Source organism: Acidobacteriota bacterium (assembly GCA_038040445.1).
Classification (GTDB): Bacteria; Acidobacteriota; Blastocatellia; order UBA7656; family UBA7656; genus Onstottus_A; species Onstottus_A frigus.
In genome coordinates, this window is the sequence record JBBPIG010000026.1 from 1 (window position 1) to 52,656 (window position 52,656).

The 52,656-nt window shown below is 57.1% G+C and carries 51 protein-coding genes and 1 tRNA gene; 23 read left to right on the top strand and 29 right to left on the bottom strand.

The annotated features are described in order from the left end of the window. Positions 1-69: 69 nt before the first annotated feature. A complete protein-coding gene (tnpA, locus tag AABO57_23000) occupies positions 70-537 on the bottom strand; it encodes an IS200/IS605 family transposase (GenBank protein ID MEK6288596.1) in 468 nt (155 codons plus the stop codon). Between the two features lie 254 nt (positions 538-791). On the opposite strand from tnpA, the gene AABO57_23005 reads away from it, so the two are divergent. The 10 genes from AABO57_23005 (at position 792) to AABO57_23050 (ending at position 9,924) form a co-directional block, all read left to right on the top strand. Further along, positions 792-1,055, top strand: coding sequence for a hypothetical protein (locus AABO57_23005; protein MEK6288597.1), 264 nt, complete (start codon positions 792-794; stop codon positions 1,053-1,055). 234 nt (positions 1,056-1,289) lie between these two features. Next, positions 1,290-1,853, top strand: coding sequence for an RNA polymerase sigma factor (locus AABO57_23010; protein MEK6288598.1), 564 nt, complete (start codon positions 1,290-1,292; stop codon positions 1,851-1,853). Positions 1,854-1,863: 10 nt separating this feature from the next. Beyond that, complete coding sequence (locus AABO57_23015; GenBank protein ID MEK6288599.1) at positions 1,864-2,214, top strand: hypothetical protein; 351 nt, start codon at positions 1,864-1,866, stop codon at positions 2,212-2,214. Positions 2,215-2,460: 246 nt separating this feature from the next. Next, positions 2,461-3,756, top strand: coding sequence for a PQQ-binding-like beta-propeller repeat protein (locus AABO57_23020; GenBank protein ID MEK6288600.1), 1,296 nt, complete (start codon positions 2,461-2,463; stop codon positions 3,754-3,756). 21 nt (positions 3,757-3,777) lie between these two features. After that, positions 3,778-5,658 (top strand): PQQ-binding-like beta-propeller repeat protein, encoded by a 1,881-nt coding sequence (locus AABO57_23025; protein ID MEK6288601.1) that lies wholly within the window; start codon positions 3,778-3,780, stop codon positions 5,656-5,658. Between the two features lie 69 nt (positions 5,659-5,727). Then, on the top strand, positions 5,728-6,462 hold the full coding sequence (locus AABO57_23030; GenBank protein MEK6288602.1) for a phytanoyl-CoA dioxygenase family protein: 735 nt from the start codon (positions 5,728-5,730) through the stop codon (positions 6,460-6,462). Between the two features lie 241 nt (positions 6,463-6,703). Then, complete coding sequence (locus AABO57_23035) at positions 6,704-6,886, top strand: hypothetical protein (GenBank protein MEK6288603.1); 183 nt, start codon at positions 6,704-6,706, stop codon at positions 6,884-6,886. A gap of 294 nt (positions 6,887-7,180) precedes the next feature. Beyond that, positions 7,181-8,113 carry a hypothetical protein gene (locus AABO57_23040; GenBank protein ID MEK6288604.1) on the top strand — a complete coding sequence of 311 codons (933 nt, stop codon included), beginning with the start codon at positions 7,181-7,183 and terminating at the stop codon, positions 8,111-8,113. 165 nt (positions 8,114-8,278) lie between these two features. Further along, on the top strand, positions 8,279-9,016 hold the full coding sequence (locus AABO57_23045; protein MEK6288605.1) for a hypothetical protein: 738 nt from the start codon (positions 8,279-8,281) through the stop codon (positions 9,014-9,016). Positions 9,017-9,159: 143 nt separating this feature from the next. Then, the gene (locus tag AABO57_23050) at positions 9,160-9,924 is read left to right on the top strand and encodes a phytanoyl-CoA dioxygenase family protein (protein ID MEK6288606.1); all 765 of its coding nucleotides are present in this window, start codon (positions 9,160-9,162) and stop codon (positions 9,922-9,924) included. 70 nt (positions 9,925-9,994) lie between these two features. On the opposite strand, the gene AABO57_23055 is transcribed toward AABO57_23050, so the two are convergent. From AABO57_23055 to AABO57_23065, 3 genes are all read right to left on the bottom strand, one after another. Then, the gene (locus tag AABO57_23055; protein MEK6288607.1) at positions 9,995-10,654 is read right to left on the bottom strand and encodes a DsbA family protein; all 660 of its coding nucleotides are present in this window, start codon (positions 10,652-10,654) and stop codon (positions 9,995-9,997) included. Positions 10,655-11,026: 372 nt separating this feature from the next. Beyond that, the gene (locus tag AABO57_23060; protein ID MEK6288608.1) at positions 11,027-11,293 is read right to left on the bottom strand and encodes a HEAT repeat domain-containing protein; all 267 of its coding nucleotides are present in this window, start codon (positions 11,291-11,293) and stop codon (positions 11,027-11,029) included. Between the two features lie 263 nt (positions 11,294-11,556). After that, positions 11,557-14,118, bottom strand: a complete 2,562-nt coding sequence (locus AABO57_23065; protein MEK6288609.1) for a PBP1A family penicillin-binding protein — start codon at positions 14,116-14,118, stop codon at positions 11,557-11,559. 271 nt (positions 14,119-14,389) lie between these two features. On the opposite strand from AABO57_23065, the gene AABO57_23070 reads away from it, so the two are divergent. Beyond that, on the top strand, positions 14,390-15,214 hold the full coding sequence (locus AABO57_23070) for an LLM class flavin-dependent oxidoreductase (protein MEK6288610.1): 825 nt from the start codon (positions 14,390-14,392) through the stop codon (positions 15,212-15,214). Positions 15,215-15,268: 54 nt separating this feature from the next. Here the strand turns inward: AABO57_23070 and AABO57_23075 are convergent, their stop codons facing one another. From AABO57_23075 to dprA, 12 genes are all read right to left on the bottom strand, one after another. Beyond that, complete coding sequence (locus tag AABO57_23075; protein ID MEK6288611.1) at positions 15,269-15,790, bottom strand: nucleoside 2-deoxyribosyltransferase; 522 nt, start codon at positions 15,788-15,790, stop codon at positions 15,269-15,271. Positions 15,791-15,838: 48 nt separating this feature from the next. Continuing rightward, a complete protein-coding gene (locus AABO57_23080; GenBank protein ID MEK6288612.1) occupies positions 15,839-16,618 on the bottom strand; it encodes a creatininase in 780 nt (259 codons plus the stop codon). Next, positions 16,615-17,538: a dihydroorotate dehydrogenase gene (locus tag AABO57_23085; protein MEK6288613.1), complete on the bottom strand. Its 924-nt coding sequence runs from the start codon at positions 17,536-17,538 to the stop codon at positions 16,615-16,617. The genes AABO57_23080 and AABO57_23085 overlap by 4 nt, the downstream gene beginning before the upstream one ends. Before the next feature lie 89 nt (positions 17,539-17,627). Next, complete coding sequence (locus tag AABO57_23090) at positions 17,628-19,691, bottom strand: radical SAM protein (GenBank protein MEK6288614.1); 2,064 nt, start codon at positions 19,689-19,691, stop codon at positions 17,628-17,630. Positions 19,692-19,719: 28 nt separating this feature from the next. Beyond that, a complete protein-coding gene (locus AABO57_23095; protein MEK6288615.1) occupies positions 19,720-20,988 on the bottom strand; it encodes a radical SAM protein in 1,269 nt (422 codons plus the stop codon). 268 nt (positions 20,989-21,256) lie between these two features. After that, positions 21,257-21,715, bottom strand: a complete 459-nt coding sequence (locus AABO57_23100; GenBank protein MEK6288616.1) for a nuclear transport factor 2 family protein — start codon at positions 21,713-21,715, stop codon at positions 21,257-21,259. A 660-nt stretch (positions 21,716-22,375) separates the two neighbouring features. Continuing rightward, positions 22,376-23,401 carry a thymidylate synthase gene (locus AABO57_23105; protein MEK6288617.1) on the bottom strand — a complete coding sequence of 342 codons (1,026 nt, stop codon included), beginning with the start codon at positions 23,399-23,401 and terminating at the stop codon, positions 22,376-22,378. A gap of 324 nt (positions 23,402-23,725) precedes the next feature. Further along, complete coding sequence (locus AABO57_23110) at positions 23,726-24,832, bottom strand: AI-2E family transporter (protein ID MEK6288618.1); 1,107 nt, start codon at positions 24,830-24,832, stop codon at positions 23,726-23,728. A gap of 143 nt (positions 24,833-24,975) precedes the next feature. Next, positions 24,976-27,468 (bottom strand): type I DNA topoisomerase, encoded by a 2,493-nt coding sequence (gene topA, locus AABO57_23115; GenBank protein MEK6288619.1) that lies wholly within the window; start codon positions 27,466-27,468, stop codon positions 24,976-24,978. A gap of 323 nt (positions 27,469-27,791) precedes the next feature. Beyond that, on the bottom strand, positions 27,792-28,352 hold the full coding sequence (locus AABO57_23120; protein ID MEK6288620.1) for a Uma2 family endonuclease: 561 nt from the start codon (positions 28,350-28,352) through the stop codon (positions 27,792-27,794). Positions 28,353-28,427: 75 nt separating this feature from the next. After that, the gene (locus AABO57_23125; protein MEK6288621.1) at positions 28,428-29,522 is read right to left on the bottom strand and encodes a redoxin domain-containing protein; all 1,095 of its coding nucleotides are present in this window, start codon (positions 29,520-29,522) and stop codon (positions 28,428-28,430) included. A 170-nt stretch (positions 29,523-29,692) separates the two neighbouring features. Continuing rightward, positions 29,693-30,829: a DNA-processing protein DprA gene (gene dprA, locus AABO57_23130; protein MEK6288622.1), complete on the bottom strand. Its 1,137-nt coding sequence runs from the start codon at positions 30,827-30,829 to the stop codon at positions 29,693-29,695. 240 nt (positions 30,830-31,069) lie between these two features. Here dprA and AABO57_23135 point away from each other — a divergent pair, with 240 nt between their 5' ends. The 5 genes from AABO57_23135 to AABO57_23155 all read left to right on the top strand — a co-directional run bounded on the left by AABO57_23135 (position 31,070) and on the right by AABO57_23155 (position 34,649). Then, the gene (locus AABO57_23135) at positions 31,070-31,312 is read left to right on the top strand and encodes a hypothetical protein (protein MEK6288623.1); all 243 of its coding nucleotides are present in this window, start codon (positions 31,070-31,072) and stop codon (positions 31,310-31,312) included. A gap of 29 nt (positions 31,313-31,341) precedes the next feature. Then, positions 31,342-31,593, top strand: a complete 252-nt coding sequence (locus tag AABO57_23140) for a hypothetical protein (protein ID MEK6288624.1) — start codon at positions 31,342-31,344, stop codon at positions 31,591-31,593. A gap of 171 nt (positions 31,594-31,764) precedes the next feature. Next, entirely contained in the window at positions 31,765-32,115 is a 351-nt protein-coding gene (gene ytxJ, locus AABO57_23145) for a bacillithiol system redox-active protein YtxJ (protein ID MEK6288625.1), read from the top strand. Positions 32,116-32,171: 56 nt separating this feature from the next. Beyond that, a complete protein-coding gene (locus AABO57_23150) occupies positions 32,172-33,869 on the top strand; it encodes a hypothetical protein (GenBank protein ID MEK6288626.1) in 1,698 nt (565 codons plus the stop codon). 99 nt (positions 33,870-33,968) lie between these two features. Then, a complete protein-coding gene (locus AABO57_23155; protein MEK6288627.1) occupies positions 33,969-34,649 on the top strand; it encodes a hypothetical protein in 681 nt (226 codons plus the stop codon). Positions 34,650-34,651: 2 nt separating this feature from the next. Here AABO57_23155 and AABO57_23160 read toward each other — a convergent pair whose 3' ends face one another. Beyond that, positions 34,652-35,608, bottom strand: coding sequence for a CPBP family intramembrane glutamic endopeptidase (locus AABO57_23160; GenBank protein ID MEK6288628.1), 957 nt, complete (start codon positions 35,606-35,608; stop codon positions 34,652-34,654). A gap of 215 nt (positions 35,609-35,823) precedes the next feature. Between AABO57_23160 and AABO57_23165 the strand changes: the two genes are divergently transcribed. Beyond that, on the top strand, positions 35,824-36,132 hold the full coding sequence (locus AABO57_23165) for a type II toxin-antitoxin system Phd/YefM family antitoxin (GenBank protein MEK6288629.1): 309 nt from the start codon (positions 35,824-35,826) through the stop codon (positions 36,130-36,132). After that, positions 36,129-36,443 carry a type II toxin-antitoxin system RelE/ParE family toxin gene (locus AABO57_23170; GenBank protein ID MEK6288630.1) on the top strand — a complete coding sequence of 105 codons (315 nt, stop codon included), beginning with the start codon at positions 36,129-36,131 and terminating at the stop codon, positions 36,441-36,443. The genes AABO57_23165 and AABO57_23170 overlap by 4 nt, the downstream gene beginning before the upstream one ends. Positions 36,444-36,487: 44 nt before the next feature. Here the strand turns inward: AABO57_23170 and AABO57_23175 are convergent, their stop codons facing one another. The 5 genes from AABO57_23175 to AABO57_23195 all read right to left on the bottom strand — a co-directional run bounded on the left by AABO57_23175 (position 36,488) and on the right by AABO57_23195 (position 41,097). Next, positions 36,488-37,255 (bottom strand): lysophospholipid acyltransferase family protein, encoded by a 768-nt coding sequence (locus AABO57_23175; protein MEK6288631.1) that lies wholly within the window; start codon positions 37,253-37,255, stop codon positions 36,488-36,490. A gap of 218 nt (positions 37,256-37,473) precedes the next feature. Beyond that, entirely contained in the window at positions 37,474-37,938 is a 465-nt protein-coding gene (locus AABO57_23180) for an NUDIX hydrolase (protein MEK6288632.1), read from the bottom strand. Between the two features lie 161 nt (positions 37,939-38,099). Continuing rightward, a complete protein-coding gene (locus AABO57_23185) occupies positions 38,100-39,419 on the bottom strand; it encodes a folylpolyglutamate synthase/dihydrofolate synthase family protein (GenBank protein ID MEK6288633.1) in 1,320 nt (439 codons plus the stop codon). Between the two features lie 164 nt (positions 39,420-39,583). Beyond that, positions 39,584-40,462: an acetyl-CoA carboxylase, carboxyltransferase subunit beta gene (gene accD / locus AABO57_23190; GenBank protein ID MEK6288634.1), complete on the bottom strand. Its 879-nt coding sequence runs from the start codon at positions 40,460-40,462 to the stop codon at positions 39,584-39,586. Positions 40,463-40,539: 77 nt separating this feature from the next. Further along, positions 40,540-41,097, bottom strand: coding sequence for a cob(I)yrinic acid a,c-diamide adenosyltransferase (locus tag AABO57_23195; GenBank protein ID MEK6288635.1), 558 nt, complete (start codon positions 41,095-41,097; stop codon positions 40,540-40,542). 306 nt (positions 41,098-41,403) lie between these two features. Here AABO57_23195 and AABO57_23200 point away from each other — a divergent pair, with 306 nt between their 5' ends. Both AABO57_23200 and AABO57_23205 read left to right on the top strand, forming a co-directional pair. Continuing rightward, entirely contained in the window at positions 41,404-42,669 is a 1,266-nt protein-coding gene (locus tag AABO57_23200; protein ID MEK6288636.1) for a homoserine dehydrogenase, read from the top strand. A gap of 202 nt (positions 42,670-42,871) precedes the next feature. Further along, entirely contained in the window at positions 42,872-44,095 is a 1,224-nt protein-coding gene (locus AABO57_23205; GenBank protein MEK6288637.1) for an aspartate kinase, read from the top strand. 24 nt (positions 44,096-44,119) lie between these two features. Here the strand turns inward: AABO57_23205 and pyrE are convergent, their stop codons facing one another. Next, entirely contained in the window at positions 44,120-44,695 is a 576-nt protein-coding gene (gene pyrE / locus AABO57_23210; protein MEK6288638.1) for an orotate phosphoribosyltransferase, read from the bottom strand. Positions 44,696-44,855: 160 nt separating this feature from the next. On the opposite strand from pyrE, the gene AABO57_23215 reads away from it, so the two are divergent. Then, on the top strand, positions 44,856-45,464 hold the full coding sequence (locus AABO57_23215; protein ID MEK6288639.1) for a molybdenum cofactor guanylyltransferase: 609 nt from the start codon (positions 44,856-44,858) through the stop codon (positions 45,462-45,464). Positions 45,465-46,048: 584 nt separating this feature from the next. On the opposite strand, the gene AABO57_23220 is transcribed toward AABO57_23215, so the two are convergent. Then, the gene (locus tag AABO57_23220) at positions 46,049-47,380 is read right to left on the bottom strand and encodes a sigma-54 dependent transcriptional regulator (protein ID MEK6288640.1); all 1,332 of its coding nucleotides are present in this window, start codon (positions 47,378-47,380) and stop codon (positions 46,049-46,051) included. An 85-nt stretch (positions 47,381-47,465) separates the two neighbouring features. Further along, the gene (locus tag AABO57_23225) at positions 47,466-48,974 is read right to left on the bottom strand and encodes an ATP-binding protein (protein MEK6288641.1); all 1,509 of its coding nucleotides are present in this window, start codon (positions 48,972-48,974) and stop codon (positions 47,466-47,468) included. 291 nt (positions 48,975-49,265) lie between these two features. Here AABO57_23225 and AABO57_23230 point away from each other — a divergent pair, with 291 nt between their 5' ends. Both AABO57_23230 and AABO57_23235 read left to right on the top strand, forming a co-directional pair. Next, a complete protein-coding gene (locus AABO57_23230; protein ID MEK6288642.1) occupies positions 49,266-50,003 on the top strand; it encodes an SIMPL domain-containing protein in 738 nt (245 codons plus the stop codon). 55 nt (positions 50,004-50,058) lie between these two features. Next, positions 50,059-50,205, top strand: coding sequence for a hypothetical protein (locus AABO57_23235; protein MEK6288643.1), 147 nt, complete (start codon positions 50,059-50,061; stop codon positions 50,203-50,205). Between the two features lie 85 nt (positions 50,206-50,290). Here the strand turns inward: AABO57_23235 and AABO57_23240 are convergent. The 4 genes from AABO57_23240 to sucD all read right to left on the bottom strand — a co-directional run bounded on the left by AABO57_23240 (position 50,291) and on the right by sucD (position 52,497). After that, positions 50,291-50,365: transfer RNA gene (locus AABO57_23240), tRNA-Gly, on the bottom strand. A 33-nt stretch (positions 50,366-50,398) separates the two neighbouring features. Continuing rightward, positions 50,399-51,115: an NCS2 family permease gene (locus tag AABO57_23245; protein MEK6288644.1), complete on the bottom strand. Its 717-nt coding sequence runs from the start codon at positions 51,113-51,115 to the stop codon at positions 50,399-50,401. Between the two features lie 160 nt (positions 51,116-51,275). Then, positions 51,276-51,542, bottom strand: a complete 267-nt coding sequence (locus tag AABO57_23250; GenBank protein ID MEK6288645.1) for a hypothetical protein — start codon at positions 51,540-51,542, stop codon at positions 51,276-51,278. A 61-nt stretch (positions 51,543-51,603) separates the two neighbouring features. Beyond that, entirely contained in the window at positions 51,604-52,497 is an 894-nt protein-coding gene (sucD, locus tag AABO57_23255) for a succinate--CoA ligase subunit alpha (GenBank protein MEK6288646.1), read from the bottom strand. Positions 52,498-52,656 lie beyond the last annotated feature (159 nt).

Below are 52,656 nucleotides of genomic sequence, written 5' to 3' on the forward strand. Positions count from 1 at the left end.
CGTCAGGAGGGCCATGTTTATAGACGCCAACGCCGAGCCAATCCGCCCTCCGTCAGGAGGGCCATGTGTCTATTCATCAGTAAAGAACTCGAAAACATATTTGGGCTCGTAAGCAATATCGAACCTCTTCAACAACGTCAGGTATTCATTCCTGAAACTCCTCTTCGCATGGTGCTTCTGCTGGTTGCGAATGTACCGAATTACCGAATCCAAGTGCGAATGCGAGTAGGAGAACGCGCCGAAACCTTCCTGCCAGTTGAACCTGCCTCTGATCCATCCTTTGCGCTTAATGAATTCGGTCGAGTCGGACTTAACATCTCTAATCAAATCAGAGAGCGCAATATTGGGCTTCAGGCCGATCAACATATGAGTGTGATCCGGCATGGAGTTTATCTCGATCAGCTTTTGCCCCTTTTTCCGAACGATGCCGGTGATGTATTTCTGAAGCTCTTCTTTGAAGTCTGGTCTTATTAAGCTTTGCCTCACGGCAACGGCAAAGACCACTTGAATGTAGATTTGTGTGAATGTGTGAGCCATCTCTTACCTCCAGGTTTTTTCAATTACCCAGGTGGCCCGAGTATAATCGAAGATGTTTGGATTCGCCTAAAACTAATCAAGTGAAGCATGACATGGCCCTCCTGACGGAGGGCGGAGACATCTCGATGCGGGATCTATGAACATGGCCCTCCTGACGGAGGGAGTCTGATTAGCCTTCAGGAGGTCTTCTACGAATTGGTAGAAGCCAATCCCGCAGCATTGCTAAGCGCAGATCAGCGTGGTAAGTTCGGCGCATGCCAACTACCTCAGAAAGTTTGGCATTTGATCGCGGCGTGCGGGCGATGCTGGAAATTGTCTTACTGGAAAAAGCTGACGCAGTGATCGGCTTTCGCGCCGACCCTGAACTGCAAGCGCGCATCGAAGAACTCGCCCGAAAATCAACGGAAGGCCAACTGACGGAAGACGAGCGGGCTGAATACGCAGGTTATGTGCGCGCGAACAAGTTCGTCGCCATTCTCAAACGACAAGCGCAGCCGCTAGCGAACTCCCAGTCATAGATGGCAAGGAATCTATTTGGCAGGCAAGACAGCCACGGGCAGGACTACGATTCGAGTGCTCAGCATTAATTCGGAGGATCAGGTAGCGTTGCGTTCTTCCTGACACAGAATCAACTCTTCATTCCTAATTCTCTCCATTCTCGTAGCACACAATCTCGTTCGTAAATCTCTACAATATTCCCGGCCGCCGTTCGTCTACAGTAATGGATGGATGAGCCGGCGAGCATCACTTCGATGAACGAGCAAGACCGTAAAATCTCGGAAATCGTTGCGGAAGAACGATCCCGGCTGCGCAATTTCATCCGCCGGCGGGTGCCCGACCCTTCGGACGTCGAAGACATCGTGCAGGAGGTCTTCTACGAACTGGTAGAAGCCAATCGCCTGCTGATGCCGATCGATCACGTGACCGGCTGGCTTTTTCGCGTCGCGCGCAATCGCATCACGGACCTTTTCCGCAAGAAGAAGCCCGAGACCTTCAGCGACGCAGCGCCCAATAAACCGGGGGACGAAGACGGCGAGGTGGTACGGATCGAAGATCTGCTGCCATCGCCCGATGCAGGGCCGGAAGCGCTCTACGTCCGCGGAGTGCTTCTTGATGAGCTGGAACTTGCGCTCGACGAGCTGCCCGATGAGCAGCGTGAAGTATTCATAGCTCACGAACTGGAGGGGCGCAGCTTCAAAGAGTTGTCGGCCGAAAGCGGTGTGAACATCAACACCCTGCTCTCGCGCAAGCGGTACGCGGTGCTGCATCTGCGCGAACGATTGCAGAGCATTTACGACGAGTTCACGAATAAGTGAGGAACACAACATGAGCAAGAGCAAGAGACTAAAGAGACTGATTTGGATAGCTCCACTGGCGATCCTGGGGATGGTAATCTTCAGTTGGATCGGCGGCCAAGTGGTGATGCTATTGTGGAACTGGCTGGCGCCGGCGTTGTTCGGATTGCGGCCAATCACCTTCTGGCAGGCTCTCGGATTGCTGGCTCTCTGCCGGATTCTGTTCGGAGGCTTTGGTCTTGGTGGCGGCTCTTCTCGCTCCAATTCTCGGCGGCGAATGGCCGAGCGCTGGGAACAGATGACGCCGGAGGAGCGCGAGAAGTTCCGCCAGGGCATGCGCTCACGTGTCGGCGGCTTTGAAGCGCCAACCAGCGGAACCTAGCAGGCTGCTGAAAAATGGTAGCGCGCCACCAAGACACTAAGACACCAAGCCGCACCAAGTGAATGAATGAACAAGTTGTGGGCTTTGTGCTCCTTAGTGTCTTCGTGTCTTAGTGGCGATGATTTGGTTTTTCAGCAGCCCGCTAGGAGCCGGCGGCGGCGGTTAGCGACGAAACATCTCGTGAAACTGAGCGTAGGAGTGAAGAGCAACAATACCCAGAATTACAATAGTCAGAAGGAGAAGAAAGTGAAGTCACGATTACTAACTACCGTTGCAGCGTTTTGTTTGTGCTTCTCAGCCGTGTCCGTTACGAGGTCCGCCAACATGGCTGCTTCGACTTCCGACTGGCCTCAGTGGCGAGGCCCGCAACGTAACGGGATATCGCACGAGAGCGGCTTCCTTAAACAATGGCCGGCGGAGGGACCGAAACTGCTCTGGCAAGTGAACGACATAGGGGACGGCTATTCAACGCCGGCGGTTGTCGGAACGCGGATCTACCTGATGAGCAACCTTGGCAAGGAAAACGAGTTTGTTCAGGCTCTCTCAATTCAGGATGGAAAACCCATCTGGACAACGCGCGTCGGCAACGTAGGCAACCCTCAAGACTTTCTTTACGCGAAGGCTCGGTCCACCCCGACCGTTGACGGAGATTTCATCTACGCGCTGAGCTCGGACGGTGACCTTGCCTGCCTCGAAACCGGGAGCGGTAAGATTCGATGGCAGAAGAGCATCAAGAAAGAGTTCGACGGCAAGCCGGGGATATGGGCCTATGCAGAGTCTCCGTTGGTTGATGGTGACGTCGTTGTCGTAACCCCCGGCGGAGCGCAGGCCACGCTAGTGGCGCTTAACAAAAAGACGGGCGCGGTCATCTGGAAATCGGCGGTCCCGGGTGGCGAACAAGCGGGTTATGCATCGGCGATTGTCGTCCAAGCGGGTGGCCGAAAACAATACGTGCAGTTTTTGAGCAAGGGTATAGTCGGAGTTGATGCGAAGACGGGCCAGTTCCTCTGGCGCTACGCGGAGGTCGTCAAGGGTATGGCGCAAATGGTGACTCCAGTTTCGCGCGACGGATATGTGTACGGCGGGGCTCATGGCGTAGGAGGAGGAGCCGTCCGTCTGAAGGCGGATCGCGGAGGAGTCGCCGCGGAGCAGGTCTACTTCGCGCGCGACCTGCCGAACAGCATCGGTGGATCGGTGCTGGTTGGTGACTATCTTTACGGCACGGCGGGCACGGGGCTGGTGGCGGTTGAGTTCACTACGGGGAAGGTGAAATGGCAGAGTGAAGGGATCGGCAGGGGTTCGGTAGCCTACGCCGATGGGCTTTTATATCTTCACGGCGAGAATGGAGAGGTCGCGTTGGTGGAGGCGACCCCGGAGGCATATCGCGAAAAGGGCCGATTCACTCCGCCGGCTCAGCCGCAGCGCAAAAAGTTGGGGCCGTATCCGGAGAAGGCGTGGGCGTATCCGGTGATTGCTAATGGGCGGCTTTACATTCGGGATAACGGGACATTGTGGGCCTACGACATCAAGGCAAGCCGCTAGGCAGGAGTAAATGAAATGACAATGAGCACCATCGACGAGTCACAACGCGAGCCCGCAATGAGCACCAATAATGCCGACGAACCGGCACCCCGGAAGCCGCTCCGCCTGTGGCCGGGCGTCGTCGCCGCGGTCCTGCTGTGCGTGCTGAGGTTTGTCCTCCCGATCGTCGTGCCCGAGGCCACTGTCTTCGGGGTGATTGGCTCGGCCCTCGGCGCGTTGGCGATTGTCGTGTGGTGGGTGTTCTTCAGCCGGGCACCCTGGTCCGAGCGCCTGGGCGCCATCATCCTGATGATCGTCGCGTTGTTCGCGACGTCGCGCCTCGTCCACGAGTCGATTGCTGGGGGCGCGATGGGGATGTTGCTCTACGTTTTGGCGGTCCCCGTCCTGAGCCTCGCCTTGGTGGCTTGGGCCCTAGCCAGCCGCCGCCTCGCCAGCGGACTTCGGCGCGCGTCGATGGTCGCCACCATCCTGCTCGTCTGCGGAATATTTACGCTCGTGCGCACCGGCGGCACCACCAGCGACGTCATCGGTTCGGATTTCCACTGGCGGTGGACGCCGACTCCCGAGGAACGGCTCCTGGCCCAAGCCGCAGACGAGCCGACGGCACCCCCGCCGGCTCCGGCAGCAGCGGAAACTCCTAAGGAACTGCCCGTGGCCAAAGCTGGCGACGAGCAGGCCACACTCCCAGCGGGTCCATCAACACCCAAGACCGAACCGGCCACTCCGGCCGCAGTTGAGACGGGAGCCGATTGGCCGGGCTTTCGCGGGCCCGGGCGCGACAGCATCATTCGCGGCGTGCGGATCGAGACGGACTGGTCGAAGTCGCCTCCGGTCGCGCTATGGCGCCGGCCGATCGGACCGGGCTGGTCATCCTTCGCGGTCCGCAGCGACCTCCTCTACACCCAGGAGCAGCGCGGTGACGACGAGATTGTCGCCTGCTACAAGGTTTCCACGGGCGAGCCGGTATGGAGACACCGCAACGCGGTCCGGTTCTGGGAGTCGAATGGCGGCGCCGGTCCGCGCGCGACGCCGACCCTCAGCAACGGTCGCGTCTACACATTCGGTGCGACCGGAGTTCTGAACGCGCTCGACGCCGGTAACGGCACCGTCGTGTGGTCGCGCAAAGTGGCGTCCGACACCGACACGAAGGTGCCGACGTGGGGCTTCGCGAGCTCGCCGTTGGTGGTCGACGACGTCGTCATCGTCGCCGCCGCCGGCACGCTGGCCGCCTACGACCTCGCCACCGGCAAGCCGCGCTGGGTCGGTCCTCATCACGGCGGGAGCTACAGCTCGCCACAGCTCGTGACGATCGACGGAGTCGCGCAGATCCTGCTGCTGAGCCCACCCGGCGCGATCAGCGTCGCGCCGGCTGACGGCGCGCTGCTTTGGGAGTACTCGTGGGAAGGCGGCGCCATCGTGCAGCCGGCCCTGACAGCGGACGGCGACGTCTTGATCAACGCGATGGCCATGACCGGAGGAATGGGCACGCGCCGCATTGTGGTCGCGCACGGACCCGGCGGATGGACAGTCGAAGAACGCTGGACGTCGAACGGGCTGAAGCCATACTTCAACGACTTCGTCGTTCACAAAGGCCATGCCTTCGGCTTCGACGGAAGCATCCTCGCGTGCATCGACCTCGAGGACGGCAAGCGCAAGTGGAAGGGCGGACGCTACGGCAACGGCCAGCTCGTCCTGTTACCCGATCAGGACTTGCTGCTGGTGCTATCCGAGGAGGGCGAGCTGGCGCTGGTCGCGGCGACCACCGACAAGTTCACGGAGCTCGCGCGGTTCCCGGCGCTCGACGGCAAGACCTGGAACCACCCGGTGCTGGTCGGCGACGTCCTGCTGGTTCGCAACGGCCAGGAGATGGCCTCGTTCCGGCTGTCCCTCGCGGGCCGCTGACGGGGGTTGCCTTCGTGGCCATCGCTGCTGCCGCCCAACAACGCGTTGCACGGCCGGAAAGATACGCGTATGGACGACTGGTTCAGCGTAATTGATGCGCGCTGCGAGCTGTCGGCGGGCGCTGTTCAAGACCTGCGCGATGTGGGTTTCGTCGTCATTCCTGGCCCGGTGGCGCCCGACCGGTTGGCGCAATTTGCCAAGGCTTACGATTCCGCCGTGCTCTGCGCGGCTTCGGATGACGTATCGATAGGTAGTTCGACAACCCGAGTCCACGACTTCGTCAATCGCGGCCCAGAATTCGATGGGCTGTACGTGTACGAACCCGTCCTGGAGGCGTGTTGTCGCATCATCGGTCAACCATTCAAGCTCAGTACAATGCATGCGAGAACTGTGCGACCGTACTCACAGGCACAAAATCTTCATGTGGACTTCAGCCGCGAAGTGGATGGCTGGCCGATGGTGGGGTTCATCATGATGGTGGATGAGTTTCGAACGGACAACGGGGCCACTCGTTTTGTGCCGGGTTCACACAAATGGCCCACAATTCCGACCGACTTTCCGAAGGATACATCTGCGGACTACGAGGGCCAAGTACTGGCGTGTGGCCCGGCGGGCTCAGTCATTGTCTACAACGGGTCCGTCTTGCACGGACACACGGCAAACAGGGTCGGCGAACCTCGGCGTTCAATACAAGGCTCCTATATCCGCCGTGATACCGAGCCGGGGGTCAACCAGGCTGCGCGCATACGTCCGGAGACTCTCGGTCGCATCGGTCACCTTGCGAAATACGTGTTGGCCGTCTAACAAACGCATGCAGTGGGGCACGGGCAGCGAATCAGGCATGGTTCCACCAGTGCAGTTGCCCACGCCCGCTAATGGGATGCTATTTACAAATAATAATCTCTAGACATATAATGTGTGAGTCAGTGTGTTATATGCTCCAGACTAACCTACGTAGGCAGCTTCACCTTCGCTTTCTACGAGGCTGACTGCCTAAGGCTAGTTAATCTTCTAACGTACCTGTTTCTCGAAAGGAGAACAACTCATGAGTAGCCAATCTAAACCAACCAAAAAAGACATTCTCGATGCTTTGAAAAAGGAAGGTATCACAGACCTGGACAAGTTGGCAGATGTTGTGGTCAGCAAAACCGGTTCAGCGGCAAGCGCTGGGAGCGGGGCTGTAGTCAACAGTACCATTTGTGGCAATTGGTTCTGTGTCACTCCGTAGAAGGATGGCGCAAGCAAGATAAGCCTGACGACTTATCAAAGTTCAAGGAGACCATATTATGGGTCTCCTTGAACTCACAAGTTGCATCTCCTTTCATGAACATCTTCGGTAAAGGCAGCGAGGATGTTCATTGACCTTATCTACATTATTACAAGTTGAGAGAGCGATTAAGTTAAGCATCCAGGAATCTGTCTCTGCCCAGGAACCTCAAGTCATCCTGGGCTAGTTAACAATCAGGCTCCTTGAAACCTTTATCCAGAAAGTCCCGCATCTGATCTTCCCGAGGGGAAACGGTTGGAAAACACCTTAAGCTCTTTCATCAGTAACTCTCTGGATTGGTTAACAGCCAATCTGAATTTTTTTACGCTGCCTTCTCAAGAGGAAGATGAGGCAGCCGAAGAGATACTTATTGACCGGCAACGCAAGGCCTTTGGTGAGTTGGTCTTGGCCTGTATGTTGATGAGCCGGTATTCTAAAATGAGAGCTAGTCCACAGTTCATAAAAGCCCTGAATCATGTTGAATCTCAAGTGCGAAAGCCTGAATACAGCTTCAATATGGTGCGGCGGCTCAACCTTTTCCCCTTTTATCTGACTATCCTCGTCGGCCTTGAAGAGTGCGGGAAGACATTTCCTGAACACCGTTTTGCCCTTCAAAGAGTCTTGGACTTCGGACACGTTGCTGCCATCGAGCGAACTTCTTGGGGACAAATTGACCTGCGATATTTTTTGGATTACGGAGGTTTCAAACATAGTATCCCGGACTACCAATTACTCTATCGTGTGTCGAGCATCTACAAGCTTGCGCCAATCCCGTACCTACGCGATCTGGATGTCTACGCACTTACGCACATTCTTTTTTACATGGCGGACTTCGGACGGCGCGACCTTCGGCCAATTCTGGCCGAGCGCTTTGATCAAACACGTGAAGAGGTGGCACTTTTGGTTGGAACTTACACCTACGAGAAGGATTGGGATTTGGTGGCCGAACTGCTCATCTGCTGTTTATGTCTGGATTACCGTCCAACCCCTTTATTCGAGTTGGCCTGGCAAGGGCTAGTGACATCGCAAGAGCCTGACGGCAAGATACCGATGAAAACCTTTGACCCCGAAAGTCGTGAACTAGCCGATCCCCGGACGGCATCCGCTTATCAATTTAAAAATGCATACCACTCAACACTGGTAGGACTTTTTGCGGCGATGATGGAGTTTGATCAGAGAGAACTTTAGATGAAACGCTTACCCGCATCGAACTTATCGAATATCGCATCTCCCAGCCTGGACTGGCTCGGGTCTGTGGCTACTCGATTGACAAAGAATGACTCGCCACAATTGCTCCAAGCATACGTCGCGGCTGTAATATGCGGTGATCTTCAACCTGAGTTGCAGAACGATGTGATAAAAAAGATCGAGAAAATCAGGGCCAAACTAAACAGCCGGCTTGAGCAAGGGCTTACTCGATGCAACGGAACAACTGTCCTCCTGTGCTGCGTGCTAGAACATAACCTTTGGGGAGGAATGCTTCCCGCATTGAAGAATTATGCTGATCGCGCTGCCACTGCTTTGGATGAACTTCCTGCATCGGTAGTCGCCGAAGAATTTTCCGCAGCTAGGATGCTCCTGGCAGCGGTAGGACTGTTCTCCGAACCCCTTCCCTCGGGATTAACATTTGCGCCGGACCTCTCCTCTCTGCTGATGGGGGATGAAAAAACAACGCGCAATCTAACATCTCGCATCGAGTCGCTCACGGGCTACGGAACCTACTCCGTAAAGGCTTCGGTCGAACTGGATGCCGTGCTTGAGTGCCTGATGATGGCGGCGCTCCGTCGCTATAAAATGGAACTTGGCAGCACACTCTTACGCTCACTGTTCTATTTGGGGAAAAGAGAAGGGCTTGCCATACGCACCGCACTACAGTTTATCCTGAACAGCCATAACGCAGATGGTAGCTTCGGATTTTTCGATGAGGAGATCAAACAACTGCGTAAGGACGGGCCTGAGCCTTATGCGTCGCTCAGAATACATCTTCCGGTCACTCTCTCTTGCTTGTGGACGTTGGCGGAGGCCAACCTGGAGGGTTACCGACTGTTTAGAGATTTGGGGAAGCAACAGTTGCTGAGAGCAAGCTGTTAGACGGGTGAGGTCTTAAATGCCCGGTGCGTCCATACGTTATGTCATGTTTCTCCCATGCTTTCGTGAGGCGGCGGTGTGGTCGGGTATTGAATGGCATTAGTTCAAGCGTGTGAAAATCGGTCTGAAAACTTCAGGAGTAGAATATGAGCGCGCAAGAGATCGCTGGGGTCAAAGAGACACTGACAACAGCGCAGATTCACTTCTTCAAAGATAACGGTTACCTGATTCTTGATAATCTTATTGAGCCTCCAATCGTTGAGGAATGGCAACAGGCAATCTGTAAATGTTTCGAAGTAAGCTCCAAAGATGACGACTCTTTGAATATTGGCAGAAAGAAAGGGCAGGATTTCAAATTCACTTCAGAGTCCTCGCTCGGTAACCACCTTCGCCTGTCCGGAGTGCTCAAGCAGTTAGTAGGTGGTACTTTCGAATTTGCATCGGAAGACCTTATTATCATCCGGCCAACGTCGGAGCAAGAGTGGTCTATGCCCCGGAGGGGCCATATTGATCGCTTCTTACCGTCTTACAGGTCTCGTTTCATGCTTGGCCTCACGACATATGCCTACGCAGTGTTACCTAAAGGGGGCGGCACGATTATCTGGCCGAAAAGTCATCTCAGTAATTGGGAATATTTTCAAGCCTTTCCTGATCATCATTACGGCAACGGCCCTGAAGCGGGTACTGGCCCCGTCCACGAACGGTTATCGCAGCGTGCTGTGTGTGAGCCTATTGAGTTTACTGCCAAACCGGGAACGGTTTTACTCTGGCATAGTTTCATGCTGCATACTGCTTCCCTTAACATTAACAAAACACCTCGAATGGCCATCTTTTGCCGCTGGGGGCAACCGCTCCAACCCGAACAGCCACGTGAGACCTTCGGCGACATCTGGGAAAACTGGGCAATATAAAGACTCACTCTAAGGCTATGAAGCTGTTTGAAAAATAGCATTCGTAGTGTTTGCCGTACTGGAACTCTTTTCACGCAAGTCGGCACATATCGTCAAGTGCCACATCGAGGCGGCGCGTAAGCGCCGCTGGCGAGTTACCCACGCTCGGCAACCGGCTGACGACCTCTCCTCGGCGGACGAGCAGTGTTGGGTAAGAGGAGACGCCAAGTTCACGGGCGAACGAAAAATCCTGTTGCGCCGCCGCGACCCCCTCCGGGCCAGTGAAGAAGGAGACTACGCGCTCGGAGTCTAGGCCGTAGTCGCGAGCGATCATCGCTAAGGTCGCGGCGTCGGACAGGTTGAGCCCGTCGCGGTAGAAGGCCCGTTGCATTGCACTGATGAACTCTATCGAGAGATCCGGCGCTTGGTCACGGAGTGCGGCGAGCCCCGCCGCCGCCGCCGCCGAATCCTGCACGAAACTGCCTTCGCGCAAAAGAGCCTTATACGGATCGCCGAACGTGACGCCCATACGTCGAACGATTCGCGCGTTAACTTCCTCGATGTGACCATATGACCTGATAGGCAACCGGAGTTCGCCAACGAACAGACCGCCGCTGACCACACGAAACGGCACGCGATGGCGGTTAGCCTCGTAGAAGGTGTGAAGCGTAGGGCCGAAGCCGTAGCACCAACCGCAGTAGGCATCGGTGACATACAGCACTTCCGCCTCGGGAATAACTAATTCAGCCACCTGCCTCCTCCTTCTCAATACCGGAACATCTGCCGTTAAATGGATTCGGATTCACAAAGGAGCATTATTGACTCCAGAAACTACATGGGGCGATTTACAAAAATTCAGGCGCGCGACCGGCGTCGGGCACCTGAACTTCAACGAGCCTGATGTGCAGAACTACACACGTAGCCCTCCGCTAGCCCCCAGCGTCTGGTTTGAATACGAGAGTGTCGCGCAAGGCGATGATTACACGGTTTTTCTCACCAAACAGATAATATGTTCGAGTCGACAAGTCCGTCTTTAAGTGATTCTGGTTCTCCGGCCTCCGTCTAACTGAGTGTGACTGGAGTACCAGACTTCTACTTGATAGTTGAGGTGGAAGGAGCGGACTTAATCGCGCAACTTTTCAAGCGCCTGCTCCAAGGATGCCCTCACGTGTATTGACTCCTCCGCTTCCATTCTTTTCTTGAGCGCTTCGATTGAAGCCGGACCACCAAAGTTGCTTAAGGCCTTCGCCGCGGCGGCGCGCACTGAGGCGTCGCTGTCATCAAGTGTCTTGATTAACGAGGACAGCAATCCGCTGATCGCGCTGGCCTGACGCGCACATCCGTGAGAGGTCTTCAGCCGCGCGTTGACGCGCAAAAGGCGAGATGTCACCGAGCGATTCAATCAGGCCCAGCAATCGCGCGTCTTTTGAAACACAAGGGCGTTCTTCAAACTCGATTGGTGATTCGTAGCCGCGGCGCTTGAGGTAAAGCCTTTCGTTGAGGTTCAGCCCTGTTGCCACTGAGCCCGTAGATGAGGGCCACGACGATGACAATGACCAGGATGGTGAAAAACGTCACGAATTGTCGATTGCCGATTGCCGATTGCGAATCGACAAGCCCTCATAGAGTCGGAAATCGGAAATCCGAAATCGCTCACCCGTTCTTCCCGCGCTTCTTTTTTTCGTCCTTGTCGGTACTGCGATCATCGCGTTTGACTCCCGGTGGCGGACGGAAACTATCGCGATCCAGGTCCGGCCGCGGTTTCTCAACGCGCGGGGGTCTGGTGGAAGCGTCGCCTTCCGGCTCGACCATTCTTGGGGCGGACCGGTCTTTGGGCTCTTTGGTCTCTTTCGGCGTCTCCTCGTCCTGGGCAACGCTCTTTGCCTTATCGCTCAGTTCGTCGGTTGACCGGGCCGCAGCTTCTCCGGCTTGCGCCTCGCGAATCGCGCGTTCAGCCTCGGACCTGCGGGCGATCACTTCTTTATCCGGAGGAACGTTCTTGGGAAATTGATCGTTGGGTTTGTCCTTCAGGAACTTCTCCATGAAGTGAATCCACATCGGCAGCGCTGCGACCGAACCCGCTTCCTTGTTGCCCAGCGTCTTCTTCAACCCTGGATAACCGATCCAGACGCCGGCAGTGTAAGTCGGTGTGTACCCGATGAACCACGCGTCGGTGAAATCGTTTACCGTTCCGGTCTTGCCGCAGATCATCCGCTTGGCGAGTTCTTTGTTGGCCATCATCGACCCGGCCGTGCCGCCGGTGACCACTCCGCGCATCATCACTTGCATCTGGGAGGCGACCCAGGGTGAGATTGCTTTGGACGATTCAGAGTTCCACTCTTGCTTCATGTCGCCGTCTGAGTCGGTGACCCGCTTGATCAGATGCGGTTTGACGCGCACACCTTGATTCGAGAAAACCGAGTAAGCGCTGACCATATCGAGCAGCGGTTCCTCGGTCGCGCCAAGCGCCGACGGCAACACTCGTTTCATGGGGTTGGGCAAGCCAAAGCGTTTAACAATATTCGCGCCCTTGTCTACTCCGACTATCGACAGCAAACGCACCGCGACCACGTTGATCGATTGCTGGAGCGCGCTCCTGAGCGGCATCATCCCTCCGCCGCTCGACCCGTCGTAGTTTGCAGGAGACCAGCCAGTCACCGGATCGACAAACGGCTCCGCGCTCACAACCGTGTCGGGCGTAAAGCCATTCTCGACAGCCGCGGCGTAGATAAACGGCTTGAACGTCGAGCCGGTTTGCCGTTCGGCTTGAGTCGCGTTGTTGAACTTGCGAGTGGCAAAATCATAGCCGCCCACCATCGCCTTGACGTCGCCGGTCTTCGATTCCAGGCATATCAGCGATCCATCGACCGACGGCAGTTGATCAAGGGTGACCTCCAGCACTTTTTTGTCGTTGTCGGCCTTGTTGACCTTGAACACGGCGAGGTCGCCTTTTCGAAGCAGCTTCGACGGAGGCCCGCCCGCCCACTTCGTTGCCGCGTCGGTGAGCGAAGCCCTGTAGTCACCGAACCGGACCTCAGCGCTCGACGTGCCGACGCTCATCACCAGCCCGTAGATGTATTCGCCCGCCACATAGTCGCCCATCCAGTCCGGGTGTGAGTAGTGCGAAATATCACCGGGCGGCTTTTGATCGAGGATGTTGGTCAGCTTACCGCGCCAACGCTTGCCGTGCCGGTCTTCGTACGCGTGCAGCCCGCGGCGGACCGCTCGCACTGCCTCGCGCTGGGCCGCCCCGTCAATCGTGGTATAGATGTTCATCCCGCCGGTCTGGGTCTGCCACGTTCCAAAGGTTTCTTCGGACTCCTGGCGCACCGACTCGACGAAGTAGCCGAAGATCGAGTTGTTTGCGTTTTGAGGAGGGCTGATGTTCAGGTTGATTCGAGTCTGGCGGGCGCGATTGTATTCGTCGTTGGTGATGTAGCCTTCTTCGTGCATCCGATAGAGCACGACGTTGCGCCGATCGAGCGCCGCCTTCTCATCGCGCGTCGGCGAGTAGAGGCTCGGCGCCTTGGGAAGCCCGGCCAGCAAAGCGCTCTCTTCGAGCGTCAGGTCCTTGAGCGATTTGGAGAAGTAGTACTGGGAAGCCGCCTCGAAGCCGTAGGCGCCGCCGCCCAGGAAGATGTAGTTGCAATACATCTCCATTATTTGTTCCTTCGTGTAGTAGCGCTCGATTTGCAACGCGAACAGTATCTCTCTGATCTTTCTTGTGTAGGTCTTCTCGGGAGTCAGGTACAGCGAGCGGGCAAGCTGTTGTGTGAGCGTCGAAGCGCCCTCGGCCTTGCGGCTCTTTATCAGATTTTTGAAGGCAGCGGTCACGATACGAATGGGGTCGACTCCAATGTGCTGGAAGAACCGGTCGTCCTCAATCGCAAAGACCGCGTTCTTCATCGTTTCCGGTATTTGATCGAAAGTGACCGGAATCCTGCGCTCGAGCGAGAATTCTCCAACGACCGTCTTGCCATCACCGGCGATAACGCGAGTGACCAGGTTAGGACGGTAGTTCGCGAGCCCCGCGACTTCTTGCGCCTGCTCGGTCATGCTCGCCTGATAGGCCACCGTGGCGCCAAACATCATCCCCGCGATGACCGAAAGCGCAACCAACGAAAGGAAGGTGTATTCGCGGAAAAACTCCTGAAGCCAGTTAGGCGAAAGCGCCAGTCCACGGCCTTGTAATCTGAGCTTATTGACAGAAAACATTGTGATCCTCACTGACAGCAAGGTTGACGATGGAAGCCTCTGACTCTCGACATCAAGGGTACAGCAGCCCCGCTCGCGTTGTAAAGCAGCGCCGTTTTTGATGCAGACCTTCGCAATTCGGGTTGTCGCGGTTCCTTGTCAAGCTCGCATTCTCTTGAGGAAGCATCGGCGGAAGCTGAGAATTCGAATGGAAATATATGACACAGGATGTCTCGACTACCCTGTACACTCTGCGCCAGTCGAAAGGCTCAGGCGCAGAAAGGAGGGTTGCATGCAGTATGGATTCACTATCGAAGGGGGCGACATCCAAGCCATCAGCGAGCTTACCCAGGAGGCAGAGGCTGCCGGGTGGGACGGCGTCTTTATAGCCGATGCCGTTGACATCGGACCGTGGCCCTGGTTCGACCCGTGGATCGTTCTCGCTGCGATGGCGATGCGTACGGAGCGCATTCGTATCGGGACGATGATAACCCCGGTGCCGAGGCGGCGTCCCTGGAGGATGGCCCGTGAAACGGTCACCCTGGATCACCTTTCGGGTGGCCGCCTGATTCTGGGAGTCGGGCTGGGAGCCGCCGAACATGACGGAGGGTTCCACAAGGTAGGCGAAGCGATGGATATTAAGACCCGCGCGCAACGGTTGGACGAGGGCCTCGCGATAATGACCGGGCTCTGGAGCGGCAAGCCGTTCAGTTTCACCGGCGAGCACTACAGCGTGCAGGAAATGACCATGCTCCCGGCGCCGGTGCAGTCGCCCAGGATTCCTGTCTGGGTTCCTGGCGTTTGGCTCAAGCCGAAATCCATGGAACGCACGCTCAGATGGGACGGGATTATTCCGCAGAAGTACAAATCCATGGAGCGAATGACACCTGCCGAGATTAAGAAACTAAAGCAATTCGTTGACGAGCATCGCCCGCAGACCACTCGATTCGATATCGTAGTCGGAGGTCAAACGCCCGGCGGCAATCGTAAGGAGGCAATCAAGAAAGTTGGCGCGTTCGCCAAAGCCGGCGCGACGTGGTGGCTTGAAAGCTTGATGACTTCTTCGTGGGATTCGCTGCGCAAGCGAGTCAAGCAAGGCCCGCCGAGACTGGAATAATAACGCCGTAGTCTGCGCCGATCGCCCTAAACTACTCGCCGCGAGTCGTCAGCCCTAACGCTTTCTGCTACTGACATTTTGCCGGAACTGCCGCTCCAGCACTTCCCGTAGGACAGCGGGGCACTTCTGAACCTCGCGGATGTCGACGAAGACGACGCGCGCGATCGACTCCAGACCGCGCAGCAGATGGCCGTAGCTCTCCGGCAGAGGAAGCGGGGCCACCGCTACGATCGGCTTGCCCAAGGCGCAGGCCCAGCCCAGCTCCACGTGCGTGCCATCGGTGCGCAAAACACCATCGCGTCCGGCAGGGAGAACCGCCACGAAGCTCTCGCACCGTTTCATCCAGTCGAAGTCGCGCATAGCGATCTCGTGGGAACTGAATTTCTCGCGGTCGAGGCCAAACGCTTCAGCGCGATGCGCGGAGAAGACTTCATAGCCGCCTCCCTCGAGTACCGAAAGGATCGACGTGATTAGTGCCCTCAACGGAGCGTCATACGTGTCTTGCGAGATGGCGTAGTGAATGGGCCCTCCTACGAAGACATTGCGGGGTTTCGAGGGTTGTGGCTTCCGCCCCATGTAATCTCCTATCTCCCAAAAGATCGTCCGCTCGTTGGGTTTATGGTCTCATTTCCTCGCGAGCCCATGAGGGTTGCGCACCAGCCGCTCAAGCTCGCTGGAGACGTGTTCGAACAGAGTCCGCCCGATCTCGGCCGAGGAGCCAGCGGTCTGTGCAAGAACCCCGCGGTCAGAGATCTGTTCCGGGTCGATTGGGTGCAAGTAGACGCCCGCGAGGGGAGGCCGCGAGTGCTGAGGTCGCTCTGCGCGCACGACCTCCGGTCGGAGATAGAGCATCAGCGAGGTCTCGCACAGACCGGCATGCTCCGCGTGCCAGCCAGGAAAGGCCCCACTGAAGAGCTTCGCTACAAAGTCTTGAGTGACGACACTCCACCAGCTCAACGAAATGACCTCTACTCCGTCGAGCCGACCTGACTCGCGGCACACCTCCATCGACTCAAAGAGGAACGGCTCATTCTCGTAGTGCCCGTTGACGACGACGAGAGATCGGGCACCACAGCGAACGTAGGCTGTAAGAACGTCGGTGAAGTACTCGATCAGCGTCGTCCCGCGCACGGCGATAGTGCCCGGGAACGACGGGCCGCCGCCGCTTTGGGGAAGCGAACGCGCTCCATAGGTAATTGTTGGGGCTAGGTAGCCGCCGAGCCGCTCCGCAATCTCGCTTGCCAGCGCGTTGGCTATGTCAATGTCCACGGTCAGCGGCAGGTGTGGCCCGTGCTGCTCGATTGCTCCGACTGGAAGAATCAATCGCTCCTCCCGCAATCCTTCCTCCACCTCGGAGGACACCAAGTCCCCATATCTGCGTAATTGCTGTCCAGTATGGTTCATGCAGAGGCTCCTGGGAGGGCGGCACCGATCAGTTGTTGGGTCGTGACCCCCTCCTTCTTACACCATGCCGAAAGGTCACCGGTTATCTCGGACAGCAGCTCTATCCCCGATGTCATCAGCATCGTATAGAGTTGCACCGCGTTGGCCCCGACCTCAAGGTATTCCAGCACATCGGACGCGCTGCCCACCCCACCAATCCCGAAGATCGGGCATGTAATCCCGGCTTGGCGGAGTTCATAAATGGAGTGAAGGACGATCGGCTTGATCGCCGGCCCAGAGTAGGCGACGGGCCCGCCGAAGGCTAGGCGTCGATGCTCGAAGTCGACGAGAACCGAAGGCAGCGCATCGCTCAAGCTGATTGCGTGCGATCCCTCGCCAATGCTCGCCTTGACGTTCTCGAGTAGACCCGAAACGGCAGCCAACTTGACCGAAAATGGGACGTCAACCGCTTTACGCACGGCGGCAGCATAGCGGCCGACAAGCCTCCAATCTGCCACCTGCTGGCTCGCACCGTTCGGGCAGGAGACGCCGATTTCCAGGGCGCGTGATCCTGCCTCCACGATGCGTAGTGCCAGATTGCCAAGTTGCTCAGGCGAGTGGGCATAGATGCTTGTGATAACCGGGGCGTCCTGTTCGGCGAGCACGGCCAGGGTGCGCAGCCATTGCTCAAGTTTTACCCGTGAGTAGGTCGTTGAGTTGAACACGCCAGCCGGACCCTTCTTGACGCGTTCAATAATATTCTCTTTATCACCGACGTAGATGGTCTTGGTCACCACTCCACCCGCGCCAGCATTCAGTGCACGCTGGATCTGTGGAAGCGAATCCGAAACCGGACCCGAGGCTACCAATACCGGATTGGCGAGCTTGAGACCCAAGATCGCCGTAGTCAGCCTTTCGTCTGCTCTAATCAGAGTCGCCATCGTGCGACGCTCGCGCCAACCCATCCGCCTAACCCCTTGGCCAACAGAACGCAACTGAGCGTCAGGGCGATAAAGAAATGCCAATCTGATCAGCCGCCTAGAGATTTACAATGAACAACACCCAATCGAGCAGCCTCCTCAAGCTGATCAACGAGCGAAAACAGATCCCCCTCTCGCCCGCTAGCATTGTGATCCATCGCCCAGGTTTGCACAATGTCACCCGCTTTCTTTGATGATATCTGTAGTTGACGTACCGCGTGAAACGTGAATGCGTCTGCTTTCAACAGTTGAACTCGTCCCGGCGCAACGCGTTTCCAGAGTAGATACATCGGCCCAGGCTCCGGCTCCGGAAGCGGATCGGGAGGCTTCGTCGACAACAGGGACTCTATATCTAGCGGTATTTCGAGCTTGCCCACGATGTCACCCAGAACCAGATTTGTCGATAATTCGATTTTGGGCCAACCTTCTGACGGGAGACCCGTTCTGTAGTTGGCCATCGTCGTCGCTATGACGGGCTGTTCCTGGCCTGCGATCTCATGGTTGAGACGAATCACCTGGAGAACAGAGAGCAGAGCCGGCGGAAATTCATGAATCAACCGCATTTCATCCATCAGGAAATCGGCGAAGAGTACCGGCGTGCCAAAGCACCGCCTATAAGATGCTGCGTTCCGGGCATCATTAAACTTGGAGATCCACTCGACCCACCGACGGTAGAGCGCGAACATCCCGCCTGAAGACTTAGCGAGCCACAGAGCTGGGAGCAGGGCTGCAGACACCAGCGTGGGAAATTCCTCGAGGCCGTCGATCAGCTCCTCTTTGATCTCCTCGCTATGGCGGCGGGGCCGATGGTAGGCCCCGAAGACAACAGGATCGCTAGCAACCAATTTCCGATTCGCGGCGCCGAGCTCGGGCCCTAGAGGAAGATCCAAGAAGTGGCCAGTACAGATCCTGTCCCCCAACGTGCCAGCGATGGAGGAATCTTCAAAAGGGGTGAACTGGAAGAAGTGGACTGGAGCGCATCCAATTTCTAAAGCTCTAGCGTACGCGTCGAAAGTCTCGGAGAGGCTTTGCTCATCCTCACTAGGGAATCCGCCGATAAAGCCTACGTTCGCAGCTATCCCAGCCTCCAAGCAAGACCGTAAGATTTCGAATGAATGAGCTACGTCGATCTTCTTCCTAATCTCAGCGAGGATGCGGGGCGAACCGCTCTCGAGGCCGAAGTAGATGGCACTGCAGCCTGCTGTAGCCATGAGTTTGAGAAGCTCAGCGTCGACAGTGTCAGTCCGTGAGCTGCAGGTCCATTTAATTGGTGCCCCGGCTCTGATCAACACCTGGCACACTTCCTGGACCCATGTTTTGCTCGTTGTGAAAAGGTCGTGCGTGAAGTGCATTCGCCGGGGCCCGTAGAGCCGGAGGACGTACAGCAACTCTTCGATGATCCTCGCACCAGACTTGACGCGATACGCTCGCTTCCAGAAAGGGGCGGTCGAACAGAAGGTGCATTGAAACGGGCAGCCGCGCCCGACCTCGAAGAAAATCTCCTCCTCCGGATCCGGCTCGTAGAGGTCGTACGCTGGATAAGGCAGCGTGTCGAGCTCCTTGATCAACGGTCTTTCTCCGGCAAAGAAGGGAGCGCCGCTCGGCTGTCGGTACCACACGCCAGGGGCGGAATTGAACCCGTCTGCCATCAAGCTGCGGATCAAATCCGCAAAGGACGTTTCTCCTTCTCCGCTGACAATGTAATCGATACACGGCCAGGACGTGAGGGTGGCGGCGGCAACAGCCGACGCGTGCGGGCCACCAAGAACAATGACGCAGTCCGGCTTGATCTCTTTGATCTCCCGGCAGATCTGGAGAACGTGATGATAGGACTCGTTCTCAGTCATGAACCCTACTATGTCCGGGTCCGAGGAGCAGATCTCCGTTGCGGCTGAGCGATAGAAGCTGGGTCCCAGGGGGATGGTTCCGTCGACGATGCGCCGGTTCAGATCATAGAGTGACGGTTCGATTTGCAGCGATGAACGCATCGATGAGATCAGCGAAAGCAGTCCGATAGGAATGAAAGTGAGCATCGAGGAGGAAGCGACCTGGAAGTCGTTCTGCAAGACTGCCGGATGGCGCACGTGTGGGCTGGTTGCAAGTGTTATCCTCATGACGAAGACTCCTCTCTCTGCCGCGAGCTCAGAGCGATCCGCGCTGGAGCCGTCGCGGCTCGACAGGCCGCTCACATTCTCCCAGTTGAGATGCTCGCAGCATCGCCGTACGGACTATGGTGCTCTGAATCTGGAAGTCAGAGGCCCCGCAAGCAAAGTACTCGCGGTGGCGAGCGTAAGAGAGCGCCGGGCACCTCGAGGCGCAGTAGTATTCCGGATTGTTAATTACGCAACCTTCGCAAGTCGACGTGAAGTTGTCCCAGCAGTAGCGACGTATCTCCCATTCGGAGCGCCACATGGAAGAGAACGATCTCCCTTTGAGGCTCCCCGGTGAGAGAATGCTTACCGCAGCACAAGAGGTACAGGGGTAAACGGTTCCGTCAGAGGCAATATAGCAAAGGTACCTGCCGCTCGGGCAGCGGCGAGTTAGGTAACCGAGTGTCTCGCCATAGTCGAATATAGTGCCTACGCAGAGGCCGCTCATACGGTGATATTCCCGCTCCCACTCTTTCTCTTTGAGCCAGAATTCAGCCGCTTTCTGGACGTCCGACGGCGTGTTCTCTAGTTCAAGGTGTTGCTCCCCCCGCCCAAGCGGGCTGAATGGGACACTTCGCACCGAAACACCGTTCTGCTGCGCCCAATCGAGCAATTCGCCCAACCGATCAATGTTTCGCTTGTGTGTGTTGGTCATGACGTTGGTCATGAAGCCCATTTGCTGGCTTCGGAGCACCGCACGGGCGGCGACATTGAAGTCGCTGGCAGGGTCCCGGGGGTTCATGATGTGAAGATTGTCGAGGCTGACGCTGATGATGACACCGTCCCGCGGCAAACGATCGAGGAGCGCATCGGAGAGGAACATGCCATTTGTGGCGATCCCCACGAGCAGGCCCTGACTGCGTGCAAACTGCACGAACTCCGCAAAGTCGGGGTGCAACGTCGGTTCGCCGCCAGTGAAGGTGACCGCCCATACGCCCATTTCCGCCATCTCTTCTAGCAGATGGAGGATCTCCGACGTAGCCAGCTCCCCTTCTCGCGGGGGGCCTGCGTCGATATAGCAATGCGGACAGTTTAAGTTGCACTTCCGCGTTATCTCAAACCATACGAGCAGCGGCGTATCAAGGTGAAAGCCTGGTCTTACAACCAGCTCCTCAAGCAGGTATGGTTGGAGCTCGTCCAAAGAGGCACCACGCTCCAACGCGGGTCCAGCGGCCTGGGTCAACAGATGTATCTGGCCCTCTGGAAAACCAGCGATATAACCGAAGTATTCGCGATTGAATCTGACAGTCTGCGGCTGCATTACGATCCTCGATTCAATAGGACCTCAATAACATGCCGAAAGAGATGGTCCTTGCCTTCGCCTGCTATCGCAGGTGTTTCGAACCTGCCACCTGGCCACCTCACGTGCCGCGACCACTTGACGCAACTATGGTAGCCAACTGCTTTTAGAGCGCAACGGCGCCGCTAGACAGACAGCAGATCTTGAAGCATTCGACCCGGCTCGCCGCCGTATCCGACACAGGCGGCGTTTCCGCATTCGTACGTCAATTTACGTCCACTTGAGGCAATTACTGCGCGACGCCAACTTGAGCGGAGACCGTCGCGATTCTGTCTGCCAGCACCTTGATTGCTTGAGGATTCCTTTGGGCAGCAGTTGGTCTTGGAGTACCGACCGACGCGCAATGCAGATGAACGACTTTCCAATCACCGTTTTCCTTCTTCCAGATAGTGCTCTGGCGCAAGACGGTAACCACCTGCGATTGCGTTATCTCCAAGAGTTGCATCAGGACCGCTGTCTCGTCCATTACCTGGACATCGCTTTTCAGCACGTCCACTTTACGCTTTTCCTTGAGGAGTTTCTTGAAGTTCGCTTCATAGGCCGCACGTCCTTTGAAGGGTTCAGTGGAGCCGATCGTGTAGATGCTGGCGTCTTCAGCGAAGTTTTCGAAATAGTCGGTTCCCTTCTCGTAGGTTGAGTTAAATCGTTCGATTCGTTTTTCGAGTCCTGGATCCTTTCGGGTTGCCATAATCTTGCCTCCTGGTTTACGCCAATCTGGTTGTTGAGAGGATTCGTTGACGCGAGGCTTACGCAGCGTGAGTCACACGTAAACGATGGGTTTCGGAACGTCCATAACATACTCCGATCGCGCAAGAGTGTCAACAACAATCGGTTCTTTTTACTACATAGTCTAAACCGTTGGTATATTGCTGAGGCGATGTATTCTCATCGTCCGGCGAACCGACCCTTCAAGGCTACTATTTATCGGTGTCATTGTAACCTCGATAGAAAACCTTACCCTTCCCTCCAAGAATGCACAATTCTGAGGGCTTGCAACCGGAGCGATCGCAATTAGCTCAATCAATCAGAACCTCGAAAATGCATACTTTTCTACCTTCAGAAATTAAGGAAAGCATCAGCCGGAGAGAGGCGCAATAGTACTCAAGGCGCGGCGGCCGGAACATTGGATTCAAGTGGGTCGTGCGAAGAGGCGCCGCTCAGTCGCTTTATGGAGGTAATTTCACTTTTATGCTGCGCGGATTTCACACACTATGGTGGACCTCATACGCCAGCGCTCCCAATTCTCTATTGCGCTCTGCTTCGGGGGAGGGGCCGGCGTGCGGCTCGGGCCGGCCTGAAGTGAAAAGCGGCGCGGCTGGTCGTCGAGCGCTCAATACGAGAGCCCGACTTAGAAAGCTGTGCTCTTGGACGCTGCCTGCCAGTGCCGTCGCATCATCATTTGCAAAGGCACCGGCAATCTTTCCAGAGCAGCGTTGTTTTGGTCTTCGGTGAGGCTGTGGAGCCAATGTCCGAGGACGACGAGCTTCGAATGGCGAGCGAACTCCGATCCGCCCTCACCGGCTTGCAGCATATCGAGAAGCGAGCGGACGTCACGCGCGCGCCCCACGGAACGAGCGCGTTCTTCGAATTCCAGAACCTCCGCAAGCTCAAGCTCGCTCCCGTCTGCGCGGCCGAACTCAATTGAGCGCAAGGGGTTGCCGAGCACCCGCTCCGCGAACTCACGTTCCTTTTGGTAGATGTGAAACGTGCCACAGATGTGCCGGTAGGTACCCACAGCCGCGCCGACCCGCGCAGCCATGACGCACTGCAACATCATAAAAAGAAATGCGTCATACGGAAGGATTAGCAGGGCGTGTTGCGCACGCATGTAGGTGATAGAATGGAGGCGTCCATCGCGGAGGAAGTACTGGAGTCCTATACAACAGGGGTACTCACGCGAGCGTTGAACGTTATCGCCGGCATCGCAGATAGCTGCGAAAGTTCGTCGGCTCGAGGTGTCCACTCGCAACCGTTCGACGATGGCGTCGATCTGGTCGATCTCATCACGATATCGGAAGAGGCGCTTCCCGAAAGCGCCCGACAAACTGATTCCGTCATCGGAGAAATTCCGTGCCTCTGGGTGATAGGACTGAAGGCGTTCAAGGTCGTTGGAGCCAGCTAGAGTCCACAAGAATGAGCCGACGCAATACGGCAGCCGCAGCGGACGCGCGTCCGAATCAACAAGGCAGGCAAAAGGGTTCGTAACTTCGAACGAATAGCCAATCATTTCGATTGAAGGCCGGTCGGCGCACCCGAACCCTGATGCCGGAGAAGTCGGCTCCCGCACCGACGGCACGGGATGTCCGTCCTGAAGGAGATCCAGGAGGCCATGTCGATACGCGGCAGCCAAGTCCGGATGTGAATTCATTGCCATGGAGCCTCTTTTGATCTACCCGCAATTGAGCGGCCAGGGGCGGGCCTTGCTAGAAAACTGCAGCCACTTGACGGCTTCGCCCGTGCGGCTTAACGGCGGCGGCATCATAGCACGATCTATAAGGCTGCGAAAGTAGGCAGCGTTTCGTTTCAATTCAAATAGAATCTCAGTTTCGAAAACGCTCTGTGCGCTCTCTGCTCAGTTCCGATAGGCAGAGACGGTCATGGCCAGACATCCTGAGGATCGCAGAACAGGTTTGACAGGGTCTCTTAGCGACCTGAGTCACGGCGAATGCATTCCTGCCAGCTTCGAGGGTTTGGATAGCTAGCGCGTCGTCTCTTCATCGTTGCCCGCGAGCGCGCCGGCATTCTCCTCGCGCCAAGACGCGCTCCACGAGCGCCCTTCATCTCTCAGCATCCTGAGCAGCGTGATGGTGACTGCCAGAATCACAGGACCTATGAACAGGCCCAGGAAGCCAAACGCGCTTACGCCGCCGAACACGGCAAAGAAAATCAGCAGCGTGTGCATCTGCACTCGACCGCTGATCAAGTAGGGTCTGAGGAAGTTGTCGATCGTGCCCACGACGAACGCTCCCCAGACAACCAGAATAACCGCCCAGACCCAACTGCCGCTCGCCAGCAGATAGATCGAAGCCGGCACCCACACCGCCGCTGTGCCAACCACCGGCAGCAATGCGAAGAAGGACGCGACAACGCCCCACAAAACCGGCGAAGGAACTCCCGAAAACCAGAGCATCAATCCGACCAACGTGCCTTGAACCGCGGCAACCGCCAATCCGCCATAGACCGTCCCGATGATCGTGTTTTCCATTCCGCCGAAAAGCCTTTCAACCTGATCGCTGCTGAGCGGCAAGATCGCGGCAACTCGCCTGCGCATGGATCTGCCATCGAGAAAGAGAAAGAAGAGCGTGAAGACAGTGATCACCGAGTTCACAATAAACGAAGTCACCCCCCCGACGATCATCCAACCTTCGGCAACCAGGAACGCACTAACCTCCCTCAATCTGCTGAGCACCGACGCGCGCAGGTCGAACTTCGATAAGTCGACAAAGCGCCCGGCCCACTGCATCGGCCGTTCGAGCAGTTGGCTGACGAACGGGCTCAAGCCGCCGCTCTCGGTGCTTTTCTGATCGATGAGAACGTACAACGCCTCGATCTCTTCCTTGATGGCCAGCACAATCGCAATCGCCGGAAGGATGATCAACAGAACGATGATGCTCGTCGATATGAGCGCGGACAGGCCCGGGCGGCGAAGCGCCCGCTGGATCTTGTCGTGCACTGGAAAGAAGACCACCGCGATCACGACGGCTGAGAGAAGCGGCTTCAAGAAAGGCCGAAAGAGGAGATAAGAAAAGTACAAAGCGACGGCGGTCATCGCGGACAGGAAGATGATTGTGATTCGCTTTTTCACGATCCGGCTCTCAGGTCTTCGCAGTGACTGTATGGAATTCGAAGCGGGTTCTATTCGTGGGAACCCCGATTGTCAATGATTGTCGGAACGTCGGCGCCAGCCCCGGGCGCGGAGCGATCAACGCGGAATGCGAGAGACGCGCATCAAGCTGTTTGCAGCGACGGTTTCTCTTCCGTCTCGGCGGCGTCAACCTCGGGAACGGCTTCTTTGTACTTGCAGCCTTCCGCTCGGCATTGAAGGTCGCGCGTGCCGTCCTTCTTGACCTTCTCGACAATGAAGCGCGCGCCGCAGTCGGGGCACGATTGCGCAAGCGGCTTATCCCAAAGCGTGAACTTGCAAGCAGGATAGTTGCCGCAGCCGTAAAAAGTTCCGCGCTTGCTCTTCTTGACCACCAGCTCGCCTTCGCCGCATTCGGGGCAGCTCACGCCAACTGTTTCCTGCTTTATGTACTTGCACTTCGGATAATTCGAGCAAGCGGCGAAGGGGCCGTAACGGCCTTGCTTGAGCACAAGATGCTGGCCGCATTTCGGACACGCCTCTTCCAGCACGACGTCGGGCGCAGCAAACTTGCCGTCCTTTTGAATCTTTCGAGTGGTCTTGCATTCAGGATAACCGGTGCACGCGAGGAACTGCCCGAAGCGGCCGCGCTTCATCGCCATCGGGCGTCCGCAGTTGTCGCAAATCTCTTCGGCGGCTTCCGCGTGAGCTTCTTCGCCGGCCTCGTCGTGAGCCTTCGGAATATCCCGAGTCGTCTTGCACTCGGGGTAGTTGGTGCATGCGAGGAACTCGCCGAAGCGGCCGAACTTCTTAGCCATCGGCGAGCCGCAGTTCTCACACTTCTCGTCGGTGATGATCTCCTGGCGCTTCACGTCGCGCATATGAAGCTTCGCGACTTCAAGATCCTTAGTGAACTTCTCGTAGAACTCCGCCAGCGTTTCGGTCCATCCCATCTTGCCGTCTTCGATCTCGTCCAACTCCTCTTCCATGTGCGCGGTGTACTCGACGTTGAACAGATCGTCGAAGCTCTCGACCAGCAGATCGTTGACTATTATCCCAAGCTCGGTCGGATAGAAGCGGCCTTCCTTGCGCTGCGCGTATTCGCGGTCCTGAATCACGGTCATTATCGACGCGTAAGTGGAAGGCCGTCCGATTCCCTTCTCTTCCAGCGCTTTCACCAACGTCGCTTCGGTGTAGCGCGGCGGCGGCTCGGTGAAGTGCTGTTCGTCGACCAGACTATTGAGCGCAAGCCGCTCGCCTTCTTCGACCAACGGCAGCTTGTGAGTTTGCTCCTCGTCCTCAGCGTCCTTCTCATCTTTGCCTTCTTCGTAGACCGCGAGGAAACCGTTGAACTTGATGACCGACCCGGTCGCGCGAAACAGGTATCTCGGCCCCGCGCTTATGTCGATCGTCGTTTGATCGAAAAGAGCCGGCATCATCTGAGACGCAACGAAGCGCTGCCAGATCAGCTTGTACAGCGCAAGCTCATCCTTGCCCAGGAAGCTCGCAACCGAATCAGGCGTGCGCATAGCCGACGTCGGGCGAATCGCTTCGTGAGCGTCCTGCGCGCCTTTCTTCGAGCGATAGAACACGGCCTTCTCAGGCAGATACTCCGGGCCGAATTGAGTGGTGATCAGGTCTCGCACTTCGACGAGAGCGGAATCGGCCACTCGCGTCGAATCGGTCCGCATGTAGGTGATCAATCCGACCAATCCTTCATCGCCGATCTCAATGCCCTCGTACAGCTTTTGCGCGATCTGCATCGCCCTCTTCACAGGAAACCGGAGCTTGCGCGAAGCCTCTTGTTGGAGCTTGGACGTGATGAACGGCGGAACCGGATTGCGCTTCTTCTCTTTTGTCGCAACTGAAGCGACGATGAACTGCTGCTGCTCGATCTCGGCAAGCAAATCCTTTGCTTGTTTCTCTTCCTTGATGTGAATCTCGGACGCCTTGAGCTCTTCGCCGAAATCCGAAGCCTTCACCGACTTGTCGTCGATTCGAAGCAGGCGCGAGTCGAAAGCGGGAGGAAGCTTTGCCGACAGGTTCGCGATGATGGTCCAGTACTCGGTTGCAGTGAACGCTTCGATCTCGCGCTCACGCTCTACGACCAGACGCACCGCGACCGATTGGACGCGGCCGGCCGAGAGTCCGCGTCGCACCTTGTCCCACAGCAAAGGGCTGACCTGATAACCGACTATTCGATCGAGCAGCCGCCGCGCTTGCTGGGCGTTCACGAGGTTCTCATCTATGTCGATGGGATGCTTGAACGATTCTTGAATCGCTGTTTTGGTGATCTCGTTGAACATCACACGGCGGACCGTCTTTCGGTTCTTGCCGCGGCCTTCGAGCTCTTCCTTGATGTGCCAGCCTATGGCCTCGCCTTCGCGGTCAGGGTCGGTCGCGACATAGATCGTGTCGGCGTCTTTCGCGGCTGCCTTCAGTTCTCGGATTACCTTTTCTTTGCCGGGAATCACCTCATAGGTGGGCTCGAAGTTGTTGTCGAAGTCGATGCCGATGCCCTTCTTTGGAAGGTCCTTGATGTGGCCGACCGAAGCTAGAACCTTGTACCCGGCGCCGAGGTACTTATTGATTGTCTTTGCTTTTGAAGGAGACTCAACAACAACAAGCGCTTTTGCCATAACTAGAATACCACTCAACCCGAGAAGCGAACCGCCTCAGATAGCTTTCTGACCGGACCTCCAAACTTCCGACTTTACAGTTGTGCGTTTTGGCGTGTCAAGCACAGCCACCTTCAGACGGTAGGTTAACAGTCCGTTGCGGTCCTTAAGTTCTTCTTCATCGTTCGTCTTCATCCGAGAGCGTGGGGCATCGGGCCTCTCGAGGGGTTTCAAGCAGGCGCCGATCATCAGTAAGGCCAACGCTCTCTGGAGAGTTGGTTAGTACCAATAGCCGCCGCCGCGCGTCCAATCGCATCACCGTCCTTACTTCGTGCAACCGCCGATCAGCCAAGTAGGTCTTCAACTCTGCAGGAAAGCCCGGGGATTGTCGGTGATGTCAGGGTCTTGCCGCGCTTCAGTCGTTGGATCTTTTGGTACTTCCCATTCTTCGGCCGCGAGTGAACCTCAATGACGTCTTTTCGCAGAACCATCAACCAAGCCTCCGGCATACCCGCGCGAGCATACAGCGGCAGCTTCACGTTGCGATCGTAATCGACAGAAGTGTCGGCTACTTCGATCACCACTAACACATCCTCAGCCGTCGGATGCGAGTTGGAGTAAAAGTCCTTGCGGGGCTTGAGCAACGCGAGGTCCGGCTGGGGCTCCGATAAATCATTAAGTCGAATGGGGTCCTGCACGCTGACTATTGCGACGTCACCAAGCTTGCGATTAAGAAAGGAGCTTGATCGCTTTACTGTTCCGCCATGGGTGCTGCTAATTGGGCTCATCTCAATGATCTCTCCCTCGATCAGCTCAACATGGGAGTCCTCGGAAAGGAGCCCGACTTCAGCCATCCGGTGATACTCATGAACGTTGAAGTAGTGCTTCTGAAATTGAACCGACATGTGCTTTATCCTCGCGCTCGGCGCAGCCCTAACCGCCTTTGACGTATCGGATGATACCACGGCATGGCAGCGGACTCAGTCGGAGGCCGCCGTCTTCGCCACCATCTTCACTTGTTTCCGGATCGCGTCCTCGAGGTTCCCCGTTCGCTCCCAACTCGACCCGCTGGTGCGGAACCGCACGATGCCCTCGTGGTCGATCAGGATGTAGGTCGGAAATGCGCGCACGTCGAACGCCCGCTGTACCCGTCGCTCGCGATCCAAATACTGCGGCCAGGCCATCTGGTTCTTGGCAGTGAAGGCCCGCCACTTTTCCCCTTCGGTGTCCGAGCTGATCCCGATCATCACAAATGAAGGCTCCTTCACGTACTTCTTGTGCAGGTTACGCAGCGACGGCACCGACTCCACACAAGGAGGACACCAAGTCCCCCAGAAATCCAACAGCACCACTTTGCCTTGCAGGTCCTCGAGCTCGATGTACTGGCCGTCCGATGTGGTAATAGAAAACTCCGGGGCGTAGTTCTCGCGGGCTCGCCGCGGGTTCTCGATCATCTTGCGCGCCCTGTCGACGTCGGTCCCGCGTGGCTGTAGCTCCACGTATTTCTTAAGCTCGGCGATGCCCTCCTGGTCGCGCCCTTGCTGCATCAGCGTGAAGCCGAGGTTGTAGTGAACAATGGGCAGGTCGTCATTGAGTGCCAGCCCCTCCCGAAATGCCGCCTCCGCTTCCTGCAGTTTTTTCTGATCCTTGGCCCCCGATTGCCATTGGAGCGCGACCCCCTTTAGGTTGTACGCCTGAGCTCGAAGCTGGGTATCACTTCCCCCGAGCTCGATCGCCCTGTCGCAGCTTTCGACTACGTTCTTATATGCCTCCAAACCTTGATAGGCTTCAGCCATCAAGAAAAAGCACTCGGGCGATTTCTTGTCTCGCATCTCGTTCGCGCGTTTGAAGCTCTTCAGCGCCTCTTCGTATCGACGCCGCTGGAGGAACTGGCGCCCCTTCTCCAGTTCATCTTCGTAGGCCACGTCGTCCCGCTGGGCCTGGGCAATCGACCCTTTCGCCCCCGGGCTTACCACCGGTTCCAGAAACACCAGCAGACCTATTCCTAGTCCGATCGCCAGCAGGCGCAACCACAGCGCGACGCGTCGCCCAACGCCTACTATCACTGTCTCCATAGTAGTGCCCTCCCGTGCCTGCACGTCATATTGGACTCTCAGCGAGTTCACTCCGAGACTCCGAGTGTATTGTCCACGGACTGAACCGTCTTGCAAAACCATCCTTCACCTTCTGACTCAGCCTCCCAGCCATTGCTCCGCTGCGCTCCCATTCGTGGACCGACCCTTTATTACATCCGCTTCACAAAGCTCTTTCCCGGAAGTTGCCTTATTCGATCCAGCATCTCGAGCTTTAGCAACGCCCCCATCAACTCGCCTGATCCCAAACCGGCTTTAGTGATCAACTGATCGATGTGAACGGCCTCGTCGCTGTTTAGCATCTTGAGCACCCTGCGCTCCGAATCCGACAGCGCGACTTCATCAAGAACTCTCTGCGCTACGCGGGTCTCGCCGCGCTCGGCCGAAAGAATCGCCGCCTTCATTTCGGCGGGTAGCTCTTCAACCACGTCGCGCCAGGTTTGAACCAGTTTCGCCCCATCCTTGATCAGATAGTTAGGGCCGAAACTCTTGGCCGACGTGATGTTCCCCGGAACCGCGAACACGTCGCGTCCCTGCTCATAAGCGAGCCGCGCCGTAATCAATGAGCCGCTGCGCTCCGCGCCCTCGACGACCATCACTCCAAGCGCAAGGCCGCTGATCACTCGATTGCGAAACGGAAAGTTCTGCGACACCGGAGGCGTCGTCAGGGGAAACTCGGTCACCAGCGCTCCTTGCTCGGCGATGCGAGCGGCGAGCTTGCGGTTCTCTTTCGGATAAACCGCGTCGAGGCCTGTCCCCATAACTCCGACCGTCAGCCCGCCGCCATCAAGCGCGCCTCGGTGCGCAGCCGAGTCGATGCCGCGAGCGAGTCCGGAGACTATCGTGACGCCCCGCTCGGCAAGCTCTCGCGAAAGCTTCTCGGCAACATTGCGTCCATAAGTCGAGCATCGCCGCGAGCCGACTATCGCTACCGCCGGTTGGGATAACGCGGTCGCGAACGCACCCAGAAAGTAAATCACGATGGGTGGATCGTACGTTTCGCGAAGCAGCGCGGGGTATCGCTCGTCGTTCAGAATCAGCGCTTCTCCGCCTAGCCCCGCAAGCTGTTCGATCTCGCGAGTGGCTTTCTCGCGCGGCTCGGAGCTCTTGATCGCCTCGATAGTCTCGCGCCTAAGGCCCGCGGATTCGAGAGAGTGAGCGCTGGCATCGAATACAGATGTAGGCGAGCCGAATCTGTCGATCAGCATTGCCGCCGTCCGCGAGCCTACACCGACGATGAAGCTGAGCGCGATCCAATCACGAACTGAGTTTTGCGATTCTGAGGACATCGACTAAAGCTTTTTCAGCGCAAGCGAAGAACAAGATGTACCCAGGAGTGATTAGTTTCGGCTATCGCCGCGCCGTACGTGGAACATAAGGCCGCCCGATTCTATCGCTTTTGAGTTATTAGTCAAGCGATGTTTATGACACCGGACAGCCCGGGCGCCGCCTTTTTGCGACAGGGGTGATTGAAGGCAACCGTGACGTGCTAGAATGAAGCTCGAATCGTGATAACCAGAGGAGGTCAGATGACAGATGTTCGTAAAATGAAAGCAAGAGTCGAGGCCGCAATCAAACGAGCCGATCCCAAAGCGATGACCGGCACCTTCTACGATGACGCGAGCGACCGGCTCTTCGTTACTATCGTCAAAGGGTCACGAAAGATTTCTGTGGCTTTGCGAGGACGGGACTTTGGAAACGGCGACGCGAAAAGGATCGACACCGCGATCGAGGATGGGCTCAGACGCCTCGAACTCACACCGATCGGCTGATGCTTTCAGCCCGATCATTCATCCCTTGAATGCGATTCGAATACAGAGTGACCGTGTTGGAGGAACTCGCGCGCCACGGCATCATTCCCGGAGACGACACTCCGCCCGAGTTGATTCACGACTTCGTAAACGCCTTATACCTGTTCGAGATTCGGCGGCTCAGAGGACGTCTGAGAGCCGGGTTGATAGCTAAGGTCGAATACGCACCCCAGGTCGAAGCGCTTCGCAACCGTTATCCAATACTATCGCTGCCAATTCGATTTTGGACCGAACCTGGGTGACCAATGCGCGTCCGCGCGAATTTCCTTGCTGGACCCAACTACGAAAACAAACAAACGCGGCGGATCAACACGGTTGTCGGACCCACCTAAAAGCCGCGTGCGGCCGCTCGCCTTGCGCTGTCTTCCGTGGGACTGTAAGAATCAAAGGTATCGTGGATGCGGGGAGCGGCGATGAGTGATAACCTGCAGGAGCTACGCAGCATCGAGGAGTTCGAGGCAGCATTGGCGGAGTCCGTCGCTCGGCCGGTGCTCTTCTTCAAGCACAGCCTGACCTGCCCAATCAGCACGCGCGCCTTTAGCGAACTGCAGTCTTATCTCACCAACGCGGACCCGCGGATCAGCTATAAGCTGATCACCGTTCAGAATGCCCGCGAGGTGTCCGACGAAGCTGCTTCCAGATTGCGGCTCGAGCATCATTCACCTCAGGCGATTCTAGTTCGAAACGGCCGCGAACTTTGGAGCGCATCCCACTACGAGATAACAGCGTCGGCGTTAGAGCAGGCCATACGAACCACGGATTGAAGCTGCCGTTACCTCGCTTGACCAGTCGAACGTTTTCACGATAATCATCCGGTGACGTGATAACCAAGAAACTGAGCCCTCACCTCGACAAGTTTCTGCTGGCTTCAATCTTCGCAGTTCTCTCCGCATCCACCGTACTATGGACGCTCCGTGACCGGACCCCAGCTCCGTGGGACCCGGCTGATCACCTCAGATACGCCTACGACTACTATCGGCTGCTGGCGCACGCGGACTTCTCCGGTTTTGCAAGAGATCTATTCACGACTCGACACTATTACGCGCCGTTCGTCCACCTGGTGAGCGCCGTCGTGTTCTTGACTCTCGGAGCTTCCAAGCTGACCGGCATTGGCGTAAACCTGCTGTCGCTGGCGGCGTTGTTGTGGGCGGTCGCCTCGATCTCACGGCGGCTCTACGGCGCCACCAACGGTAGCGTCACATCGTCGCCGCCGCTTGCATTGAGCGTGTTGCCGGCGCTCCTGGCGGCTTGTTATCACTTCAGCGCGTGGTTGATGCACGATGCTTTCCTGGACTTTCCATTGACCGCCGTGGTGACGGTCACCTTCGCCTTGCTGATTCGCGCAGATGACTTTCGGGTAAGACGCGACGCGCTATCGTTCGCAGTAGCCGCGGGAATCGGAATGCTCATCAAGCAAACCTTCGCGTTCTTCCTGGTGTTGCCTGCGATATATGTCCTGATCCGCGTGCTGCGAACGCGCGACCGTCGAGCAATCCTGAACCTCGCGCTCGCCCTGGCGGTTTTGATTCTGATAGCGGCGGTCTGGTACGGACCGCACTTGCAGGATGTGATCGCGATCTACCGCGAGAACCAACATGCCGCGGCAAATGAGAACGAAGCGCCGCTGTTCACCTTCGATTCAAATTTCTTTTACGTTCACGCTTTGATAAGCATGCAGATGCAGTTGCCCCTGGCGGTGATTTTTGCCGTCGGGTTGGTGTACTCGCTGGTGCGCTGCCGCAATCAGAGCGTCATTCTGTACCTGTGGATTCTGAGCGGAATAGCATGCTTCGCGATGGTAGCCAACAAAGACGTTCGCTACACCGCGCCGATTCTTCCGGCAGCCGCGCTGCTTTCGGTGTGCTGGCTCCGGGAGTTCAGGCCGCGGATGGCGGACGTCAAAACAGCAACCAGAAAAGCGGCCGGCGCGTTGAAAGCGGCTCTGGTAGCCGCTATCGCAACGTGGGCGCTGGTGAGCTTCTTCAACGCGCAGTGGCCGAAGCCGGGCTGGGGCACGGCGATTGACACGCCTCGCTATCGCTGGATGGTGTTCGCAAGAAACTACTACGGCTTCGACCATCGTCCGCTGGATGATGATTGGAGCGTCCCTGACATTGTTCGCGCGGTGGCAAACCTCGGGAAAAAGGATTCGATGGCATCAGGCGCTTTGGCAGCCGGCGAGGCGCCGCCGGTTCTCGGAGTCGTGGTGAACCTGCCTTACTTGAACCCGTCCAGTGTGGCGCTCTACGCTCGTCTGCTCACCAACGAGCGAGCCGGGCCCCCGTTGATAGACGTTCGATGGGTCGTTGAGCCCTCGATGATCGAGCGCATCGACGACTGCGACTACGTTCTGGTTCGTACAGGGCTCGACAAAGCGGATTGGGTGGCACCGGTGGAACGCAACGTCGAGCGGCTGATGCTCGAGATTCCAAATCAATTCACAAGAGTGACAAGCTTCCCGATTCCGCTCAACGACGCGGAAGCGGTCATCTACAGACGCGAGAAGGATCGAAGATAGCGGATAGAAGATAGAGGATCGAAGATAGAGGTTCCATCTTCTATCTTCTATCCTCTATCTTCGATTCTCTGAACTCCATGCTCTTTTTCGGACGGAGACATGAACTTCAATACTATGTGGGGCGCGCCGGCTCCCGGCGGAATACCAACAAAGAAGGATTTCACAAAACGCGAGTGGGAGATTGTGCAAAGCCACCGCACGCCCGCGCGGGTGCAACAATTCTTAAGGACAATTCCTTATAACCGCGAGCTCGATGGAGAAACCTGCCATTCGTTTCGTCGTCTCATGCAAGAGAATCGCGCTCACTGCCTGGAAGGCGCGCTGGCGGCCGCAGTGATCCTCGAGCAGCACGGGTACCCGCCGATTCTTGTCAGCATCGAGTCGCAAGACAAGCTCGACCACGTGCTGCTGTTGTTCAAGAGCAAAGGCGGCATCGGTTCCGTTGCTCGATCGCGGGACATCGGACTGCACGGGCGCAAGCCTGTGTTTCGAACGGTGCGCGATCTGGTAATGAGCTACTTCGAGCCTTACATCGACAAGACTGGAAGACTCACCGGCTATGCGGTTGCGAATTTGTACGAACTGGGGATCTACGACTGGAGGTTCTCGATGCGCAACGTGCGAAAGGTCGAGCGATACCTGCAAGAGATCCCACACACTCCGGTTCATTCATCAGACGCGCGGTATGAAAAGGCGCGCCGCCGCTACTTCGAGTTTCACAGGCGCCACCCCGACCGCTCGCCGGATTATTTTGCCAATCGAGGGCAATGGCTGGCGTGACATCACGATCCTTTGTTTACCAGAATGATCATCGAGAAAAACGCGTTGTTGAGCGTATGTATCAACACGCACGGAAGGATGGATTTGGTCCTGGCCCGTATGACTGTGAGCGCCAGGCTCAACAGGGTCAGCCCGGCGACGGACACCCAGGCGCCAAAATACTGCAGTACGTGAACTCCCGCGAACATTACAGTCACGAGCAAAACGGTTGCGCTCACACCGAGAGAGCGGCGAAGCGCCGAGAACAGGACACCGCGATACACGGTCTCCTCAACCAGCGGCGCCGTGAAAGTCGCAAGCACCGCGATTGCTATTCGGACCTGTTGCGATGACTTGAGCAACTCAGCGAAAGAATTCTCTTCCGACTGAGGCAGAAACCGCGATAGCAGTTGAGACACCAAAAGTAGCGCGACAATTACACACGCTGAGAACACCGCCCAGTACCAGAATGAATGCCCCGCCCAGTTCCAGCCGAGGCTGGACCAGAATGGCCGCTCGCCGAGCTTCGTCACTACCGCCCAACAGACCGCAAGCGTGATCCCGTGAGCGACGATTGTGGATAGCACCTGCACGAGCAGAAGGTTTGGCGACTTCAGCCACTCGATCAACTGTTCTTTGTCGACCAGACTTGGAAGCGGCGCGCCCCGAGCCTGCTCGATCAGATACCAGGCTATCACCGCGATGATAGGGATCAAGATGATCGTTGCGACGCTGGCTACCCAAACACCTATGCCGCTCAGCGGTCCCCATCGGGGATTGTCAGGGTCGGGCGGGACCTCTTCTTGCGAAAACGGAGTAAGGCCGATTGGCGCAGACGACTCCGCTTGAGCATCGTCCGAAGCCTGATGAGAACTTGCAACGGCGCATAGGCTGCACAGCCCATCGGCTTGAAACTGATTTTTGTTTAGAAGAGCGCCACAAACTCGGCAGCTTTCGGCGGACGCGAGTTGATCGACCATCGTGAAAATAGAAGTAACATTCTTTGTCGGCTAGTGGCAAATAGTATTGAGGAAGCGCCAACCTGGATACGCACCAGTCAGATTGTCATAATCGCCGGACTCCATCAGGCCGTTGCGCGAGAGGATGCTCTCACTCGATCGCGGCTGGAAAGGATGCATGGTTAGATGTATAGTCAACCGTGCATACAACACTGCATCAGAGGACAGAAACAGCTATGAAAAAGATCATTCCGATTACCGATCTTCAGCGACAAGCCGGGCAGATTATCGGCGGCGTTGTCTCGTCCGACGAGCCAGTCATCATAACTCAGCGTGGGCGTCCAGCGGCGGTTCTGCTTTCTGCTCGACGCTACTCACAGCTCGAGGAAGATCTAGAGAGGCTTGACGAGCTCGAGTTGGTCGAAGCGGTCGCCCGCGCACACGCCGCTCTATCCAAAGGTCAGACGATCTCTCACGCGCAGGTTAAAGCGCGGATCGAGAAACGGCACAACATGGCCTCACCGCGTAAGAGGCGCGCGCGATGAGCGCCGACATTGAGTGGGTCGACCCGGCGTTCGAGAAGCTCGAAGCTTTACCCTCAACTATGGCCTTCGAGATAATTCGCCGCGTCAACCTTTTGGCCGCTTTTCCTGAGATGGGCGTTTCTCTACACAGCCGCTATCCGCAGCTCAGAAACTGCCGGCAATTGATCGTGGGCGCTTCGTACAGAATCATCTATGCGTTCGACGCCGTTGCCGGGTCGGTTTACATCCTCGTACTGCAGCACTGCCGCCAGCGGCTTCCCAACGTCGCCGAGCTTAGATTCAGACGAAGCCTCAAGCAGGACGCGGAATAGGTTCACCCCATCGCCTCAAGGTCTTTTCTGCGGGCCGCTCGTAGTTAAGCGCCCAGGCTGGCAGCCTCTTTCTCCTCGCTAGGCGCAGCTTTCAGGTTGGCTTCAATGGCCGCGCGCGTTTGCTCGATGAGTGCCGTAAGGTTTTTATCGGAGTATTTTCGTGTATCGATCGGCTTTCCGATGATCACATCGACCCTTCCCGGACGCGGCGCAAGCGTAGTCTTTGGCAGAAGCTTGAACGTTCCGCGGATCGACACCGGGACTATGGGCACACCTGCTCGCACGGCGATCTTAAATGCGCCTTGCTTAAACTCCTGGAGCCGCCCGTCCGGGGTGCGCGTCCCTTCAGGAAAAACCGCGAGCGATTTGCCCGCGCGCACACCTTCGATCACCCCGCGCAAGCTCTTCGCCGTCTTGCGCGGATCGCTGCGGTCAATGGGAAAGTTGCCGGCGGTCCATAAGTGCCATCCCATGAACGGCACGTAGAACAGCTCCCTCTTCGCCATTATTCGAAATTGATGAGGCAGGTAAGCGAACAACGCCGGAATGTCGATCAGGCTCGAGTGGTTAGCCATGTAGACGTAGTTCTGATCGGCGCTCACGTTTTCGGTTCCGTATACCCGGATGCTAGAGAAGATGCTCCAAGCGATGAGCCGGCACCACCACCTGGCGCACCAATGCTGCATCGCGCCCGTGCTATCGAACGGCCAGAGCAACAGCGAGATCGTCGCCATAACCACCGTGTGCGTATACCACAGCAGATTGGCGAACGGCGCCCAGAGATAAACTAGAATTGTCTTCAGATTGTTCAAAGTCTGATTCTCAGTTGGTCTTTCTGCCGTACCACATTGGTCTTTCTCCGGCCGTAACACATTGGCGACAGATTAATTTGTACTAGAGTGCAGGTCAGGATCACAGGTCGGGAAGGGTGGTTTACCCCCGCTGTTTTGGGCCAACCTCACAGCCGGAGCGGGGGTAAACCACCCTTCCCAACCTGTGATCCTGCCGTGGTTCTTGGTCCTGGCGCATTTCACTTCTTTGACCGAACAAACGGCGCGGCAAGCAGTATCGCCACGATCGACTTTGCGTCATCTATCTCGCCGGACTGCACGCGCGCCAATGCTTCCGCAAAGGGCATACGCACAATCTCAATCTCTTCGTCATCGTCGAGATGCTGCTCTGAAGCTTCAAGACCCGTCGCGAGGTAAACAAACAGCCGTTCTTCGCAGTAACCCGGCGCTACATTGAACTCACCGATCTTGCGAAGCTCGGTTGCTCGATAACCCAACTCCTCCTCGAGCTCTCTTGCCGCCGTTTCTTCAGGCGTATGACCCGGCTCGATGCGACCCGCTGCGATCTCCAGCGAGTAGCGCCCGAGCGGATAACGCCACTGCTTCACCAACGCCACGCTGCCATCCTCAAAGACAGGCAGGGTTCCCGCGCCCCCGTTGTGGTGGACGATTTCAATCTCTACCTCTCCCTTCGCTTCAGACATGAAGCGACTCAGCGAGAGATCGAGAATCTTCCCGCGATGAACGTACTCACGTTTTATCAATTCGTGCGACATATGTGTTAGGAAACCGTGATGCGTGACCGGACCGACAGTCGAAGTGCACGTTAATCAGACTCATCCGGTCACGAATCACGCATCACTCTTCACATCACCGCGCTTTGCGAATCAGCTTCCTCCATCAGCCTCTTCACTTCACCAACAAGATGGAGCGAACCTGCCACGCACACCAACCCATCGGGCGGCGTCACGCTGCGCGCCCACGACAGCGCCTGCCTGACGGTCTCCGCGAAGATCACGTTCCGCGATGCCTTGAGCGCGGCTTCACCCAGTCGAGCGTTGTCAGCCGCGCGGCTGTCTCTGACTCGTGTAAGCACGATGGTTCGGGCGGCATCGAAAAGCTCGGCCGCCATCCGTCCGATGTCTTTGTCGCTCATCGCTCCGAACACAAGGGTGATCGGACCGGTCGCGAACTCATCGAGGTAGGCCCGCAGCGCGCGGGCGCCCGCCGGGTTGTGTGCTCCATCCAGCAGGACTGCCGGTCGATCGTCGATTAACTCCAGCCGCCCGGGCCAGCTTACTTCACGCAGCCCGTTGATTATCGCCTCGCGCGTTATCGGAAAGCCCGATTCATTCAGCAGCTCTGCCGCCTCGATCGCCGCAGCGGCGTTATCAGCCTGATGCCGCCCTCTTAAGCCCAGCGTGATTCGAGTGTAGTTCGTGTGAGATGACTCATAGTCGAAGGTCACCCGTCCGAACTCATTTGGTTTGATCGCGGCCGGCTGGTTTGCAAACACCGGAAGCACGCCGGTCTCGAGGCAGCGGCGCATCAACACTTCGCCGGCCGCCTGGTGTTGCTGGCGGCCTATCACCGCCCGAACTCCTGGTACGATGATCGCAGCTTTCTCCGGGGCGATCTCCTCGATCGTGTTGCCGAGTATGTTCTGATGATCGAGATCGATCGAGGTTACCACTGAGACGATTCTATCGACCGCGTTTGTCGCGTCGAGCCGCCCTCCCAGGCCTATCTCCAGAATCGCCAGCTCTGCTCCGAACTGTTGAAAGTAGCAGAGTGCTATAGCGGTGACCTGCTCGAAGAAAGTAGGGTGGGCCGCCAGTTGACCTTCAGCGACCAGGACCTCGCTCACTGCGCGAACGGCCGAAGCAAGCCTCGCGAAATCGGTCTGCGAAATCTCGCGACCGCAATAGCGCATGCGCTCCTGAATGCGGATCAAATGAGGCGATGTGAACAACGCGCAGCGATGACTGGCAGCGCGGGCTATCGAGTCAATCATCGCGGCGACTGATCCTTTACCGTTGGTCCCCGCGACGATGACCGACTTAAACGAGCGCTCGGGATGCCCGAGTCTCTCCAGCAGGAGACTTATGCTCTCGAGCCGGAACTTCGCTGCAAGCACCTCGTGCCCGAGCGAGTATAGGTACCTGATTGATGTCGCGAAATCCATCTCAATCTCCCAGGTTACCGAGATCGTTGAGACTTAATTTACCGCAGAGGCGCGGAGAACGCAGAACTCACGCAGAGAATCCTCACTTATCTCTGCGCGGCCTCTGTTCTCCGCGCCTCCGCGGTGAATATGAGTGTGTCTGATTCCGTACGGCTGCGGATCATCTAGCTCTTGTCGCGCGCCAAAGGCTTTCCGTTTTGACTCATGAAGTCGAGCGAGTGCAGGATGAAATCCCTCAAATCTTTTCTTTCAACAACCGCATCGAGCATCCCGTGTTCCAGCAAGAACTCGGCGCGTTGAAACCCTTCGGGTAGCTTTTGTTTTATCGTCTGCTCGATCACTCGCGGCCCGGCGAAACCGATCTGCGCTCCCGGCTCAGCGATGTTGAGGTCGCCCAGCATCGCGAAGCTCGCGGTGACTCCGCCAGTCGTCGGATCGGTCAGCACCGAGATAAACGGGACGCGGGCTTCGTCCAGCCGCGCGAGCGCCGCAGAGATCTTCGCCATCTGCATCAGCGAGATCGCGCCCTCCTGCATGCGAGCGCCGCCCGAGGCCGAGAACACTACCAGCGCCGATCGGGTCTCGATCGCAAGCTCAATCGCCCGCGTGATCTTTTCGCCGACGACTGTGCCCATCGATCCACCTATGAACGACAGCTCCATTGCGCAGACGATCGCCGGGCGCCCGCCGACCGTGCCCTGAGCAGTGATAAGGGCGTCCAGTAGCCCGGTGCCCGCCTGCATCCCACGAAGCCGTGTGCGATAGCTCTTCGTGTCGATGAAGTTTAGCGGGTCGGTCGAGGACAGCCCCGCGTCAATCTCGATCCACTCGGCGTCGTCCAGAGTCAGCTTCAATCGCTCGACGGCGCTGATTCTGCGGTGATGACCGCACCTCGGGCAGACGCTGAGGTTCTCTTCGACTTCGCGCTTGAGGAGCATTTCCTCACAGCCCTGGCACTTCACGAACAGTCCTTCTGTTCGGACGGTTCGTTCCTCCTTCTCGTCGGGCCGCCTGGGCCTGTCTTTTTTCTTGAACCAGGTCATCAGCAGGTTTCGGGTTCGGGGTTCAGGGGTTCGGGGTTTAGGGTTAACCCGGAACTCTGAACTCTGAACCCTGAACCTTATTTGCTCCTCTTGCTGAAATCGGTCATCTTCTCCGGAACACCCGCGCGATGATTGACCACTCTTGCAAGGATGAACAAGAGATCAGAAAGACGATTTAGATACACAATAGTCTCAGAGTTCAACTGCTGGGTTTCAGATAAGGCGACGGCACGGCGCTCAGCACGTCTGGCGACCGTGCGCGCGAGGTGCAGAGCGGCGCCCGCTTCGGAGCCTCCCGGGAGAATAAATTCCTTGAGCGGCTCGAGTTCCGCAAGAAACCGGTCGGCCAATTCCTCGAGGTTCTTGATGAAGGATTCACCAATGCGCGGGACATCAATCTCCGCGGGGCTCGCCAGATCCGCGCCAAGCGTGAACAGATCGTTCTGAATCAGGCCAAGCACCTCGTCCATCTCTTTGTCTGCAATATGAGCGCGCACCATGCCAATCACACAATTCAACTCGTCGACATCTCCGTAAGCGTCGACTCGCAAGCTGGCCTTGCTCACGCGCTCGCCTCCCACAAGAGAGGTCTGCCCCTGGTCGCCTGTCCTCGTGTAGACCCTGCTGATTCGCATTGGTGTTCCGGTTGAAGTGAGAACTCATTCTAGGCGCGCGGTGTGGCGAAGTCAAAGTTGCGGGTTTCGGGTTCAGGGTTCAGGGTTCTGGGTTCCGGGTTCAGGGTTCAGGGTTCCGAGTTCAGGGTTCAGGGTTTCTAGATTCCGGTTCAGGTTCGGCGCCAGCTTCGCGCTTGGGTTATTGGTAAGTACGGAAACCTGAAATCTAAGCGTACCAGAAACCCTGAACCCTGAACTCGAAACCTCAAGAAGTTGCGTGGGCTCGCGGATGTCGGCTACTCTCGCATATCCGCGGAGCGAGAACTGATGGCCCGGATAACGATAGGCATACTCGGATTGGGCACGGTCGGCACCGGTGTCGTCAAGCTGCTCTCGAGCGACCCTCGCTTCAGAGTCAAGTGGGTTGCCGTGCGCGACAAACTGAAGCCGCGCGACGTAGATCTGTCGTCGATACGAGTGACCGACCAGCCGAACGATGTAGTCAACGACCCTGAGGTGGAAATAGTCGTCGAAGTAGCCGGCGGCCTCGACCACATCTACGAGTCGATCAAGCGCGCCATCGACAACGGCAAACACATAGTCACCGCCAACAAAGAAATGATCGCCAGGCACGGCTCGGAGATCTTCAATCTCGCTCATCGCAACAACGTAACCGTGCTGTTCGAAGCGGCAGTCGGCGGCGGAATCCCGCTGATCTCTACCATACAACGCGGGCTGCAAGCGAACGAGATATCCAGCGTGGCGGGGATATTGAATGGCACGACCAACTACATTCTCACGGCGATGGAAGCGCGCGGCCAAAGCTTTGATGAAGCGCTCGCCGGCGCGCAGCAACTCGGATTCGCCGAGGCCGATCCGACCAACGACGTCGAGGGATTCGACGTAGCCTACAAGATTACCATCCTTGCTTCACTCGCATTTGGCCGGTTCGTGGACGCGAGCCAGGTTCATCGCCAGGGCATCACGCGAATAACCGATCTCGATATCGCGATGGCCAGCGAATTCGGATATCGAATCAAGATGATCGGGCTGGCGCGGCGCGGCAACGGTTGTCTCGACGTGCGTGCGCATCCGATGCTGGTGCCGATTCATCATCTCCTCGCGGCGGTGGAAGGCGCAAACAACGCCATCTTCATCAGCGGGAGTGCGGTGGGCGAAGTGATGCTGGTCGGCCCGGGCGCGGGGCAGATGCCGACGGCGAGCGCCATTGTCGGAGACTTGATCAATCTGGCAAGCGCATTGAGACTCCCGGACTTCGCGCCGTATTTTCAGCCGTCGATCGATTCTGAAGAGTTCCCGCTGTGCTCAATCGAAGACAGCGAGAGCGCGTTCTACATTCGGCTGGAAACAGAGGACACGCCCGGGGTGATCGGGAACATCGGACATGCACTTGGAGGGCATCAAGTGAGTCTGCACAGCTTGCTGCAACGCGGGGTCCCGCAGTCGGGACCGGCCACAATCATCTTGCTCACGCATCGGGCGAGTGAGCGCAACGTCGCTCGAGCAATCAAGGAGATCGAAGCGCAGGCGTCGACCAGGCAAGTGGGAGTTGTGCTGAGAGTGTTCGAATGAACCGAGGGTTCAGGGTTCGGGGTTCAGGGTTCAGCGTTTTTGGTTTCTGGTTTCCGGTTTCTGGTCCTCGTTTCTGGTTTAGATTTCAGGGCTCTGTATTACCAATAGCCCAAGCGCGAAACTCACCCGGACCTGAAGCCGAAACGAGAAACCAGAAACCCGGGACTCTGAACCCTGAACCCGGAACCGTTTTTCGGTTTTTATGATTGTTCAAAAGTTCGGTGGAACATCCGTCAAGTCTGTCGCGCGCATTAAGAACGTTGCCGGCATCATCGCGGGCGCGGCCGCTAGCGACTCAGTCGTCGCCGTTGTTTCGGCAATGGGCGATACGACCGACTATTTGGTTAAGCTCGCGCAACAGGCGAGCAACTCGCCCATTCGCCGTGAGCTTGATGCGCTGCTTGCGACGGGTGAGCAGATATCTGCTGCGCTTGTTGCTATGGCTCTCAATGATTTGAATGCACGAGCTGTGTCGCTGACGGGAGCGCAGCTTGGCATAACTACCGAAAGCATCCACACAGCCGCAAGAATCGTGGACATCAACACTGACCGGCTCCGCCGTCATTTGGCTGACGGGTTCATCGTCGTTGCAGCGGGGTTTCAGGGCACAACTACTGAAGGCGATACGACAACGCTGGGCCGCGGTGGCTCGGACACGACTGCGGTTGCGCTTGCGGCCGCGCTCGGCGCGTCGGCGTGCGACATCTTCACCGACGTGAGTGGAGTGTACACCGCTGATCCCAACCTCGTGCCGTCGGCGCGACTGTTGAAAGAGATCTCATACGAGGAGATGCTCGAGATGGCCAGGGTCGGCGCGCAGGTGCTTCACCCTCGCGCGGTCGAGCTCGCGCGAAAACACAGGATTCCGGTTAGGGTGAGAAATACTTTCGACCCCGGCCACCAGGGAACGATTCTCAAAGGAGCTGACGAGATGGAAATCTACCGGCCAGTGAGCGGTGTGACGGTCGATCGGGACCAGGCGAGGCTGGCGATTTTGAAGGTGCCCGATCGCCCGGGCGTCGCCGGTGAAATCTTCGGCTCGCTGGCCGAGCATCGCGTGAGCGTGGATATGATCATCCAGGCGTTTCACGAAGACCGCTTGGTCAACGACATCACCTTCACGGTCAAACGCAGCGACCTTGGCGTAGCGCGGCAGGCGCTCGAAGAGGCGGCGTCACGAACAGGAGCAGAGGGCGTGCTTGCGGATGAAGGCGTGGCGAAGGTGAGCATCGTCGGAGCCGGGCTGATGGACCAACCGGACATTGCAGCTCGAATGTTCTCAGCGCTCGGCCGAGCGGGAATCAACATCAAGATGATCTCGACATCGGAGATTAGGATAAGTTGTGTTGTTAGCGACAAAGAGGCCGAACGCGCTGTTAATCTGGTTCACGACCTCTTTCACCTTGATGAACAGCAATCGACCTGACTTAACAGTACCAGCGACTGAAATCTATGTCCTGCTCCCCGGTTTCGTTAAGGGAACTTTTTCCTTGCACAGTGGACATTCAGACGGATCGTAGGAAGCCACGTCGAGTGTCAGCAGCGACTGGCGCCTCACACCGACATCGACGCCGCCGCCGCTTCGATCTACCATCGAGCCGGCGCCGAGGACGACGCCGTCCGCATTGATCACCGCTTCGATGGTCTCGCGAGTCGAGCCTCCCGTGGTGACGACGTCCTCGACTACGAGGACGCGCTCACCTCGACTCAATCGGAAGCCGCGTCGAAGAGTCATCACGCCTGCCTCGCGTTCCGTGAAAAGCGCCCGCGCTCCAATCGCCCGGGCGGTCTCATGAGCGACGACTATCCCGCCGATGGCCGGAGCGACAACCGCGTCCACCCGGTCGTCGCAAAACTTCGCGGCAAGCTCGCGGCCGACGAACTCTGCGTGCTCAGGGTATTGAAGAACGAGCGCACATTGCAAATAGCGTGAGCTGTGCAAACCGGACGTAAGTTGAAAGTGGCCCTCCAACAACGCGCCGGTTTGTTGAAAGATTTCGAGTAGATGCCGTGCTGTGTCGATCATATCGCTACCGTCGGGTAGATCTGGAGCTCACCGACTTGCTTCGCCAGTAACAGTACCAAACAAAGCTTTTTGAGCAAACGTTCTTTTGTCGGAAGAAGTCTTTTGAGCGGTCGTTCGGAGGCTCCGAAATCTATTTGCGCTGTTATACTCCGTGACCAAGATGATCGAGGCGATGGGATTCATCACCGCTGGCGGCCGAAGTTCGCGCATGGGCAAGGACAAAGCCTGGCTTGAGCTCGGCGGACGACCTTTGATCGAGCACGTGATCGCCGCGCTCGAGCCGGTCACAACGCGCGTTGCGATTATTGCCAACAGCCCTGAGTACGCCCGGCTCGGCTTTCCAGTCTTCGCCGACAGCCAGGCTGGCATCGGTCCGCTCGAAGCGATACGCACGGCGCTGGCAAGCGCGGACACATCACGGATTGTCTTGGCCGGTTGCGATCTTCCGTTTGTTACGGCCGAGCTGTTTAAGTTCTTGTTGAGTATTCCAGGAAGTCAACAAGCGATAGTACCGGTTGGTGCTGATGGAAAACTCGAACCCCTTTGCGCAATCTACAGTTCGGAGGCACTACCCGCCGTAACAGGCCTTATCGCGCGAGACAAGAAAAAGATCAGTCTTCTTTTCGATCAAATCCCGACACGGCTTGTAGCGTTTGAGGAACTGAGGCATCTCGCAGGCTCGCCGCTATTCTTCGAGAACGTCAACACACCTGAAGACTACGCACGGATTAGTGCGAGCCTCCCGCCGCGCAGGCCCACGGACTCTTGAAGTGAGCCTCGACGTGAGCCTTAAGAAAACCCTTGCAATTACCTTGAACAGTTGCTTATACTTGCGACCGCTTCGACCCCTCACGAGCCTCACGGACTACAAGAGGGTGTGAGTGCTGTCAGCATCAAGCTTTGGTTGAAGGCATCATCAGGTCGCCGAGAGTCACTCCAACTCGAGCTTAGATTAGCGTAGAGGAATCAGGGATGTCATTTTTTTGCAGGTTGAGCAGAAGGCACTACTGGTGCACCCCGCACCGGTCGGCGGATAAGCGATTAGTTCAAGTCTGCTACGAGTGTGGAGCCGAGCGTCCAGCGCATGAGATCCAAGACGACTTTGCAGCCGAGCGCCTCAATCATTCACTCGCCTCAGCTAGAACGCAAGCTGTGACGCTTTCCCGCGCTGCTGAAGATTCATCAACGTCATCAGGCAGTCAAGAACGCATTGCTGTGGGGCAAGGCCGCGGAAGGAAATTCTCGCTGGTCAAATAGCAAGGTTCCCGCTGACGATCAATTGCCGAGCTGCCGATCGTTCCGTTCACCGGGTACGGTACTGCGCGAAGATGCAGCGACCAGATGCCGCTGCCGTCATTCCTTAGAGGCCTTCTTAATTCCAAACTTTTCAAGCCGGTACTGAAGCGTGCGAAACGAAAGTCCGAGCAGCTTGGCTGCGCGTGTGATGTTCCAGTTGGTCTGCTCCATCGCTTGAGTAATGAGCGACCGTTCCACTTCGTCGAAGGAGATCCCTTCAGGCGGCAGCTTGAAGTTGAAGGCTGCTGCTGATGTTCCTTCTTGACGGATCTCGACCGGCAGGTCTTCCACCTCGATCTCGTTTCCTTCGCATAACAGTATTGCGCGCTCGATAGCGGACTCGAGCTGGCGCACGTTGCCCGGCCACGAGTAGCTCATTATCAAATTGCGCGCGCCCGCAGTCAGCCCTAGGATTGCACGGTGGGCGCCGGCAGCATGCTTGGCGATAAAGAAGTCTACCAGCGGCGGAATGTCGTCGCGGCGATTGCGCAGCGGAGGGATCACAATCGGGATGATGTTCAAGCGATAGTAGAGGTCTTCACGGAAACGTCCGTCTTTTACCATCGCCTCGAGGTCCCGGTTGGTAGCTGCGATGACCCGCACGTCGACCTTGATTGGCCTCGTCCCGCCCACTCGCATGATCTCTCTCTCCTGAAGCGCGCGGAGAATCTTGGCCTGCATGCTTATGTTGAGGTCGCCGATTTCATCAAGGAACAGAGTACCCTGGTCGGCAGTTTCGAACTGGCCTTTTTTCTGCGTGTGCGCGCCGGTGAACGAACCCTTTTCATGACCGAACAACTCGGACTCGATAAGATTCTCATTGATCGCCGCGCAGTTCACGGCTTGAAACACCTCGTTTGCTCGTGGGCTGGCCTTGTGAATAGCGCGAGCGACGCGCTCCTTTCCGACCCCAGAATCGCCGCGGATCATCACCGTTGAGGAGGAAGCCGCCACCTTCAGGATCATCTTCTTAACGCGTTCCATCTCTTCTGACTGACCGATGATCTCGTCGTCGATTCGGTTCAAGCGGCCGAGTGCGTTTTGAACCACCTTGAGCAACTGATCACGGTCAATCGGCTTCTCGAGGTAGTCGAACGCGCCGCCGCGGAGGGCTTCCTTTACCGAGTCGACTGAGCCGTGCGCCGTCATCATGACCACGATGATGGACGGGTCCAGCTTGAGCAACTCGTTCAAAAGCATCAGCCCATCCATTCCGGTCATCTTGTAATCGGTGAGCACCAGATCGAATTGGTTTTCGCGTGCGAACCGCAGGGCTTGCTCGCCGCTTTGAGCGGCTGTCACCCGGTAGCCATCGTCTTCGAGAATTAACGTATATATTTCGCGCTGGTTCCTCTCGTCGTCTACAACCAGCACTTTGTTTCTTGCCATATCTAAGCCTCTCGTGGGTTCCTAGCCGGTCGGATTCGATCCACCCACCAGGCCACTTCTTAAACCTAATCCAGACACTGAAGTCTCAACCTTCAACTGACGCTTTGGCTGGGAGCTTGACGATGAAAGTGGCCCCCCGATGCGCCTCGCTTCGTACCTCGATCGTGCCGTGATGCTCCTCAACTACGGTCCTGGTCACTGCCAGCCCCAGGCCAAAGCCCGCCTGCTTGGTGGAGAAGTAGGGCTCGAAGATTTTACTCAAAGCTTCCTCGCTGATGCCAACCCCGGTATCGCTCACCGTTACTTCAACTGTCCCGTCCACCTTGGCAACGTGCGCGCGGAGACACCCACCAGCAGGCATTGCCTGAAGTGCGTTAATCGCGATGTTCGAGAAGCACGACTTCAATCGCTCGCGGTCGCCTCGCACCTCAACGGGCGATGGATCTCCTTCAAGCGTTAGTTCAACGCCCTGTTCTTCAGCTTGCGGGCGAACGAGCGTAATCGTTTCATCGACTAGTTTGCGGATGTCGACCGTCTCGACTGCCAAACGCGCGGGACGCCCGTAATTGAGCAGGTCGCTGACGAGACGCTTGAGCCGCGCTACCTCGTCTCGGATCGAAGCGAGTATGCGCGTGAGTTGTTCTCGCCGTTTCTCATCCTCGGGAGCGTACTTCGTTGCGACGTGGTCAATCGACAGATTTATCACGTTGAGCGGATTGCGAATCTCGTGCGCGACAGCCTGGGTGAGTCTTCCGATTGCCGCCTGGCGCTCGGCGTTGTTCAACTTCTCCTCGAGCTCGCGCTTTGACTTCAACCCCGCGATCATCTCATTGAACGTGCTTGCAAGCTGTCCTACCTCGTCGCGTCGCCTGATATCGACCTGAAAATCCAGATCACCGGCAGCAACGCGCTGCGCGGCGCTCGCAAGTTTTTGAATCGGCCTCGTAAAGCTCCAGCCGATTATTACCGCGATCGCCAGCGCGAGCATCAGAAGCCCAGTAGTAACCAACAGCCTGACGTTAGACAGTTCCCGGCTTCTGTCCGCCAGCGTCCGCGAAGCATTATCGATTTGGTTTATGATTGCTTGTTGCTTCGTGACGATCACTATCCAGTACAGTCCCTTTGAAGAGGTGAAGGGTATGTCATAGGTCTTGAACGAACTGCCCTGAATCTCGACTTGGCCCTCGACGGGGTCTCCTGGGTTTTCTTGAATCACTTCAGTATCGGGAACTGGTATTGACCCGCCTATCTTCTCTTCGAGGGTCGTATCGCTGACGGCGCCGTGTTCATCGGCAACGATTATGTGCTGCACCGTTTCTGGGAGCTCAACCTCTCCAGCCTGAATTTGCTTGTAAAGATATCGTTCTGAATTCAGGTTCTTAATCGCCATGCCAATTGCTTTGGCAAAATCGCTGAAGCCCTTGTTAACCGCGTCCTTGACTTGCTCGCTTTGCTGAGCCACTTCCTCGGCAGCCCGCTTCTGCGCCCACTTGTCGAGCGCCAGCACGAGGACTATTGTGAGCAACAGAAACGAAGTAAGCAGCAACATCAGCCGCACGCGGAAGCTCATGAAAAACTTTACCCTGTCAGACATGACTTGAACCTTTGCGGTTTTGATGCTGCTTGAGCAATCCGATGTTGCGCCGGCGAAGCATCGCTCGTTGCATAATAGCACAAACCTTTGAGTGCTATGACGCGGGCGATGCTGCTCTATCACCGAGGCCGGAATGTCGTTCCCAGTCTTCGACTGAGACTCGCGGCGCTGCGGATGCCTTGCTGCGTCCATCGCTCGATAATAGAATGACTACTAGAAGCGGGAGTGGGCGTTTCGGTATTCGACAGATTCTAGCGCCCCAGATTGCGAGAGGCCTGCGAGGAGGACTACATGACTTACACGACCCGGAGTTCCATTAGATTCGCGATCGTTGGCTTGATCCTGAGTCTCTGCGGCAGTGCGGCGCTTGGGCAGGAGCCGGCTGACAAAACTATTCACCCTACGATCCGCGTGACCGGCGACGCGACTGTCACGGTCAAACCCGATCAAGCCGAGATAAGCATAGGCGTCGTTACCCAGTCGCAAACCGCGCAGGCGGCCGCCGCTCAAAATGCTCAGAAGCAGGACACAGTTATTTCCGAGCTCAGGAAGGTGCTCGGATCGAGCGCTGAGATCAAGACTATCAGCTACTCGCTCAGCCCAAACTATCGCTATCCGAAGGAGGGAGGGCAGCCGACGATTAGTGGCTACACCGCTTCGAATATCGTTCAGGTTAAGACCGCGAATCTCGAGCAGGTGGGAAAGGTGATTGATCTTGCGACCGGGTCGGGGGCGAACAACATTCAATCGCTTCGCTTCACTCTGAAGGACGAGCAGGCCGCGCGAACCCAGGCATTGCAGGAGGCTTCGACCAAAGCAAGGTCTAAGGCCCAGGCAATCGCTTCAGCGCTGGGGCTGAAGATTCAGCGCATCCTCCGCGTCGAAGAAGGGGGCCCGACGACACGCCCGATGATGGAGTATGCAGCCGAGCTTGGAGCTATGCGAGCTCAAGCCGCTCCTACTCCGATTGAGTCCGGCTCGATCGATGTTCGCGCGACCGTCACGCTTACCGTAGAGGTTGCTCCGTAGGCCAACGGCCTAGCCAAACTTAAAGTAATCTCTAAATGATAAGAAGGACGCGGTTGTGTCCGGACGGTTTCGAATCGAAGCTGAAGGCCACGAGTTCGTGCTTGGCCCGGGTGACATGCTTGAGATCCACGCCGGCGTTGTCCACAACGCTGAAGTCATTGGCAGCGTGACAGTCGTGAGCTTGGATGCGAGCAAGGGCTAGGGCATCACTTGAGGAACCAGCTCGCGACGCTGACATTCCCCATCAAGAGTCGCGGCGACGACCTTTGATGATTCACGTTAAGGAATGGAGCGGGTGACGGGGCTCGAACCCGCAACTTTCAGCTTGGGAAGCTGACACTCTACCATTGAGTTACACCCGCTCAAATCGCAAGTCTCAGTTGACCAGCGCTATGTTAGAGCGCGCTCACGATCATTGTCAATGAAGCCGTATTCAAGGCAGCCCCGGCACCGCATAGCGCGCGACAAAAAGGAACGCGAACACATAGATCAACCAGTGAGCCTCCCGGGCGCGTACGGTGACAAGCTTCAAAAGCGCATATGAGATAAACCCGAAATGTGTTCCCCGCCAAGCCGAACCCACGGTCCCAACCGCATCTGCCTTTTCGGGCCATCAAAACTACGGTCGCCGCCAGGCCGACTAAGGCAACCAGCGCAGGCTTGCTGCCGAGATGGCCAAGCGTGACAAACGTGTTCGGATCAAGGCGCACAAGCCCCGCCCACTCCATACCAATCAGAGTTATCAACAAACCTATTCCAACCGCGATTGCGGACTTGAGAGACGCGGGGACCGCTGCGACGATCAGCTCCCTTAGCCCAAACGAAGCAGTCGCAACAAAGACAATCCCGGAAACCAGCACTGCACCGAGCGCCGTTCGCCACGGAACCTTCATCGTCAACACGACGACATATGCAAAAAAGAAGTTGTGCCCCATCGCAGGGGCGACGGCAACGGGGTAGTTGGCTAGAAACGCCATCAGCACGGTCGCGAACGCCGTAATCAGACAAGTCGATGTGAAGACCGCACCGGAGTCCATTCCCGCCGCGCCAAGCACGACGGGCTGAACAAAGATGATGTAGGAACATCGTCGCGAAGGTCGTGACTCCAGCAAGCGCCTCGGTGCGAAGGGTAGTACCGTTTTCTTCGAGCTTAAAGTATTCGTTCAGCATCGACAGAGAGCTAATGTAAAATCATAATCTGGGGCTTAATTCTTATGACCGTGCGGGCTCTTCTTGGGCCGTATGGGTATTCCGCACTCTGGCTCCGCCGGTTCATTCGTCAGTGCGCCGCTTGGTGACGTGCGGCTTGAGCTTGGCGTAAGTATCGAGGACTTCTTGCTTGTGGTGCGGACTGCTCTTATCGAGGATGACGTGGCGGACCATGACTAAAAGCTTCTCGCGCTTGCCGGCGAAGCGGCCCGTGAGCGGGTTCTGACCGGTTACGTCCACCAACCCTTCTCGCACCCATTGCCAGAACTGCTTTTGCGTAGTCCAGAACTCGTTGTCATTGGCGCAGACTATTCTTGCCGTCTTCTTCACTTTTACTCTACATGCCATCCAAGCTGAACAAGCCGAGACTCCGGCGTCTTGACAGTTGATTCTACTCCCGGCTGAAGAGAACAATTCCTCCCAGCACTTCAGCGACGCGAGCACCGATGTCAGCGGGACTCCTCACGACGTGAATTCCCGCAGCTTCCATCGCAGTCATTTTTTCCGCGGCAGTTCCCTTCCCGCCTGCTATGATCGCGCCCGCGTGTCCCATCCGGCGACCGGGCGGCGCCGTCTGGCCGGCGATGAATCCGACCACCGGCTTGGTCATGTGATCGCGCACGAACTCGGCGGCCTGCTCTTCAGCCGTGCCGCCTATCTCTCCGATCATCACAACGGCATCGGTCTCGGTGTCATCTTGAAAGAGCTTGAGAGCGTCGACAAAATTCGTGCCGATGACCGGGTCGCCGCCTATCCCAATCGCTGTCGATTGGCCAAGACCGAGATTCGTCAGTTGATGTACCGCTTCATAGGTAAGCGTTCCACTTCGCGAGACAACTCCGACTCGACCCTCGGCATGAATGTGGGCGGGCATGATTCCGATCTTGCAGCGCCCAGGTGAAATTATCCCTGGGCAATTTGGGCCTAACAGCCGCGTCGTGCGATCACGCAAATAATGGAAAGCGCGAACCATGTCCAGAGCAGGTATGCCTTCGGTTATGCAAACGGCGAGTGCCAGCCCCGCGTCCGCTGCTTCCATAATAGCGTCCGCCGCAAAAGGCGGAGGAACATATATCACGCTTGCATTAGCGCCGGCCTCTTTGACGGCTTCCGCAACCGTGTCGAAGATCGGAACGCCCTCGTGTTCCGTTCCGCCTTTGCCTGGTGTCACGCCCGCGACGACTCTTGTGCCGTAGGCGATCATCTGGCCGGTATGAAAGGACCCTTCTTTCCCGGTAATACCCTGGACCACAACGCGCGTGTTTCGGTCAACAAGTATGCTCAAGTCAATCTCCTGCGGTTTAGCTTTCGCATGGATCCCGATGAACCTCAAAGGACGAGAATATACCATGAAGCGGTGAGAGGTGCCGAGTTGAAGCCCGACGGAATGCCCGACGGAATGCCCGACGGAATGCCCGACGGAATGCCCGACGGAATGCCCGAC

Bases quoted from the DNA above. Each gene is read 5' to 3' on its own strand.
- tnpA (MEK6288596.1), bottom strand. From the start codon at position 537: ATGGCTCACACATTCACACAAATCTACATTCAAGTGGTCTTTGCCGTT.
- AABO57_23005 (MEK6288597.1), top strand. From the start codon at position 792: ATGCCAACTACCTCAGAAAGTTTGGCATTTGATCGCGGCGTGCGGGCG.
- AABO57_23010 (MEK6288598.1), top strand. From the start codon at position 1,290: ATGAACGAGCAAGACCGTAAAATCTCGGAAATCGTTGCGGAAGAACGA.
- AABO57_23015 (MEK6288599.1), top strand. From the start codon at position 1,864: ATGAGCAAGAGCAAGAGACTAAAGAGACTGATTTGGATAGCTCCACTG.
- AABO57_23025 (MEK6288601.1), top strand. From the start codon at position 3,778: ATGAGCACCATCGACGAGTCACAACGCGAGCCCGCAATGAGCACCAAT.
- AABO57_23030 (MEK6288602.1), top strand. From the start codon at position 5,728: ATGGACGACTGGTTCAGCGTAATTGATGCGCGCTGCGAGCTGTCGGCG.
- AABO57_23035 (MEK6288603.1), top strand. From the start codon at position 6,704: ATGAGTAGCCAATCTAAACCAACCAAAAAAGACATTCTCGATGCTTTG.
- AABO57_23050 (MEK6288606.1), top strand. From the start codon at position 9,160: ATGAGCGCGCAAGAGATCGCTGGGGTCAAAGAGACACTGACAACAGCG.
- AABO57_23065 (MEK6288609.1), bottom strand. From the start codon at position 14,118: ATGTTTTCTGTCAATAAGCTCAGATTACAAGGCCGTGGACTGGCGCTT.
- AABO57_23070 (MEK6288610.1), top strand. From the start codon at position 14,390: ATGCAGTATGGATTCACTATCGAAGGGGGCGACATCCAAGCCATCAGC.
- AABO57_23075 (MEK6288611.1), bottom strand. From the start codon at position 15,790: ATGGGGCGGAAGCCACAACCCTCGAAACCCCGCAATGTCTTCGTAGGA.
- AABO57_23080 (MEK6288612.1), bottom strand. From the start codon at position 16,618: ATGAACCATACTGGACAGCAATTACGCAGATATGGGGACTTGGTGTCC.
- AABO57_23085 (MEK6288613.1), bottom strand. From the start codon at position 17,538: ATGGCGACTCTGATTAGAGCAGACGAAAGGCTGACTACGGCGATCTTG.
- AABO57_23090 (MEK6288614.1), bottom strand. From the start codon at position 19,691: ATGAGGATAACACTTGCAACCAGCCCACACGTGCGCCATCCGGCAGTC.
- AABO57_23095 (MEK6288615.1), bottom strand. From the start codon at position 20,988: ATGCAGCCGCAGACTGTCAGATTCAATCGCGAATACTTCGGTTATATC.
- AABO57_23100 (MEK6288616.1), bottom strand. From the start codon at position 21,715: ATGGCAACCCGAAAGGATCCAGGACTCGAAAAACGAATCGAACGATTT.
- AABO57_23105 (MEK6288617.1), bottom strand. From the start codon at position 23,401: ATGGCAATGAATTCACATCCGGACTTGGCTGCCGCGTATCGACATGGC.
- topA (MEK6288619.1), bottom strand. From the start codon at position 27,468: ATGGCAAAAGCGCTTGTTGTTGTTGAGTCTCCTTCAAAAGCAAAGACA.
- AABO57_23120 (MEK6288620.1), bottom strand. From the start codon at position 28,352: ATGTCGGTTCAATTTCAGAAGCACTACTTCAACGTTCATGAGTATCAC.
- AABO57_23125 (MEK6288621.1), bottom strand. From the start codon at position 29,522: ATGGAGACAGTGATAGTAGGCGTTGGGCGACGCGTCGCGCTGTGGTTG.
- dprA (MEK6288622.1), bottom strand. From the start codon at position 30,829: ATGTCCTCAGAATCGCAAAACTCAGTTCGTGATTGGATCGCGCTCAGC.
- AABO57_23135 (MEK6288623.1), top strand. From the start codon at position 31,070: ATGACAGATGTTCGTAAAATGAAAGCAAGAGTCGAGGCCGCAATCAAA.
- AABO57_23140 (MEK6288624.1), top strand. From the start codon at position 31,342: ATGCGATTCGAATACAGAGTGACCGTGTTGGAGGAACTCGCGCGCCAC.
- ytxJ (MEK6288625.1), top strand. From the start codon at position 31,765: ATGAGTGATAACCTGCAGGAGCTACGCAGCATCGAGGAGTTCGAGGCA.
- AABO57_23155 (MEK6288627.1), top strand. From the start codon at position 33,969: ATGAACTTCAATACTATGTGGGGCGCGCCGGCTCCCGGCGGAATACCA.
- AABO57_23160 (MEK6288628.1), bottom strand. From the start codon at position 35,608: ATGGTCGATCAACTCGCGTCCGCCGAAAGCTGCCGAGTTTGTGGCGCT.
- AABO57_23165 (MEK6288629.1), top strand. From the start codon at position 35,824: ATGAAAAAGATCATTCCGATTACCGATCTTCAGCGACAAGCCGGGCAG.
- AABO57_23170 (MEK6288630.1), top strand. From the start codon at position 36,129: ATGAGCGCCGACATTGAGTGGGTCGACCCGGCGTTCGAGAAGCTCGAA.
- AABO57_23180 (MEK6288632.1), bottom strand. From the start codon at position 37,938: ATGTCTGAAGCGAAGGGAGAGGTAGAGATTGAAATCGTCCACCACAAC.
- AABO57_23185 (MEK6288633.1), bottom strand. From the start codon at position 39,419: ATGGATTTCGCGACATCAATCAGGTACCTATACTCGCTCGGGCACGAG.
- accD (MEK6288634.1), bottom strand. From the start codon at position 40,462: ATGACCTGGTTCAAGAAAAAAGACAGGCCCAGGCGGCCCGACGAGAAG.
- AABO57_23195 (MEK6288635.1), bottom strand. From the start codon at position 41,097: ATGCGAATCAGCAGGGTCTACACGAGGACAGGCGACCAGGGGCAGACC.
- AABO57_23200 (MEK6288636.1), top strand. From the start codon at position 41,404: ATGGCCCGGATAACGATAGGCATACTCGGATTGGGCACGGTCGGCACC.
- AABO57_23205 (MEK6288637.1), top strand. From the start codon at position 42,872: ATGATTGTTCAAAAGTTCGGTGGAACATCCGTCAAGTCTGTCGCGCGC.
- pyrE (MEK6288638.1), bottom strand. From the start codon at position 44,695: ATGATCGACACAGCACGGCATCTACTCGAAATCTTTCAACAAACCGGC.
- AABO57_23215 (MEK6288639.1), top strand. From the start codon at position 44,856: ATGATCGAGGCGATGGGATTCATCACCGCTGGCGGCCGAAGTTCGCGC.
- AABO57_23220 (MEK6288640.1), bottom strand. From the start codon at position 47,380: ATGGCAAGAAACAAAGTGCTGGTTGTAGACGACGAGAGGAACCAGCGC.
- AABO57_23225 (MEK6288641.1), bottom strand. From the start codon at position 48,974: ATGTCTGACAGGGTAAAGTTTTTCATGAGCTTCCGCGTGCGGCTGATG.
- AABO57_23230 (MEK6288642.1), top strand. From the start codon at position 49,266: ATGACTTACACGACCCGGAGTTCCATTAGATTCGCGATCGTTGGCTTG.